We start from the raw sequence: 57,671 nt of genomic DNA, 5'->3' as shown, positions 1-57,671 counted from the left end.
CTGTCGTGATGCAATCCGATCTGGTGAGCGACTGCCGCAGGAAAAGTGCCCGAATTCCGGTCTTTATGCTGCGCTTTCCCAAAGCTAGCGACCGCTGGGGCTTTCTTTTGGGCTCAGCTTTCTACGTCCGGCGATCTTGAAACGATCAGCCGTTCCAAAATCCTTCATCCCCACACCTGCGACGAACTCGGCAAAGACCGGTGCATGCTTGAACAGATGCCCAGAACACCCACCGGCGAACAGGACGTTCTCATGTTCAGGGTGCCAGTCGACAATAAAATGCGTGTCGGGTGTCAGGATAATCTGGTTGAATTTGGAATCCACCACCCGCTCACCTTCAAGGCCCGGAAGACGATGGCGGATGTAGCTGCGAGTGCGTCCCAGCGTTTCCTTCCGGATCAGCCTTTCGTCATTGTCCAGATCGATCTTGTCCGGAATCACCACCGCGGCTTTCACGCCTGAGCCTTCGGACGAGGGCAAACCAAAGGAGCCCTGACCATGATCGATCCAGCAGGGCATCCTGCTCATGTCGAAATCCTCGGACCCATCGGGTGTCGAAGTATAGAGGACGTTTACACCAACCACCGTCGATATCGGCTTGATCGATTTGGGGAACATGTCCGCCATCCAGGGGCCGGTTGAGACAACGATGAGGTCCGCCTCGAGCGGCTTTCCATCCATCATCAGGCGCTCTGAACCATCGGTGGTCACGCGACCACGCTGCACAGTTCCGCCCGCGCGGCGAAACAATTCCAGCCCGGTCAAGACACAGCGGTGTGCCATCAGCATTCCGGCTTCGGGCTCGAAAAGGGCGTATTCAATGTCAGGCACGCGAAACTGGGGGAATCGCGATTCGATATCCTGCCGTCCGAATTTGTAATAGGGTACGCCAACCCGGTCGAAAGTTTCGGCTGTGGCGTTTTCCCAATCACAATGGCCGCCTGTCGCCAGAATCAGTGCGCCGCATTCATACATCAGGTTCTGTCCGCTTTCCGCCTGAAGCTCTAGCCAGCGCAGGCGGCTTTCGCGGGCCCACCGCGTATAGAACTCGTCACGCCCCGAGATGGCACGGATCACACGGTTGTAATCTGTTGAAGATGCACGAGAATGTCCGGGTTCCCAACGATCAATCAGGGTCACCGTCTCGCCACGTCGTTGTAGTGTAAGGGCTGTCATGACGCCGACGATGCCGCCTCCGACAACAATGACCGAGCTCTTGGGCATGACGCAGATTTTCCTTGTCTATCGATTGGCTTTGTGAATACTGTATACAGAATACAGCAATTATAAAGCCAAAAAACAGGGAGCGCGCGCAAATGAGTTCGGGGTTTGATCTGCCCGAGGGCACACACACCGTCATACTTGGTGTTGGGGATCTCAACGGCATCATGCGTGGCAAGCGCATTCCGGCCAGTCACTGGGATCACGTCTGCAAAAGCGGCAATGCGCTGTCGATTGCGCTGATGGCGATCGACATGACATGCGATGTCTGGGACACGCCCTATGTCAATTTCGACAACGGCTACCCCGATATGCACGTCTTCCCGATGACGCAACCTGTTGCCGTCCCGTGGGAGCCGGGCGTCGCCGTTTGCTTTGGCCGGGCCGAGGGTATGGATCACAAGCCGGTGCCCATTGATCCAAGGCAGGCGCTGGTGCGTCAGGTTGAGCGTGCTCGCGAGATGGGGTTCGAGGTCAATGTAGGCACAGAACTGGAATTCTATCTTCTGGACCCGGAAACCGGGCAGCCGCGCGACAGTGGGATTCAGGTCTATGGCTTGGGACGGGCGGCTCGGATGGAGCACATCGTCGGCCCAATTCGTCAACAGATCAACGAGTGCGGCATTCCGATCGAACAATCGAACCCGGAATATGCCGCCGGTCAGATCGAAGTGAATATTCGCTATGGTGAGGCGCTTGAAGCGGCCGACCGCGTCGTTTTGTTCAAATCGCTGATCCGCCAATTGGGGATTGCGCACGGGTATCTGGCGACCTTCATGCCAAAGCCGTTCTTTGATCAGTCAGGTAATGGGTTCCACACGCATTATTCGCTTTGGAAAGACGGAAAGAACGTCTTTGCAGACGGCGGCAAGATTAATGACACCGGCAAATCATTCATCGCCGGGCTGCAGAAGCGCATGTGTGAAACGGCAATCTGCGGCAGTGGTACGGTCAATGGCTATCGCCGCCGCCAGCCCTATACGTTTTGCCCCATCAACGCGAGCTGGGGGTATGACAATCGCACCGTCGGCATTCGTGTCATCGAAGGTTCTGACAGTGCCGTACGCGTTGAAAAGCGTGACGCCGGCGCGGATGCGAACCCCTACCTTCTGCTGGCTGCGGAAATCGCTGCGGGGCTGGACGGGATTGAAGAGGGGCTTAAACCTTCTGAGCCGACTATGGGCAACGCCTATGAAGACGGAATTGGCGATCCCATCCCTACCGACTTGCCAACAGCCATTGATCTGGCGCGAGGGTCAGAGTGGCTGCGTGATGTCATGGGAGAAATGACTTGGGAGTTGGTTCTGCAGCAGGCTGAGCGCGAGCTTGAGTTCTTTAATCAACAGGTCACGCAGGTTGAGCTGGACCGCTACCTGAGGACTTTCTGATGCGATTGGGCAACGTCACCGGAACCGTCACGGCCACGGCCAAAGATGCAAAGCTGGTCGGTGCAAAACTGCTGGTGACAGATCTGGTCGACAGTAAAGGCAAGGTGATCGATCCGGCGCGGGTTTCTGTCGATACCTGCGGTGCCGGGGTCGGGGATACCGTTCTGGTCGTAAGCGGCTCGGCTGCGCGCATGGCGGCGGGTCTGTCTTCGGCACCGGTTGATCTGGCGATCATCGCGATTGTGGATCGTGTGTCCACGACCTGAATCAAATGACATCAAACAACTAAATTTCGTTGGAGGAACTGAAAATGGCGAAACCAGTGGCGGGGCAGATGGCCCTGGGCATGATCGAAACGCGCGGGCTTGTCGGCGCGATCGAAGCAGCAGATGCAATGGTCAAGGCGGCCAGTGTTTCAATTGTTGGCCAGACAAAGGCTGGCGGTGGCCTGGTGACCACTCTTGTTCGGGGTGAAGTCGGCGCGGTCAAGGCGGCAACGGATGCGGGTGCAACAGCAGCAAACAAAGTCGGCGAAGTCGTGTCCGTCCACGTGATCGCGCGCCCTCACGATGAGCTTGAGGCGATCATTGACGGCCTCGGCGCTGGCTCTGCGGCCTGATCCGCCCGCTTTAAGGAGGCGATATGTCTGCCGGTTTCGAGGAATTCACGCGTGCGGCTACACGTGGCGCGACCCGGGGTGCACCCGAACGACCCAAGCTCGACCGAATAGCGGTGCTGGGTGGCGGGGCCGATGCGCGCCTGTTGGCAGCCCTGTGTCTTGCCGAAGGGGCTGAGGTCACATTGTTTTCGGCCTATGGGGCTGAACTTTCGCTTTTGGCCCAGTCCTCAGGCATCTCGCTTCGGGGCGAGGGTCCGGTTGGGACCTATCAGGTTGATCGCGACGGGCCTTCTGTACGCACGACCGCGGAACTGGATGCAGCGGTCCGCGACTCGCAGGTGATATTTCTGACCGGGCCAATTCACAAGCAGCGCACATATGCCATGGTTCTGGCCGATCATCTAAGCGATGGACAGATACTGGTTCTTGCGCCGGGTCGGTCACTGGGCGCCGTTGAAACAGCCTGGCTATTGCGGATCGGAGGCTGCACCGCAGACGTCACTCTGGTCGAAGTACAAGGACTACCCTATTGGTTCCGTTCCGAGGGGGCAGCCTTGACGCTTACGCAGGCGGATCCGATGGCTGCAGCGACTTTGCCGCGCGGGCGCGAAGAGGTTCTCGAGGGCTTGTCTGCGTATCTTGGTAACGTTCAGGTCGTTGACTCGGTTCTGGCGTCCGGCTTCAACGACCTATCAGCCGCGGTAGAGATTCCTGCGCTGATCCTCGGCGGGGCTGCAATGGGCTCTGGTGGTCCTGCTGTGCCAATGGGAGGCGTACCGTTAGAGGCCAATCAGACCTTTGCGTCTTTGATCGGACCTGACCAGAAAGAAGTGATCCATGGCTTGGCGGAGGAGAGGCGACGCATTGCGGCTGCCTTTGGAGTTCGCAATTTGCCGGATACGGAACAATGGATTTCCACCTTTGCCGGTGCAGAACGCGGCCCGGGCGCACGTCCAATCCCGGATCAGCAAACGTCTCGCGGATTGATGCGCGACGGGGTGTTGGGGTCGCTTGTGCCGCTGGTTTCAGCCGGTGAGCTTGCGGGTATCCCATGCCCGCTGACGAACAGCCTGATCACCATGTCTGACCGAATTTTGGGCGCCGACATTGCCGCCGCCGGACGGCGCCTCGAAACTATTGGCGTTTCAGCGGGCGATGTAGATCAGGCGCGCCGTATCTTTGATACCATCGCCACCGGAGCTTCATGATGGATGCAGATCTGAAATCGATCGCTGCCGCCAGGCGCGCTGCAGATAGCGCTTTTGAAGCCTATCGCGCCTTTCTGGGCACTGACCCGGGGCAGGTAGACGCGATTGTGGACGCCATGGCACGCGCAATTGAACCGGAAGCCGAACGGTTGGGGCAAATGGCGGTTGAGGAAACCGGCTATGGCAATGTCCCGGACAAGCGGGTCAAGAACCTGTTCAACGCGCTGTCTGTCGCGGATTACCTGAGAGATGTGACAACGCTGGGCATGCTCTGGAGGGATGACGCCACAAAAATAGCTGCCTTCGGAGAACCGATGGGTGTCGTGGCGGCCCTGATACCGGTGACGAACCCGACGTCGACAATCATCTACAAAGTGCTTTCGGCGGTAAAGGCGGGCAACGCCATCGTGTGCGCGCCACACCCGCGCGGGGTGGAGTGCGGCATCGAAACCGTGCGCATCATGGCGCGGGTGGCCGAGCAGATGGGCGCTCCCAAAGGCCTCATCCAGTGTCTTGAATCAGTAACCATCCAGGGAACTGCTGAATTGATGAAACATCGCCGTACCTCGGTTGTGATGGCAACTGGTGGTCCGGCGATGGTCAAAGCGGCTTATTCCAGCGGCAAACCCACGCTTGCGGTCGGTGCAGGTAACGTACCGTGTTACGTTCACAAGTCCAAAGCACGCGATCTGACCGAAGTGGCCGAGATGATCGTGACGTCGAAAAGCTTCGACTACGGTACGGCTTGCGTCAGTGAACAGGCGGTTGTTGCAGACCCCGAGATCGCGAGAGATCTGCGCCACGAGCTCAAGTTGAAAGGTGCCTATTTCTGTACGCCTGCCGAGGCCAATCGTCTGGCCAAAGTGATCTTCAAGGGCAGGCAGGCTATGGACCCGGATAAAGTGGGGCAAAGCCCGCAGGCGCTGGCCGATGCTGCAGGGTTTGCAATCCCGCCGCGCACCCGGTGTCTCGTTTCGGAAGAAACCGAAGTTGGCTGGCAGCGCCCGCTGTCCGCCGAAAAACTGAACCCGGTTCTAGCGTTCTACGAAGCGAAGTCCTCGGACCATGGAATTGAACTGGCACAATCTATCGCCAAATTCGAAGGCTGGGGTCATTCTTCGGTCATTCATTCGGACGACCCCGAGGTTGTCGCCCGCTTCGCCACGGTTCCCACTGGTCGGGTACTGGTGAATACACCGGGCATTATGGGCGGCATGGGGTATTCCACGGATCTTGAGCCGTCCTTCATGTTGGGCACTGGCACGTGGTCGGGATCGATCACTTCGGACAACGTGACGGCCCTGCATCTCATCAACATCAAACGGGTCGCTTATGAAAGCAGGCCCTGGCGCGACATTTACGAGGAGTATGGCGCATGAGCGAGATTACGATCCGAGCGCTGATGCAGATCGATAACCTTCAACCGAAATTCGCCGCCTATAATGGTGCTACGGTGCAGGGATCGGTTCCATTGTCGGGGGATACGGTTCTGATCGGGGAATTTGCCCCCGGTAATGGGGTGTTTTCGCTGATCGACCGGGCGCTCAAGGCGTCCTCGGTTGAGGCGACGACGCAGATGGTCGAGCGTGAGTTCGGTTTCTTCATCCTCCGGTCCCCGTCGAATGCCGAAGTGTCCGCCGCGCGCGATGCGATGTTGGCCGAGCTGGGTGCCACGATGTCTGACCGGTTGAAGCCGTCGATCAGTTCCACGCAGATCATTACCAGCGTCGAACCCTATCAGGCGCAGTTGCTGAACAAATGGCGCAAAGGGGCGCTGATCGTTCCGGGGCAGACGCTGGGCATCGTGGAGTGTGCTCCGGCTGCTTACATCTCGATTGCCGCGAATGAGGCCGAGAAGGCGGCGGAGATCGACATCGTCGAAGTGCGCGCCGTGGGGCGTTTTGGTCGCCTGTTCATCTCGGGATCGGAAAACTCGGTCAAAACCGCGGTCGAGGCCGCGACTCGTGCGATCGAAGCTGTGGACGGGCAAGTCGGCTGATGGCGGCTCCGCGTGTCATAGGCTCGGATGCAGTCGAGGACGCCCGCCGTCGAGGCAGGATCGTGCTTGAGATATTGCCCGAGGACATCGTGACCGCTTTGGCTCGCGAAACGGCTGAACGTGTTGGCATTACGTTGGTCGACGGACCTCTGGAAAAACCGCAATCGCCGCGCACCGATGCTGCCGTCTCGATGCAGCGGGTGCTGTATCGCCGTTCGCCTAAATGGGTTGCACCGGTGCGTGCGAAGCGCAAAGCCCATAGGCTGGGTAAGCTTGCCTTGATCGGGGCCGGAGGAGTTGGAGGCAATGTGGCGCATCTGGCGGCGATGCAGGATATCGCCGATGAGATTGCGCTGATCGACATTGCCCCGGGAATGGCTGCTGCAACAGCATTGGATCTGAACCACACCTCAGGCATCACCGGTGCGCGTGCGCGGTGCGTGGGCGGCGAGTCGCTGGAACTTGTGGCAGGGGCCGAGGTGGTTGTGGTAACCGCAGGCCGCGCCCGACGTCCGGGTATGAGCCGCGCGGATCTGATCGACGTGAATGCGCGCGTTATCCGTCAGGCAGGCGAGGCCATCCGGTCTGCTGCGCCAAATGCTATCGTCATCGTTGTGACCAACCCGCTTGATGAAATGACTGTCGAAATGCTGCGCGCCACTGGGTTTCCACGTGAACGGGTGCTGGGAATGGCGGGAACGCTGGACAGCAGCCGGTTTCGCAATGCCCTTGCCATGGCAGCCGGTGTTGTCCCTGCCGATGTCGAAGCTTTTACTCTTGGTAGCCATGGAGACGAGATGGCACCGATCCCCAGCCGCGCGAGAATAAAGGGCAGGGCATTGGATGTGTTTCTGTCGCCCGACCAAATTGAGGCTTGTGTTCAGGACGCGGTGACCGGCGGCGGACAGGTCGTTGCCCTCAAGAAATCGGGTTCTGCGACCATCGCACCGGCGCATGCGTCGATCGAGTTGATCGACCATATCCGGGGTGCACGCACTAGCCCGGTTCCGGTTTCGGTCATGTTGCAGGGGGAATACGGCATCGATGGCGTGGTGCTTGGCGTTCCTGCACATCTCGGATCCAGCGGGTTGGTCGAGGTTGAAGAACTGCGGCTGACCGATCAGGAACAAGCAGCCTTACAGAAGGCGGCGGATGCCATTCGGTCGAGGTTGGGCCTGTGACCCTGCGCACCTGGAAGTCAGGCGGACGGTTCGAGGAAGTGGCGTCTTATTCCCGCGCAAAACGCATTGGCCCGTTCGTCTGGGTTGCCGGAACCACGGCCATCGAACCCAGCGGGCGGATTCACGCGCCCGGAGATGTTGAAGCCCAGACAAGCTATATCCTGTCGCGCATAGAAGAGGCGCTCAAAGCCGTTGGGGCTGAGTTGCGACATGTCGGTCGGGTCCGTGCCTATCTGACCGATCTGTCGCGGGCAGGCGAATTCGCGCGCGTTCACGGAGTAGTTTTTAAGGATGTCGATCCGGTTCTGACAGCTGTTCAAGCGGGGCTGACGCAGCCTGGTTTGATGGTGGAAATCGATGTGGATGCGGTAATTCACGACGAAAACGGCGAAATCAGCGGAATCTAAACATGAGTCACCAAGAAAGGATTTGATCGAACTATCATCTTGTGTACTGTATACAGAATACAAGAAGGCATAATGAGACACAGGGAGCTAATGTGATGATCAAGACAGCGCTACTCAGCGGAACATGCTTCGCGCTCATGGCCTCGGCGGCCGCAGCGGAAATCAAGGTTGGATTTATCGGATCTCTTTCTTCGGATACCGGGCTATCGACCCTGCGCGGCGCCGAGATTGCGATCGAAGAACTCAATGCAAATGGCGGGGTGATGGGGGAACAGATCACCTTGGTCTCTGCCGATACCGGTCAGGACCCGACCGAAGGTGTGCGGGCCTACGAGTATCTGGCCGAAACCGAAGAAGTGGATTTCATCATCTCGGGTTCTATCGATGATGTCTCGTTGGGCTGGCTTCCACGGATGCAGGAGTACCGGATACCAACTCTGGACACATGGACATCTTATATCGGTATCATTGACATGGTGGTCGAGGACCCCGAAGGCATGGCGCCTTACTTCATGAACATCGCGTCGGATGAGGCGCTTGCAACACTCTATATCAATTTCGGCGCGGACGTTCTGAAGGAAAAGATGGGGTGGGAATCCGTTGTTATTCTGGCAGAGGATACAGCGTTTGGCGAAGCAATCACCGGATTGGTGACCGAGGCGCTTGCCCCGGTTGCGGGGATCGAAGTCAAGGACATCATCACTTATGACGTTGCAACTGTCGACTTTGCACCGATCTTCAGCCGGGCGCAGGATACCGGGGCGGATTTCATCTATCAGGTCTCGTCCGTAAATTCGCAGGTGGTATCGTCGCAATATGTGAAACTACAAGTGCCGATGGCGATGACGGGTGTGAACGTATCCGCATTGGGCATGGAGTATTGGGAAGATACTGGCGGAGCCGGTGGCGGCATCTCAACCCTGTCACCGATCCCGTCCGTAGGGTTCAAACTTGACCCGGCCAGCAAGGCCTTTGTCGACACCTATCAGGCCAAATATGACAGCCGCCCATTGCTGCCCCATTTCAACGGATTCAACGCCTATCATGGCTTGAAGCAGGCTATGGCCGCTGCGGAAGAGGCGGGTGGTTTCGACAATGTCGAAGGCTGGGCCGATGCGATGAAAAAACAGGACCTCGTTCTGGAAATGGATGGTCAGCTGTGGCTGCGCTATGCATTCTGGGGCGATGATGAGGTCGAACCGGTAACAGGCCGCACCTATCCGCACAATATCCGCTTTGATCTGTCGGAACCGTTCGATGATGCGGCCCCGTCAATGGTCGTGGTTCAGTGGTACGAAGATGGAACTGCCGCCGTTGTGTATCCCGAAAAGTACGCAACGGGTGAATTCACCCTGCCCAGCTGGGTGAAGCAGTAATCCGGTCGCGTCGTTAGCTTGAAACGGGTGCGCGCTGTCGCGCACCCGCAGCCAAGGATCCATACATGTTGCAGATACTGATTCAGGGGCTTTTGCTCAGCGGTCTCTACGCGCTCATTGCAATGGGGTTTACGCTGATCTTCAGCATCGGCCGCGTTCTGAATCTCGCCTATGGCGCCTATCTGATGGTCGGCGGCTACATTTACTTTTGGATATCTCAATCGCTTGGGATGCCCAAGCTGATGGGGGTTGCCGTGGCTGCTGCGCTGGGTGTGCTGGTGGGTGTCTTGAAATACCGCCTGATCGTCAAAACGCTCAAAGGTGATCATGTGGCTGTCGAGATTTCGACGCTGATCCTGGCGGTGGTAATTCAAGCGGGGATCGTTTTGGTCTTTGGCGACAGCAGTAAAATCCTTTTGCCGATTGTCCCTGGCGTGATCAACGTGGCAGGGGCCTCGGTCACCTATAATATCCTGATCGCGACCCTCATCAGTTGGGCCATTCTGCTGGGACTATATGCCTTTGTCCGGCTGACGCACACCGGACGAGCGATGCAGGCGGTTTCGATGGATGCCAAAGGTGCTGCGATTTCTGGGATAGACCCTGATCGCATTAACCTGATCACCTGGGGTATCTCTGGAGCATTGGGGGCGATCGGCGGCGTCTTCTTCGCCAGCTATACTCAGTTGTCGCCATCCATGTGGGTGGCACCACTGATCATCTCGGTGGCTGTGGTCATCGTGGGCGGGATCGGCTCGATCCTGGGAACACTGGTGGTCGCCCATATTGTCGGGTTTCTCGAGGTCATTGTCGTGGCCACGCTTGCACCGGAACTGCGCGGTGTCTTCACGATGCTTTTGATAATCGGCGTGCTTGTCACAAGACCGCAGGGCCTGTTTGGCCGCGAGGAGTTGTGACGATGGGACTACGCTGGTTTCACTTTGCGCTCTGGGGCGGCTTGATCGCAGGTATGTTCCTGCTGCCGCAATTCGTCTCGAACGGGACGTTACGCACGATGATCTTTGCCAACTATCTGGCGATCTTTGCCATTAGTTGGGACGTGCTGTCGGGCCGAACAGGATATGTGAGCTTTGGCCACCCGTTCCTGATCGGTATCGGTGCCTACACTACGGCAATCCTTACAAAGCGGTTCGACGTTGCGGTCGAAATCTCGATCCCGATCGCTGTTGTTGTCACCATGATTGCGGGCTTGTTGGTGTTGCTGCCGGCTTTGCGCATTCGTGGCAGCTATTTCGCGCTGGTCACGTTGGCCTTCATGGAGTTGCTCTATCAACTGGTTCAGGTCATTCGACCGGATCTGACAGGCGGGACCAGAGGCATGTCGGGTATTCAAACACTGACACGCGGCGCTGCGAACGGATACTACCTGTCCACGGCGCTAATGTTGGCGATTGCCGTCAGCATGTGGCTGTTGATGAAAACGCGGCTGGGAACCGCCTTGTCTGCGATCGGAATGAACGAGGAAAGCGTGCGGGGTTCGGGTCTCAGCACCACCCGCCTCAAGGCATTTGCCTTCCTGACAAGCGCTATGATCGCGGGCTTGGGTGGTGCGTTCTATGTTCATTATCTGGGGTCGCTCGCGCCGCGTGCACTGTTTGATATCAACTTCCTGTTCACCATCATCGTTGCAGCGCTTTTGGGTGGAACTTCAACCATCATCGGGCCCATGATCGGCGCATTCTTCATGACTTTCCTGCTAGAGTATCTCCGGCCGGTTCTTCCCGGTGCGGAACGTTACTTTGTCTACGGTGCAATTGCGTTGCTCCTTTACATGTATCAGCCGAAAGGCCTTGTTGAGCTTGTCCGGCGTGGTTTCAAAAGTCTGGGCAAGGGGCGGGCGGCATGAGCGTAGCGTTGCAGGTTTCAGGTCTGGTGAAGCGTTTTGGCGGGTTGGTCGCGACGAATGATCTTTCGTTCTCACTCAAAGAGGGCGAGTCACTGGGATTGATCGGCCCAAATGGCGCAGGCAAGACAACCGTGTTCAGCCAGATCATGGGTGAGCTACGGCAGAACGGCGGTACGATTGAACTGTTCGGAAAGGAAATCTCGACGCTGTCGACGCCTCAACGCATTCGCGCCGGGGTCAGTCGGACCTATCAGATCCCGCGCCCCTTTGGCGACATGAGCGTTGCCGAAAACATCCGGGTCGGTCTGATGCCCGACAATATCTGGCAAATGATCGTCTCACCCCCCGATAGAGAACGTGAGCGGGAGCTTGCGCTTAGCGTCGGGTTTACCAAAGCGGACCTGGATCGCACGCCAACAGAATTGGCCATGGGTGATCTGCGCAAGCTGGAAATGGCGCGCACAATGGCAACGGCACCCAGGGTGATGTTGCTGGATGAGGTGTTTGCAGGTCTCACCACAGGGGAGATCGCTCAGATCTCAGAGCTCATTCAGTCGATGCGCAAGGATGGGATGACCTTCCTAATTGTCAGTCATGATTTGCCCGCGCTTGAGCCTTTAATCGACCGTGCGATCGCCATCGAACGAGGCACCATGATTGCCGAGGGATCGTTCAGCGATGTGATGAACGACAAGGCTGTTCAGGCTTCGTATCTGGGAGGCGCGTAATGTCGTATCTGGAAATCGAAAACCTGTCGGCGTTCTATGGCAAGGCGCAAGCGCTGACCGACATCTCTATCACCGTCCAACCCGGTGAGATTGTCGCGGTGGTCGGCCCCAATGGAGCCGGCAAATCAACCTTGCTGGACAGCATCATGGGGCTTGTCAAAACTGAGGGCGACATCCGGCTAAGGGGGCACAGCCTCGCCGGTCGAACACCTTCCGAAATTGTGCGCCATGGAGTGGGCTATGCGCCCGAGCGTTTTAACCTGTTTCCCTACATGTCGGTACGAGACAACCTGATGGTCGGCGCCTTCACGGCCCGCGAGGATATCCAGAGCAATCTGGCAATGGTGCATAGTCTTTTCCCGCGTCTCGAAGAGAGGGAAGGGCAGGAGACTTCGACCCAGTCAGGCGGGGAACGTCAGATGGTCTCGTTCGGTCGCGCGCTCATGACCAGCCCCGAGTTGTTGTTGGTCGACGAGCCCACGATTGGACTGGCCCCAAAAATCTGTCACGAAATCGCTGAGGTCGTGCGCAAACTTAACAAGGAATACGGACTGACGGTGGTGATTACCGAGCAAAATGCCAATTTTGCTCTGTCACTGGCGAGTCGGATTTATGTGCTTGAGTCGGGACGTATGCAGACGTCTGGCACCGCAGACGAATTGCGGAATGACAAGCGATTGCTTGAAGCCTATTTCGGCGGGCATTGAGGTGTCTGTGAAGGTTCTTATTTGCGCCGCTCAGATCGAGATGCGCCATGTTTCCCAAACACCTGCCTGCTTTAGTTTGCTCTGCGTTGCTCCGATGGACTAGAATTGGATCCCCCAGTTTTGGACATCATAGCCTTCGCATAGTCGCGCCTTGCTGTTGCACGATCCTCAAAGCGAGCGTGAACGACGCAAAAAAAGAGGGTGCCGTCATCCAGTCCGTTGCGAGGTGCAAACCAATCATAAGGATCGGTTGGTTTTGCTGCGGCAAACTGATTGGGCCGTGGTGCTAAAGGCGTTGAATTGGCTTCATTATTTGTGATGTCTTCAAGCAGTGTTGGACGGGCAGTGCCAGTATCCGGCGTGAGGATACCCATGATCTGCTCGCGACCAGCCGGAACGAAACGCCCGTTTTCCTCGACGGGAAACCGGATCGGCTGTCCTGCATAGACATCTCGCTGAACTTCGCTGTTCTTAACAACAATCACACCGTTAACGAGCACGTACGGGATGCCTTCTGAAGGAAGGCCTTGCTGGCCAAGCGTATAGTTTGCCTTTTCGGTCACGGATTCCGGATCAAAAATTGTGATGTCCGCAACCATGCCTTCTTGCATCCGCCCACGCACTTGCATTGCCCGCAATCCGGTATCGCCCAACCGCTTTGCATGGATGTAGCTTAGCTGAGTGAGCGTGAGCATTAATGGCACATTCGCTTCGCGCGCCAATCTCAAAACCAGTGCGTGGCTGCCGGCGGATCTGGGATGCCCAGCATAGTCTTCATAAGGCGCATCCCAACTCATCAGATTGCCCTCGATGTCCAGTCCGGCCATCCCGTCGCCCGAGATGCCATAGCCCGCGATGGTGATCCAGTCGTTTAGCCATTGCTCCCTCGGCGGGCTGAAAACAATGGCTGTCCGTCCCGGCTCATTTTCTGCAAAGTTCAGGAACTCGTCTTTTGTCACGAAGCGATCAAGTTGGGGGTCAAAGATGGTGTCTTCGTATTTGTACCCCATCGAACCTTCCCAGTTTTCGGGGGCGATGATTGAGGCTCCGTAGTTTCCTGAACCAGCGGTCCATGGATAATAGCTGGACCAGACATTGTAGCCTTGGTCGCGCGCCATCTGGAGTTTTTCCTGATTTTCCCACCACCCATAATCATTGTCGTGATGAATGTGCAGCGGAGCGCCAAGAACCATCGCGTTTACGAGGATTTCATTGACCCCGGTCTGCGTTTCTGTCGGGGTCGAAGCGCTGGGATGAAATCGGTGATGGACAGAGGTCAATCTACCGTATCGCGCCGCAGCTCGCTGCGCTTCGAACATCTCATAGGTTGTAATACCTTCTCTGGCATAGCCAATCGTCGATCCCACGCCAAGCGCACCAAGACGCAGACCCTCATCAAGCTGCGCAGTGATTTCGTTCATCTGCTCACGGTTGCTTGGAACCGAAGACCATCCCTCGACGCCATCTTCCACAGATTGTGCCCTTAGTGCGAAGAAGTTTCGGAAATCTATATCCCCTCCTTCAAGCACGAGGCCGTCATGAACCCGCATCCGTGCGAATTCCTGTCCAACGACTGTGCCATAGTTCGCCTGTGTCGCGCCTTCGCGAGCATCATACCACTCATCGATGTTTGCGGCCCCAACCTCAAAATCCATTTGGGTCGTGACGCCATCACGAAGATTTACCTTGATGCCCCAAGGGTCCAACCCATGCTGCTCGAGATCGATAAATCCGGGAGCTACAACATGCCCCGTCGCATCGATGGCCTCGCTACCGTCTATGTCTTCGTCAGTGATCGCTGTGATCCAGCCGTTGCTTATTCCGACGTTGGCGATCTGGTCGAACCCTGTTTCCGGGTCCATTACGCGACCGTTGAGAATTACAACGTCATAAGTTTGCGCAACACACAACGTAGAAACAACAGACAGTGCGCCTGCTAGAAACACGGTACGCATGGTTAGACCCTCCCTTTGATCAGTAGGATAACTGAAAGCAACTTTGGATCAACAAAATGGCATATTTAGATATCTGGCCCCGTACTATTCGCCCAGATTTCCGAGTCCTGGAGAGTTACAAGATCGTCAATCTGTTTCAACTGCACAGCAAAGTTGTGTGAAATCAGAAAACCTTCGGCGACCAGTAACCCGGGGTTTTTGCTCTCAGTTCACAGGCTCAGGTGTGCCGTTCCGATCAAAAAGCGTTCGATCTCAAACTACTCAGAACCGATTGTGTGATGGTAGCCGTATCAGACAGCCCACCCAGATCCGGCGGCAGCAATCCCGCGTTCAAAACGTCATCCACGGCCCGTTCAATGGCGCGCGCGGCCTGGAGTTGTCCAAAGCCGTGCTCGAACATCATCGCCACTGACAGGATCGCGCCAATCGGATTGGCGATCCCTTTTCCAGAGATATCCGGCGCGCTGCCGTGGGTCGGCTCGTAGAGACCACCTTTCACCGGATGCCCGGCTCTCGCAGCGGCGGGCAGGGTTGCCGAAGGCAGCATTCCCAGCGACCCGGAGACCACCGCAATCAGATCCGAGATCAGATCGCCGAACAGGTTGTCCGCCAGCAGCACGTCATACTCCCGCGGGGCGCGGGCAACGGCAAATAGCGCATAATCCATCAGCAAATGGCGCAGTTCAACATCGGGATACTCATCCCGCCCGATCCGATCCACCGTTTCACGCCAGAGCTTGCCACTCTCCATTACGTTGGACTTGTCCAGAGAGGTCACATGCCCCCGCCGTCCGCGTGCGGCCTCAAAGGCGCAGCGGGCGATGCGTTCAATTTCTGCCGTGCGGTATTCGCTGATCTCAAAGGCTCGGATTTGGCCGTCACTCAGCACCTCGCGCCCGCGGGGTTCGCCATAGTAGATGCCCCCCGAGTTTTCCCGCACGACAAGCAGATCGGCGCCGTCCACAACTTCTGGCCGGTAAGGCGTCTGCGGCAGGAGGGCTGTCCACGCCCGTGCCGGGCGCAGGGCGTTATAAACGTCCAATTCGATCCGCAGGCGGGTCAGGCCATCGGTTTCGGTAATGGGTCCGTCGATCCTGATGCCGTCCCATTCCGGCCCGCCCACTGCGCCGACCAGAATGGCATCTGCGGCCCGCGCCTTGTCAACGACCGCATCCGTGCAGAACGTGCCATGCACGTCCCACGACGCACCGCCAAGAAGGTCTTCCTCGATCTCGACCGACACGCCAAACTGATTGGCAACCTGACGCAATACCTCGAGACTGCTGGCCACGACCTCGGGTCCAATATGGTCACCGCCAAGAGCGAGCACTTTGAAAGGTCCGTTCATCCCGCCATCCCCTGCTGCAGCACCATATGCATAGCGTCAGGGTCCAGGTCCCGCTGAAGCAGACGCAGGGTGGAATGAAAGTCGTCCAGATCGACCGAAGACGTCAGGACTGCGCGCGGGGGCATTTCGGGCGTGAACCCGGTTCGCCCGTGCAGCAGTCGCTGATTGTCAAACAGCAGTCCTTCACCCGCCTTCAAATCCAAAGTCAGGCGCAGATCATCGCAATACAGCAGATCAAAGAGCCTCTTCAGGGCGCGATAGGCTGGCACAACCTGATCAGCGGGTACGTCCAGCGGAGAGATTTGCCGCTCGTTCATTCTGACACCGCAAACCTGGCCCTGATCATCCCGCTGAATGATCGGCAGGCGGGATTTGTACCAGCGCATGTTGCCATGGCTGTTGTCTCCGGGGTCGAACCGCTGGCAGGTTACATGCATGTTGCAGAGCAGTTCAAAATCTTCTGGCCATTGTTCTTTCAAGCGCCGGACGGCTTCGAACCCGTCCACCAGCGTCGAGGCCCCACCGTTTGAACTGGGCCGCAGCACCTGAAATACGGTGATCCCGATCGCTGCATAGCGATAGGGTTCATCCACATGCGGATCCAACGGACCTGTGGTGTCGCCCACATTGGTCACGGTCTTCTTCTTTTTCAGCGTATAGGTGCCGTAATGTGTTTGTCGCTGCGCCCCGACCAGTTGGATCATTCGTTGGCTTTCGGCCTGATCGGTGGGCGCGTCCACAATCTTGCAAAACCCATAGTCCCGCACAGTTTCAAGGATTCTCAAACGGGCGGCCGGATCAGCCTCGGCCTCGGTCAGCGATCCGACCGGAAGATTGCCGCCAAGAGTTCTGTCCCACATGATTGGCTGCACCCGCCTGCGGGCAAGCTCGGCGTCAGAGTAGCAGTGATTGCGCAGCCAGCGCGCGCCATATTCGGATCGATGTCCGTCTGGCCAGATCACGTGAACGGAACTGCCCTCCACCCCGACACTCTGGATCGAGATTCCTTCGTCGATGTGATGCAGACGAATCCCGCGAACACCGGTCTCTGGTGTGCCGCATTCAGGGCACCAGCATTGATGCCGCAGCCATATGGGATGAAACCGGCTTTCGTGGCCGTCTTCCCAGTTTACGATCAAGTGGTCGTTTTCAATGGCAGTAGAGCGAATGCGGTGGCGGGCAGTTGGCATAGATCTGTTCCCTGTGGGTTTCCTGTCCGCAATAAGGTCTCCTTCGATTTTGTTTGACAAATTCAAATTTAACACAGGAAGGTTGAGCTCAGCTCACTTATGGAACCCGCATGCTGCCCGACCCCAAAGACCCTTCCTATCTTGGTGCACTGGTCTATTTTCATCATGCTGCTGAAGGCCTGAGTTTTTCCCGTGCGGCCCAGGCCCTGAATGTGACACCTTCGGCGGTCAGCCACCGCATAACGGCTTTGGAAAACGCTTTGGGCAAACGGCTGTTCGAACGGCGTGTGCGGGAAGTCCGCCTCACGCAGGACGGCGCTGAACTGGCGCGCGCCACTGCGGCGATCTGGAGTGAACTCAATGGGATCACCGAACAACTGACCACGCAGGAAGTGCTGCGGGTTTCAGTCGGGCCCTATCTGTCATCGCAATGGCTGCTGCCGCGGATCGGCGCATTCGAGGCCGAGCATCCCGGACTGCGAGTGGACCTGATCCACGTAATCGGACAACCGGATGCACGCTTGGCAGATGTTTCGATCATCTGGGCAGAACTGGATGGTCCTGCAAATGAAGCAGCTCTGCTTTTCGACACCAAGGCTGTTCCTGTTGCCGCGCCCGGACTAAAAATCGATCCCAATTTTTGGGAAGGCAAGCTACCGCCAATTCATTACCGAGATCGCACCACCTGGCGTCACTGGCTTTCTACTACGGGCGCTCCGGCAGACTATGCAGAACGCGGGGAAGTTCTGGAAGAGCCACATATCGTTCTGGAAGCTGCTGCTTTTGGACGGGGGATTGCGATCGGCTTTTTACCCTTCATCGGGAAATTCTTTGAACAAGGGCGGCTTGTTCACGTGGGAACGCATTCTGTCCGCTCCAACCGGGGCTATCAGATGAAGGTAAACTCTGACAGCCGCCCAATGGCCAACCTGTTCGCCGATTGGGTTAAACACCGGGCGAAGGAGGATGTGAGTTAAACGGCAGCGGAATTACAATCTGCATCATCTGGAAATAGATTCTGTGATCTTATGGCGAATGGTCCAAAGCTCCTCGCAAGATTCTGATGGCGGACAACTACAGTGTTGGATCACATCAATCACCAGATGTTAGATCAGCCCTTCGACACGTCCATCGATATGAGATCACTGAAAACGAAGTATCACATCGACATGTTGTGTGTTGTCTGTGCAATACACGGAAATCTTCCCATGATAACTAAAATTGTCACATTTGTGCCCAGCTTTGATTTTAGCCAGCCAGTGCAACAATAGTTAACAAATCATAAATTTCCGAGGGGGTTTTCGGAGAATGAAGAACTGCGTAGCAGAGCGCGCCCATGAACGTGTGGCGCGAGGGGGTCGTTTGGTGAAATGGAAGGGTCGCGTGGCGAGTGTCGCCCCATCGCTTTTCCTTGCCTCAGTCTCGGTTATCGCCCTGACAGCTGGTGCTGCCCAGGCTCAGGTGATTAACAGCCCACAGGGTAATCAGGCCATCGTCCCAGTTGATGTCGACACAACGATTACGGCAACCGGAGCAATCAACCTGACCACCGGCAGCCCCGTAGCGGTCGAGATCATCACCAATTACTCGAGCACTGCCACCAACAATGGCACTATTTCGGCCCCAACGCCCGGCCTTCCATTCGGGATTGGCGTCGTTCTGAACGGAAACCTCGAAGCATCCGGGGCAATCATAAACAACGGAGACATCAACGTCACGGCGAACGGCAGCACCGGGGCAGACGCCCTTGGTTTTCTTTTTCTGGGCGACTACGGCGGCTCGTTTTTGAATACGGGGACTGTCTCTGTAAATGCGAATTCTACATCAAGTAACCAAGCGAGCGCGTTGGGCGCGGTTTTTGTTGGAGGTGCTGAGGCAACCGCAACCATTTCAAATTCCGGCACAATCGCGGCCGCCGCAAGCGCGGCAGGATCAAGCTCTGCATTGGCGGTCGGCTTTGAGTTTGTGAATGACGTCGAGACGGCAATAGAAAACAGCGGAACTATCTCGGCGACTGCATCAAATGCTTCTACCCTTGATGCAATCGGCATCTTGGTGGACGCCAATCTGAACGCCAATCTGAACAACTCGGGTACCATTTCGGCAACCGCGACTGATAACGGCAGCTTTGCCGAAGCGATCGGTGTCCGCGTTGTCCGCGACATGACCGGCAACGTCAACAACAGCGGGACAGTATCTGTCAACGCCTCTGCCCGCACAACAGCGACGGCCTGGGCCTTTCATCTGGAAGACGATCTGACCGGGAATTTTGACAACTCGGGAACAATCACCGCCAACGCTTCTGCCTCGTCCGGCAGCGTGGATTCGGCCGCTGTTTATATCGAAGGTGACACCAACGGGCACATTTCGAACAGCGGAACCATCCGTGTAGATGGGCAGGCTTCGACCCAGGTCAGCGCCTCGGGTTTTTACCTGTCCGGCGAACTCAACGGAAACTTTACGAACACCGGCACAATCAACATTCGTGGAACCAGCACCGGATCGCAAAGTGTCGAGGCATTCGGCCTTTATGTTGATGATGGCATAACGGGCAACATAACTAACAGCGGGGTTTTGTCGGTGTCAGGTGTTGCTGCAAGTGAAGCCAGCGCCCTTGGCATCTACGTTGACAGCGACATTTCCGGCAACTTCAACAACAGTGGTACATTGACGGCTGTGGCTGAGGCCGGATCGGATTCGGCTGAAGCTTATGGTCTCTATGTGGACTCTGATCTTAATGGCAACGTAACAAACAGCGGTGTCATTTATGTATCTGGCGTCGCTGGAAGCGAAGCAAGCGCATATGGCTTCTATATTGACAGCGACCTCTCCGGAGACTTCAACAATAGCGGTGCGATAACCGTGATGGCGCAGGCCGGATCGGATTCGGCTGAGGCTTATGGCCTTAATGTGGACTCGGATCTTGATGGCAACATAACGAACAGTGGCACAGTCTCAGTGCAGGCTTCGTCTACCAGCTATGAAGCTGAGGCTATCGCCTTCTACCTTGATGGTGACGTAACCGGAGACATCAGCAACTCCGGCACAGTTTCTGTAAGTTCGACTGGGGTGTCCACTGCAGATGCGCGTGGTTACCATGTGGATGATGAGTTTACCGGGAACTTTACCAATACCGGTACGATTTCGGTGAATTCGGTGACTACGCAGGCAGCAGGACCGCGCCCACCGCGTCCCCCAAGCCCGCCGTTTGCTGTCACTCCGGACGTAGTGGGTGCCTATTTTGAAGAAGTCGCAACTGGCAATATTGCAAACGCGGGATCGATTTCTGTCAGTGCACAGAATGTCAATGATGCAAGTGCATCGGGTATCTTCCTGCGCGATGACCTGGTTGGGAACTTTACCAACTCTGGCGCGTTGACGGTAGGCACCGGTTCTGACAGCGGCAGCGCCGAAGCTTTTGGCCTGTTTATCGTTAATGATCTGCACGGCGACGCCACCAATAGCGGTACCATCGCTGTTAACGCGAGGGGTAATTCTGACGCCTCCGCTGCGGGACTGAACATCGTTGACGATTTTGAAGGGAATTTTCAGAACTCTGGTTCGATCAACGCGGCTGCAAGCTCTGTCACCGAAGACGCATATGCGTCCGGCCTGACTGTCGGGGACAGGATGGAAGGGAATGTTTCCAACAGTGGATCGATCACTGCCGCTGCAACAGGTGGCGAAAGTGCCTTTGCTGCAGGTTTCGAGGTGCTCGATGGCATTGTTGGGAACTTGGCCAACTCTGGCACGATAAATGTGACAAGTACGAGCACAAGTGACGAAGCCGCGGCATTCGGGTTCTATGTGCGCAACGAAGATTCCAGTGATCCGGATGCCTCAGTGAAAGGAGACTTCACCAACAGCGGCAGCATCACGGTTCGCGCCGAAGGAAACACCGGCTCGGCCTATGCCAGCGGCCTCTATGTTCGCCACGGGTTTGAAGGAAACCTGACCAATTCCGGTGTAATCGACACTGTGAGTATTTCCCAGAAAGATGATGCCACCGCACGCGGTATCTACGTTCGCGGAGATACAGCCGGGAGTGTTACAAACAGCGGCAGCATTTCAGTTCTGGCCCGTGGGGCCGAAGATATGAGGGCGCAAGGCATACTGCTGTACGACAACGTAAGCGCGTCTGTTGTGAACACTGGTACGATCAATGCGACCGCGAACATCGTGAATGGTACCAATAACGCCGAAGCCCTCGCGGCAGGCGTCTGGGTCGAGGACATGCAGGGCACGTTTTCGAATACGGGCACCATCACCGCAACGACAACTGGCGGCGCATCTGCCACGGCTTACGGGCTGTATTTCGAAAATTTTGACGGCGTTATTTCAAACGTCGAACGGATCTCGGCTACATCCGACGGCGGCAAGGCCTATGCAATCTTCCTTGGCACGGGCTCAGGCACTCTGAACGTGGACACAATGGATCGGGTGACTGGTCTGATCCGGGTACAGGACCATAACGTAAACCTGGATGCGCAGGGTGGCAGCAACGTCTTCTACTTTGAAGATGCAGCGCCGGGCACAGGCGTTTTCACGACACGGGTTTCTGACGGCAGATCCGCCTGGTTTGTTCAGGATGAGGGCGGATCGGCACCTGTCTATGCGACCGTGGATGGCGGTGATCTTGGAATTTCCGGCGATGTCACCGCGTTTTTTGGAGATGTTGTGGGCAGCGCCGATCAAGCCTTGAGATACGACCAGCTGCCGCAGGTCTCGCGCGGTTTCTCGTTCCGGCAGGATAATGCCCTATTAGGCGGGTTCCGGCCCTACGCGATGATCGACGCCCAATATCGTGAGTTTGAAAACGTACCGGGCAATGAAACTGACATCTCACTGTTCAACGGCAGTGCAGGGCTGTCCGGCCAACTGGACAATGGCCTGTCACTTGCTTTTGGCTTGGGTGTTTTCACTGCCGATGGCGAGACCAACACCACGGATTTTGACACCACAGGTTTCTATCTGGACACCGCGATCGGACGTCAGATTGGCGCCTATACGCTTGAGGCCGGATTGGGTTACGGATGGTTGTCAACGGATCGGTCGCGTCAGATCATAGGCAGCACAGACGCAAATGCCGACTATGACAGTAAGTTGTTGACCGCTCACATCGGTGTTGAACGGGAATTTGATGTCAGCGACAATTTCGGGCTGCTGGGTCTTGGCGAAGTCCGGTACACACGCCAGAAGGACGACGAATATACAGAAACCGGTTCCGCCACCAATGCGACTGTAGGATCGACCACAACTGAAGTGATCGAAGCCCGGCTCGGCGCAGAATTCTACAAAGATCTGGGTCGCGGAGGTATCATCTCGGGCCAGTTGAGTGGCGTCCTGCGCAGGGGGCTGGGTGACAACAGCACCGCGGTCAGCCTGTTTTCGTCAACGGAGACGCTGACATTCGCGTCCACGGACTTTACCGGCGCCAGCGTTGTGCTGGGGTATGAAAAAGACCTTCTGCAGGGCATGCGGTTCGAAGCCACCGCCGAGCAGGAAATCGGAGACGACGCTCAGGGGCCCTACCTGCGCGCCGGTTTGAACTGGTCATTCTGAACTAAGAACCGCTGCGCCGCATTTTCAAGCGGCGCAGCGGACGGCATTGCCAATTAGATCGCGGTATTATTTGGATATAGAACGGCCATAGCTAGCGACGCGCCGGGCATATGTGTCCTGCGATCATGGCAAGTATCCGAAAGTTCAAAGCCGTGGTGTTTAAAGTCGCTGCGCACGGATCATTCGGCGACAGCAGACAAATTCAATTCAGGTCTGCCGTAATCGTTTTTGTGCCCTGCGGATGGCGCTCCATTTGGATATTTTGTGGGGTGCCTTAAGAAATGATTTCCGCCAATCCAACTCGTCCGGAGGAGCACCCGCTGCCAACTTTCGTATCCTGTTTGGGCTGAATAGTTCGAATTGCTGTAACCGCCTCAACGCATCCTTGACTTGCTCAGGCGATTTATCCGATTCAGTCTTTTCCGGAGTTTTCTGCGTTTTGTCCTGTGAAACTCGATCCTGCTCAAGACAGTTCTCCAACTCGGGAACTTGTTTGACAGCAACCGACAAGAGGTCAGCCTGGGATACGGCGCGTTTTACCAGTTTGAACTTGTTTGCTTGCCGGTCCAGCCAGATGCTGGGTGTAGAGATGTTTCCGAGTTTCAAGCGGGATTCGAAACCGGAAATTCGATCTGCTTTCGAACAGATCCTATCAACCTCCGAAAGATAGGCCTCAAGGTTGTTCGAAAGCTGCCCTTCCCGTTTAGAATAGCGCCCTGTCATAATTCCTAGCAGTTGGTGAAGGGGTGCATGTTGCGCCATCAAGCGCCAAAGGTTCCAGTCGCCCGCAAGCTTCAAACCGGAAAAAGCTTCATTCTTATCGATCGCATCCCAAAGCCATTTGCGAAAGAATGTTCCCTCTTGTTGAATTGTTGTCATCAACATCGTGTCCGCGGCGCCGCATGCAATTAGGTCTTGCGGAAGAGGAGGGGAAGAAAATCTGGTTGGGCGGCCCGCTTCATCCGTGTGATTGTGTATTCCTGTGAACCAGGAAACTTCACTAGAGCTGAGCTCTTGATCCAACGACGCCGCCAGTGCGCATGCGCCAGGTAACAACAAGTCATCAAAGTTAATCCACGTCAAAAAGGCGTCGTCTGGCGCTTCTGACAGGTGTTCGAACCCCTTGGTCACTGCCTCGTACATTGATCCATCAGGCTCGGATGTAAATGAGAAGTCTATAGCTTCACAGAAAATCGGAAGGGAATTTGTTGCGAGTCTTTGTTTCCACGCTTCCAGTTTTTGGATTGTGCCATCGGTCGATCCACCATCCTGAACGTGGTACCGAATGCGGAAAGGCCCGGACTGCATCACTACGTGCATGATGCAGCGGTCGATTAACTCAACACCGTTAAACACAGGGGTTACAATGTAGATTGTTTTCAACGATTTTGCCTTATTCTATGGCCTGGATTTACCAGATGGAATTCTTGAATCTACGATTCGTAGCGGCGAGATTACTAGCTTGATTCCCGAGTGACGACAGTTGAATTTTGCTTCTGGTTTTGTAGCCAGATCGACTTTGCCACAGTTCTTAACGTCAAATAAGGCGCGTGACAGTTGGAAAGGCACTTGTCGGTATTCGCCAGTTTACCCAGTCAGGCGCTAGATTTGAAAGTTCAAGCAACGAAGACGTCTATCTGTAGTTTGGTAGGCCGGAAAGCGCCCATGCTTGTTCTGCCTGTTTGGCGATCCCAGAGGAGGGTGGTCGGCAACCGGAGCCATCCCGGCTTTCGGTATACCGACACAATCCCACCCGGGATGGCACTATTGCCAAAGTGAACGTCTGACTTTCACGAACAACAGGTTTGCAGTTGTATCATTCTGGTCAGAACGTCCACCTCAGCCCGGCCTGAAAATATGGCCCTTGTGCGTCGCTGCCGAACTCCTGTTCGGCATTGACTTCGAACAACATGTTGGGAACGAACTCGTGCTCATACCCGACCAGTACACTGGCCCCGGTGAAATCCGTGGACGGGAACGAAAGGTTCTGGGTTGTTGAAAACACCGTCACGGATGCATCGGTATCGCCCAGACTGCGCCGGAGGACACCCGACAACTGACCCAGCAGGGCACCACCACTACTTAGCGACCAATCAGCCTCGACACCCAGCCGGGCTTCGATGACTTCGGTCGTGCTGTCCTGAATCGTCGCGTTAGCGGACGAGCCGGTTTCGGTATAATCATCATCGTCCTGACGGGTATAACGCACCTCGCCAAAGCCAAGCAACCCAAACGCATCGCTGGTATCAAAGGATCGTTCGACCCCCAGATAAGCCGTTAAAAGATTGCTGTCGTAGTCGGCATTTGCATCGGTACTGCCGGTGATTTCGCGCGACCGCTCGGTCGACAACCAGCCATAGCCCAGCCCGGCCTCGACCGTAAACGATCCGATCTGACGACCGACCGAGGCGTCCAGATACACACCATCCGTGTCGAAATCGGTGGTGTCGGTGTCACCGTTCGAGCGGAAAACACCCAACCCCAGCGCCAGTGCCAGACCATTGTCCAGCTGTCCGGAAACTCCCACGCTGCCGTCAAACACCGTGACGTCAGTGTCGACTCCGGGCACGTTCTCGAACTGGCGGGCCGCGGCATCGACAGTCACATACGGACGGAAGGGGCCGAAGCTGACGCCCGAGACGCGCCCGGTAGTGGCATTTCGCGTGACCTGAGCCTGTCCGCCGTAGCTCAGCACGCTCGTAGATCCATTGATCACGCTGCCATAAAACGCCGTCACATCGGCTGAGTTCAGAAGTTCAGCGGAATCAACACTGGCATAGATCGGGGCGGCACCGCCTTCGTCCTGCACGAACCAGCCGGACCGCCCATCCGATACCGTTGTGGTGAACACTCCAGAACCCGCAGCGGCGTCTTCGAACCTGAATACGTTGCTGCCGCCAACAGCGTCCAGATTGACGTTGTGATCCTGAACACGGATCAGACCACCGACCTCGTCTGTGGTATTCACATTCAAGGTCCCAGTGCCGGTTCCCAGATAGATCGCATAGGCATCGCCGGTCTCGGAAGCTGCAGAAATATCACCAACCGCTGTGATTTCTCCATCAAAGTTCTCGAAATACAGGCCGTAGGCGTTGACCTTGTCTCCACCTGCAGCGGTCGCTCGAATGACACCGCTGTTGGCAAAATTGCCCTGCATATCCTCGATATAGAACCCTGCAGCCATGCCATCGGCATTGTCAGTTGCGTTGACCAGGGTGGCATCCGCCATCACAGTACCCGAGTTGATCACATTGCCGGACATCGTATCGTAAAGCAGAACGGCCTGAGCTCGCGCGCTTTCTGCCCCTTGGGCAATGGCTGTGATGCCGCCTTTGTTCTGAACGGTGCCGATGGTCCCGCCGCGCACGTAGATACCACGCGCCCTGGAATCCTCCGTCTGCGAGACGGCTTGCGCGGTGATCGTGCCCGAGTTGTTCAACCCACCATCAAGGCCGTTTCGGATATAGACGCCACCCACATAGGCACTGTGACCTTCGGCCTGAACCGAGATCGTACCGCTATTGTCGATATCGCCGCTGACCCCGTTTCCGGCATAAAGCCCAAAAGCTTCGGCCTCGGTTTCCTGTGATGTGGCCTGCGCGGTCACCCTACCTGAATTCGAGAAGCTGCCATCGTGCCGCTCATCGATATTGAACGCAGTTGCTTCGGCTTCTTCACGGGCCGCAGCTGACACCGAAACAGAGCCTGCATTAACGATGTCGCCATTGAAATCACCATCACTGCCATCAGCGCCGACATACAGACCATAGGCCTCGGCAAAATTGTCGGCTGAATTGGCCCCAACGGAAATCGTACCCTGGTTCAGGAAGTCACCGGTCAACCCGTTGTCTGCGTAAATCGCTGCCGCTATCGCCTCCTGGTCCGCGTTGGCATTAACCATTATCGAACCGGCGTTGCTTACGCTGCTGGTGGCTTGTCCGTTCTCGAAGTAAACCCCATAGGCGTTGGCGAATTCATCGTCAGAATTGGCCAGAACGTTTAAGGATCCGGAATTGTCGATATCAGCGACAACCTCGCCATTTCTGGTCAGAAGGCCATAGGCCACGGCTTGCTTTTCGCCTGCATCCGCCACTGCCTGAATGGATCCGGAATTGCTCAGCGCTCCGGTCCATTCCCGGTTGACGTAGACGCCGGCCACGGTGGCTTCGGTCGCGCCAATACCCTGAACCGAGATCGCGCCCGAATTGACGATGTTCCCTTCCAGACCCGAAACGACCGAAATACCATAGCCAAGCGCATCTTCATCTTCGCTTTGAGTCACGATCGCAATCGTGCCGGAGTTTATGACGTTTGCATCAACCTCACCGGACAGCCTCAGCCCGATCGCCTCGGCGGATTCTTCGGCTGTTGCTTGCAACGTGATGAGGCCGCTGTTGCTGACGTCTTGGCTGACGCCGTCACGAATGGCGACACCATAGGCATCCAGATCATCCTCGTCAGTATGTCCGACAATCTGGATCGTTCCGGTGTTTGAAAACGCGCCGTCCAGCCCATTGTCAATCCGGATGCCGTAGACGTCGGCCGAGGTGGCACTGTCAACCTCGCTGCGGATGAGGCCGCTGTTCTGCACATCGCCCGTCACGCCGTCCTGGGCGTACAGACCATAGGCATAGGCTTGCTTGTTCTCTCCGGTGGCCTTCACCGACAGGGTGCCGGCATTGCTGAACCCGCCCTGCACATGGCCCGTGACATCCAGACCCATCACCATGACGTCCTCGTGGTTGGAGTCCGATGCTGTGGCTGCAACAGATATGTTGCCGGAGTTTGAGAATGCGCCCGTCAGGTTACCGTTGACGCGAAAGCCCGCAGCCGTTGCCGTATCCGCACCTTTGGCTGACACAGAAACCGTGCCGCCGTTTGTGATGTTCCCGGTGATGTCACCGTAAGACACCAGACCAAAGGCGAAAGCGTCCGACGATGACACGACGGATTCAGCACGGATAATGCCCGTGTTGGTGATATTCCCGTCAAGGCCCCCGCCGATACGCAATCCGGCGGCGTCTGCCGATTCCGATCCTGCATGCGCGACGGCCGTGACACTGCCTGAATTGCGGATGTTGCCCGTCACGCCACTGGTAATATCCACACCGCTGGCGCGCGCGCTGGAGCCGCTGGCATCGGCTTTGACCGTGATGGCGCCGAGATTATTGAGATGTCCGATCAGACCACCCGCAATGTCGACACCATTGACCGAAACTTCGTCAGAACCAGAGGCGTTGACGACAATCGAACCGCTGTTCGTAACAGTCCCCGTCAGACCGCTGCTGACATCAAAACCGTCCGCGCGTACTGACGTGGATCCTGTTGCTGACACTGTGACCGTGCCTGAATTCGTCAGATTTCCGTCCATGCCACCTGCGACGTGCAATGCAGACGCAGAGGCGCGGGTGGACCCACCATTCGCGGTAACCGAAACTGTTCCGGAATTTGTGAAGTTCCCGTCAAACCCGCTGGAAACGTCGAAAGCATCGGCTTCTGCCCGCACGGTGCTGACAGCTTCGACAGTGAATGTTCCGTTGTTGGTAATGTCACCGGTCATGCCGCTGCTGACATAAAAGGCATCAGCATCCGCTTCGCTGAAATCACTTTCGGCTTTTACCGTAACGGTGCCGGAATTCACGAAGCTGCCTGTCAGGCCACTGCTGACATAAAACGCGTCCGCATCGACCGTTGTAGACCCCAAGGCATTGACCGCGACCGTGCTGGTATTGGTAATGTCGCCTGTCATTCCACCGCTGACATAGAAAGCCTTTGCATCCGTGTTGTCGATGCCGCCCTGCACATCGAGCGAGATGCTGCCAGAGTTCAGGAAATTCCCGGTCAGACCACTTCCGACGCGTACACCTGCGGCGTTTGCCGTATTTGATCCCGCACGTGCGTTGGCGATGATACTGCCTGAATTGGTGATGTTGCCGGTCATACCGCTTGTGATATCGATGCCATTCGCGCGCCCGCTGGAACCACTGGCATTGGCTTCGGCCGTAATGGTGCCGCTGTTGAAAACGTGCCCAGTCAACCCTCCGGCAATATCGATCCCGTTGACCCGAACTTCGTTCGAGCCCGTTGCGTTGACGGAAATTGTACCGGTGTTTCTGACATTCCCCGTCAGACCGCCGCTTACATCGAAGCCATCTGCGTTAGCCGTCGTAATCCCCGAGGCGGACACGGTGACAGTGCCTGAGTTCGAGATGTTTCCATCCATGCCACCAGCCACGTGCAACGCCGATGCAGAGGCTTGGCTCAATCCGCTAGCGTCAACCGACACCGTACCTGTGTTCGAGTAGTTGCCATCGAGCCCGCTTGAGACACTGAACGCATCTGCGCTTGCTCTTGACGTGCTAACGGCTTCGACGGTGACTGTTGAATTGTTGGTAATATCGCCGGTCATGCCACTGCTGACGTAAAACGCGTCCGCATCCGCTTCGCTGAAACCACTTTCGGCCTTTACGGTGATGCTGCCGGAATTCACGAAGCTGCCTGTCAGGCCACTGCTGACATAAAACGCGTCCGCATTAACCGACGAAGACCCCAATGCATTGACCGTGACAGTGCTGGAATTGGTAATGTCACCCGTCATTCCACCGCTGACAAAAAAGGCATCGGCACGCACGTCATCGCTGCCGCCCTGCGCATCGATCGAAATGCTGCCGGAATTCTGAAAATTCCCGGTAAGGCCGCCACTGATATAGTAGCCATCGGCATCCGCAGCCGAAGAGCCCGAGGCCACAACAGTCATTGACCCTGTATTGGCCACATTCCCTTGCAGGCCATTGTCAACGCGAACCCCCTCGGCGTCTGAGTTCGTTTGGCTGTTAAGCGCCTCTACAGTGATGTTTCCTGCGTTCGTGACATTGCCCGCCACGCCGTCGGCGACCTTGACACCAACGGCCTGCGCTGTGTCCGCCCCGGAACTGGTCCGTGCGTTGATCGCATCAGAATTGACTAAGTTGCCGTTCAGTGTCCCATCGACATTGACACCGACCACCGAAACAGCAGCCCCGCCCGTTGTCGTTGCGCTGAGGGTTCCGGTGTTCCGGATGTTGGTGTCTACGTCATCTCCAAACAGCAGCGCCGTCGCCGATGCATTCGACGACCCAGCTGCTGCCACAGCCGAGACTGTCCCGGCATTCAACACGGATCCTGTGGACTCAACGCCATTCTCAAAACGGACGCCAGTTGCGACTGCATTGTCAGCAATTGCGGATGCGCTGGCCGACACGGTTCCCGTATTCGAAAACGCCCCGTTAGCATCCGCATCAATCAGGAGGCCCCGGGCAGTGACATTGCCCGTACCGCCGATTACGGAGGCACTGATTGCGCCGTTGTTGGCGATTTGACCAGTGGGCTGCAATTGGTCATTCAGCTGCAATCCGACTGCCTGCGAACTGCCCGTTGCAGAGACAGTGCCGTCGTTGGTCAATGCGCTGGAATAAGCCGTGTCCAATGTGACAGCGGTTGCCGAGGTCGAGGAAACGTTTACCGCGCCTGTTGGCGTGATGCTGATGTCTTCGTCATTTGTAAAGTTCTGGGGCGTGGTTCGTAGCGTGTCTATGACCTCTGCTTGTGCCACGCCAACTGGCGCTGTTGAGATCACGGCCGAGGCAAGGAATACCGAAGGCGCTATGCTTGCAATCTGACCTTTCCATTTGACAACTCGTCCACCCTTGGCCACGTGCATCTGCACGGACCGCCGCAATCCACCTGTATTCACCGAAGTCCCCCAAAAGGTCTTTTTTGATTTTTCTATAATTGGCCTAAAAATAAATCCCGGCGGAATTGTGGCGAACTCAAAGAGTCTTCACCAGATACTCACAATGGATCGCCGCAAATACCTACGATCGCGTATCATTTTGATATCTTGAGGGAAATACAAACAGATCCGAGGATTTCATCGGGTACGTTTAGGGCAGGTGCCAAGCCGTCTGCCACGTCAAAATCTGGGTCAGAGCTAAATACGGGTGTCCGCGATTGTTTCGATCAGCGGGCCCAGGTGACGCTCGTATTTCCTCCACTTTGCCTTCGAGGAGGAATAGAGCGGTCGGCGAACCTGCTGAACGCTGGCGGTACGAACCCGGCGTTTGCTCTTGTGGAATTCCAGACAAGCATTGTCCCAGTGCAATCCGCAGAAATCGATCAAACCCCGCGCGACGACCTCGAAATCGTCGATCAGCGCCTCATACTGAATGCTGTGGAATGAACCTTCTGGCAGCAGCGTGCGCCAGTGCTTCATGATGCGAACGTAATTGTTGTAGAAGCGGCCCAGTTCAACCTGATCGTAGCTATGTAACTGACTGCGTTCAAACAGACGTGTGTAACATGACAGGCATGTATCCAGCGGGTCGCGGGAGATGTGGATGATCTTTGCGTTTGGCATGATCGCATGAATCAACCCAACGAGTTGAAAGTTGGCAGGCATTTTATCGACGACATGCGGGATGTCCGGGGCGAATTGCGTCAACACCTCGACATAGTCTTCTGCGCGTTGCCTGAGCTTGTCGTCCGACAGCGACCGAAGTGCCAGAGGTACATTCGTTAGGCCGTCGCCCATTCTGCCAAACAGGTTCTGCAGATCGTTCAGCTCTCCGGCTCCAAAAACTTCCGGATGCGAATTCAGGATAGATTCGGTCAACGTGGTCCCCGACCGTGGCATCCCAACGACAAAAATCGGCCGGTCGCTTTGAACCGCACAGCCGCGTAGACGATCGATCATGTTCTGATCAAAGCATTCTATCAACGCGCCCGTCAGTTGATCGTTTTCGGCGGGATCGTACTCAATCAAAGACCGTTTTACCCGGGCGCCCAGCTGAAATTGCTCGAACGCCTCGTCAAATCGTCCCAGCTTTTCATAGCTCTCACCCATCGCGTAGTGATAGGCGGTGGCCTTGTGTGGCAACATCTCTGCCGCTTGCGGCATCGCTGCTTCCATCGCCTGAAACACGGGGCTGTCAGCGGTCATTTTTTCCAGTCTTGCCAGCGAAAGCAACGCGCCCAGTTTGTCATCGGCCGCGTCGGAAGCCGCTTCAAAATGTTGCCGGGCCTTTTCAAAATCGCCCTGTTCCATTTCCAGATGACCCAATGCCAGCCTGCTGGCTGTCATGTCAGGTTTCAATTCCAAGGCTTTCAGATAGCAGGTTATCGCGGATTCAGTGTCACCTAGATGAGCCTGTGCCATCGCCATCTGATGAAAGGCGGTGGCGCTTTCCGCATCAAGACGAAGCGCTTGCTTGGCCTCGACCAGGGCAAGGCCGGGGTGGTTCTTTTCATAAAGAACCTGTGACAATCCCACATAGCTTTCTGCGTTCTGCCCGTTCAATGCGATCGCATTTCGAAAAGACTTCTCGGCTTTGTCCAAATCCGGCTCGAGCAGGAAGATACGGCCCAGATTCCGATGCAACTCGGCATCCTGCGGGGCACGTTCCAGATGCTTTTCCGCCACGGCGCGGGCCTCGGCGATTTTTTCGGCCTCAATCAGAACGGAAACAAGGTTGTTGGCTGTTTCGTTGGAGCGCGGATTAATTCTGAGCGCTTTTCGGTACAGCATCACCGCCTTTTCGCGATCATCGTTATCGCGTGCGATACTTCCAAGGTTGTTGATCGCCCGGTCGAATTCGGGATCGAGCGCCAGCGCTCTTTCCTGCGACGCTTCTGCGTCAGCGAGGTTCCCCTGGTCATAACAGGCCAGACCCAAATTTGAGTGTGCAGCCGCGCTGCCGGGTGCAAGACGAACGGCCCGATGACCGATTTCAACAGCCTGTTCCAGATTGCCGGCGCTACGAAGAATTTCGGTGAAATTGGTCAGGAAATTCGCGTTGTCCGGCTGCAATCTGACAGCCTCGCTCATGGCGCGTATTGCTGGTTCGAACTGTCCGGCTTGGAAGGCTATAAGACCGATCATTTGATGGGCTGCAGCATGTTCCGGTACGGCCTGCACTATACGCGACAACAGTGAAGCGGCGTGTTGCAGTTGCCCGCCTTGATAATGCGTCATTGCCTGATCAAACGCATCCTGCACCGAAATCTGTTGCTGGCTGGTCATCGGCATTCCTTTATTAGCCAGAGAAGACAGGCGGGACGCCTCGTTAGGCCATCTACAACTGCAAATTTGTCTGGTCAAGATTGTGACCCGAGCATTTGGCGGCGCCGCCTCGATTGATCCGCCGATGGGTTGGCTTTGGGTTACAATGTCTGGATCAAAGCCTGCAGGATGCGCATCGCCCCTGTTGATGCCCCGGGCGTTAGGTCATCAAAAACTCAGGAACTTTGAGGCGGCACTTGTTTCCACATTAGATGGCGCATCGGTCATCAAACGCAAGAAATTGGGAACTAGGCTTTAGCACGCATTCAGTTTTTTGATTTTTATCAGAAGTTCGTGCATGATCCTATCCAGCGTTTCTTCCAAGATTTTCTGTCTCAATTGCATATCAGCATGGGGGTCATAATGGATAGAATGATTGCGTTAATGAAACTGACGGGCGCTTCGATCTTGTCAGTCGTGATAATGTCCAATGGCGCAGACGCCTTTGAAGGCGAAATTCCACCAAACGACGCTGTGCCATCACAGAATTACTCGCCGTTCGTTGACCGATCTTATCCGGATCAAGTTCTCTTTGGCGATCTTCATTTCCACACTGAAATCTCATTTGACGCCGGGCTTGTCGGAACATCCCTGAACATTCATGACGCATTTCGAGTGGCGCGCGGGGGAAGAATAACCTCGAATACCGGCCAGCCAGTGCAGTTGATCAGGCCTCTCGACTTCCTTGCTATCACCGAACACGCGGAAATGTTGGGGCTTGCGACCGCTGTTCGCGCAGCTGATCCCCGCCTTTTGGCAGATGAGTGGGGCCGCCTGACTTATGAGCGGTTCAACTCTGGGCAGGAGGGTCGCATGGCGGCTTTTGCTGACATCATCGAAATTGCGGCGGTTCAGGGCCGCGACCCGACGGCAGGTCTCGATCTGGACGGCGATCTTTGGCAGCAGATTGTCGAGACAGTCGATCAGTACTACGAGCCCGGTGTGTTTACATCTCTTGCGGGGTATGAATGGACATCGACGCCGCTGGGTAACAACCTCCATCGCGTCGTTCTGTTTGGCGACGGGGCGGAGAAAACGAGCCGGACCCGACCTTTCACATATTTTGAAAGCGAAGATCCCGAGCCGCTTTGGGATTATCTGGCCGCCTACGAAGAGGAAACGGGCGGCAGCGCAATTTCCGTGCCTCACAATGGAAACATATCAAACGGGATTATGTTTGCGCCCACCAAATTCGACGGATCGCCCATGGACGCCGAGTACGCCGCCAAACGTATTCGTTGGGAACCAATGCACGAAGTGACCCAGATCAAGGGTGATGAAGAAACGCATCCGCTTCTTTCACCTGACGATGAGTTTGCAGATTTTGAAACCTGGGACGTTGCAAATATTTCAGGAACCGTCGCTAAAACGCCTGAGATGCTGCGCTATGAATACGGGCGCTCAGCTTTGAAAGTCGGATTGGAAATCCAGCAGCAAGTTGGCGTCAATCCCTACAAGTTCGGCTTCTACGGTACGACGGACACGCATACCGCCCTTCCGACCACGCGGGAAGACAATTACTTTGGCAAGTACCAGCACACCGAACCCTCAGCGAACCGCCATAACTTTGATGTAATTCCCGCGGAAGACCCGGCGCTGCGGATTATCACGGCTCAGGAATCAGCCGCGGGCCTCACCGCTGTTTGGGCGCGCGAAAATACACGAGAGGAAGTCCACGGGGCCATAAAGCGCAAGGAAGCTTATGCCACAACCGGACCAAGAATGCGGGTACGGGTTTTTGGCGGCTGGGACTTTGACGCCGAAGACCTAGGCGCCTCGGATTTTGTTGCCAACGGGTATCGGAATGGTGTGCCCATGGGGGGTGATCTTGCAAAGGCACCCGACGGGGTTTCTCCGGGCTTCCTGATCCGTGCCCTGCGCGATCCGGACGGCGCAAACCTCGATCGTGTCCAAGTCATCAAAGGTTGGATTGATGAGAATGGAGAGACCCACGAGCGCGTCTATGACGTCGCCGTCTCCGGTGACCGGGTTATCGGCGAGGACGGACGCGCACGGGAACCGGTCCGGTCCACCGTGAATATCGAGAATGCGACATACAGTAACTCAATCGGTGCTGTGGCACTTGACGCCTACTGGCAGGATCCGGATTTCGACCCCGCTCACAATGCCTTCTACTACGTCAGGGTGATCGAAATTCCGAAACCGCGTTGGACGACTATCGATGCAGCGTTTTATGATATCCCATTGCCTGAAAACGTTCCGGCAGAAGTTCAGGACCGCGCGTACACGTCGCCAATCTGGTACAGTCCCGAGTAGTTATTCACAGTCTCGGTTGTGGCTTCAATTCTCGGCTCGGGCCCGAACCGGCAGTACGAATGATACTGTCGGGTTTACGCGCTGCTAGGCGAGACGAGCATCCATGTTTACGCCTGCATCCCTTAAAAGCTCGAACTTGACTGCTGTGGCACTGACCTGACGATAGAACGCGATCAACTGTTTGGTTGGCCCTTGCAGGCGGGCAAGGCCGACCGTTGCGGCGACCACAGTCCCTACGTCGGTGCTGCCGTCCAGAACGTGTAAGCCACCAACTATCAGGACAGCTACTGTTCCGGCGCCGTTGATGGCACTCAGGACAAATTTGGACGAAAGCTTCCAAACGAAGATCTGCGAACGGGTCTCGTAGATATCATCGAACCGGGCGGAAATACTTGAGGTTGGTTGCTCACCGGATGTCAGTTGTTTGGCGGCACCTCTGAGCATATGAACCCGATCAGCGACAAGCCCATTAACTCGGCTTTGCACGGTCAGGACGATCACAACTTGGGGCAGTATCATGAGCAACGCGATGAGCCCCAGCGCGGGGTCATTCGTTGCGATGTACCCGACAATGACAACAAGTGTACCAGCCTGCAACAAAGGCTCGGACAGAGCACTGCCTGAGAATTTCCCGACCTGTTCTGCTTCGGCGGATATCATCGTTGCCATCTCTCCCTGTGAAAGCGGCGGTGCTTTTTCGATTTTATCGTTTGTTGGATGACAGATGGAGTTTCTCAGGTTGCGGATCATATCCTCGCCTAACCGGCTGGAAAGGTAACCAAGTACCCACTTGAGTGCGAGGCTCAAGAGAATAACCGCGCCCATTGCCAATCCAAGTGTCACCAATTGGGACTTCGTTATCCAACCGTAGGTCAGCCCGTTCACTAACTCTTTCTGATAATTCAAGGGTAACGCGGCAAGCCCTGCAATGGCGAGGGAAAGCAGAATGTTGATTGTTTGCTTGCGACCGGTTGCCAACCAAATAGATTTGTAAAACTGGATCATTCGAACCGTCCTTCCCCCAACAAGCGCTCTGATTATTAATGACAAGTGCTATTTTTTGTGCGCTTTGAGTAACTTGAACCAATATGTTCGAATGGGTTGTTTAAATCTATGGCAGGCCAATAATCTCAACCGCGCCGTGCAACCGTCGTGCCGTCCGGCAATATTCCAGGGTGAGCGACGTGTGTGTCTGAAAGATATCCTTCGACCAATACGAGCGCTAGGCTGCCATTTCTGGTGCCTTTGCCGTGGGTGCCGCTGTTGACCTCCGCATCATCGCTGGTGTTCTGGCTGTTTGATTTGCCTTACGGGCCGAGGCGGTTCTGAAGGTGCAGACACCCTTGCCGACCACGCTTTCTAGTTGCAATGGCAGCTTGCTGCGAAAGTTGATTGGGGGCTATCTGCCCCTGACTTCGGAGATCGTGGTCTCACTAAGACGGCTGATCAGGCTTTGCTCGATTTCCGTCATGATACTTGAAACGCGGCGGTGCAGGGCATGTTCCACTGAACATTCCGGAGCGTGATCTTCATTGCCGGACGCGATCAGGCTTTCGTCCAGCGCAAGATACACATCTGCAAGGGTAATGCTGTCTGGTTCGCGTGCCAGACGCCATCCACCTGAGTGGCCTTTTTCCGAGGTCAACAGGCCTGCGTCACGGAGACGTCCCAAGACACGGCGTACTACCACCGGGTTCGTCCCGGAATGCTCGGCGATGTCTGCCGAGGTTCTCACACGATCCGGATCTCCGGCCATGTGGCTTAGCGTGTGCAGGGCGAGGGACAGGCGACTATTGCGCTTCATTTGTGTTTCTTCTCCAAGCGGGCGTCACACGTAACAATGACTGTTGCATTCGTCTAGTAACTATGAGAGTTACATGACTCTCGAGGCACCCTTCGGAGCAACCCATGTCAGATACTCGTCTTCCTGTCACCGTCCTTTCCGGCTTTCTTGGCGCGGGCAAGACCATGCTATTGAACCGCGTCCTGAACAATCGCGAAGGGCGGCGGGTCGCGGTCATTGTCAATGACATGTCCGAAGTGAACATCGACGCTGATCTAGTGCGGGCCGATACCGAACTTAGCCGGCCGGATGAAACGCTGGTTGAGATGTCGAATGGCTGCATCTGTTGCACTCTTCGTGATGATTTGTTGGACGAAGTTCGCCGTTTGGCTGCAGAAGGCCGATTTGATTATTTGCTGATTGAATCCACCGGTATCTCCGAACCCTTGCCGGTTGCAGCTACGTTCGACTTCAGGGATGAATTCGGCAACAGCTTGTCTGACGTGGCACGGCTGGACACGATGGTGACAGTTGTTGATGCGGTAAATCTCCTTAACGATTATTCCTCTCATGATTTCCTGCGGGATCGGGGCGAAACGATGGGCGAGGAAGACGAACGCACACTCGTCCATCTGCTCACGGATCAAATCGAATTCGCTGATGTGGTGGTTTTGAACAAAGTCAACGATGCGGGGGCGGATAAGGTCGACGCAGCGCGCAAGATCATCCGCAGCCTGAATGCGGATGCCGAGATTATTGAGACAAATCACTCCTTAGTCGCCGCCGAGAAAATTCTCGACACCGGCCTCTTTGATTTTGAACAAGCTCATGAGCATCCGATGTGGGCCAAGGAGCTGTACGGTTTTGCCGATCATGTGCCAGAGACCGAGGAATATGGCGTCACCTCATATGTATACCGGGCACGGCTTCCGTTTGTTCCCGAGCGCATTTTGAAAGTCCTCAATGGTGATTCGCCGGGGGTGATCCGGGCCAAAGGGCACTTTTGGATCTCGACACGACCCGACTGGGTAGCTGAGTTTTCGCTGGCCGGGGCGCTGTCCAGTGTAAAACCGCTGGGCACCTGGTGGGCGTCGGTACCGGAGGAGCGGCGCCCTACACACGACAGTGCGAAAGCCTACATGCAGGCCCACTGGCAAGAACCCTGGGGTGATCGTCGTCAGGAAATCGTCTTCATCGGAGCGGGCATTGACTGGCCGGCTTTGAAGGCGCGATTGGATGCCTGTCTTGTTCCTGCAGCTGCAGCCATGGGGCCCGACACATTGCCCGACTATCCGGACCCGTTTCCAATCTGGCGGCGGGTGGAGGATGCCGCATGAACTTTGCCAAAACGCTGGAAAAAGACGCGGCCATTGGCGTCGCGGTCGCGGAAAACCTATCGTCATTCGCCACGTTTCTTCAACCCGGATGCGCTGCTGCGATCTGGCGGAGGCAAGCACCTGCTGACGTCCAAAGCTGGCTGAACGAGCTTGATCCAGAGGTTCTGCCACGCGGTCGGATCATTTTAACTCCGCATGAGGTCAGGTCTGCACTGGCGAATCTCTGTGACGCGTCTGGATTGCCTGACACTCCGGAAAGAGAGTGGCTTCAGGATGATATCGTTTCCCTCGCTGACATGTTCTCGCATCTGATGAATGCAAGGTTCCTGCGACTGCGATTGGATGTTGTGACCACTAACGCCTGTCGTAGATTTCATATCGATGCGATTACCGCGCGGTTGGTTTGCACTTATCGCGGTACCGGAACACAGTACGGCATTTCGCAGGATGGAACGGATCCAGCACATGTGTTCACGGTTGAAACCGGTGCTCCAATTCTCTTGCGGGGGACGCTGTGGCCCGAACAGCCATCGTCAGGGCTGTTGCATCGCTCGCCGCCGATTGAGGGTACAGGTCAGACCCGGCTTGTCTTGGTGCTGGACCCCGTGTTCGACCCGGACGACGAAGCATGAGCCGGAATCTCGGGCAATGCAGTCTACGACGCAAGCGGCGTTCCGATGATCCAATGGCTGCATTTGACGGCTTGCCGGCGCCGTTGAGGCGTTGGTTGTCCGAAGCAGCCTTGCCATGGTCCCCCACATCCGCGCGACGCATTTGGTCAAAGTCGCGGGCCCGCGGTCTCACGGCGGAGGAAACACTTCGGTCCCTAAGCGAAGCCGAAGCCAGAACGCTTGCCCGTGACCGGCAATCCACCGTTTTCAAACTCATGTCCCGAACGTGAAGGAGAACTCATGTCTCATTCATCACGGCCTGTTGTTGTTAAACATGCGGCTTTTGGCACCGCTCGATCGATGGCTTTCATGGAACCGGTTTGACGACGCCGAACGCAAAAGATGCAATTGATAGGTTTTGACTCAGGTCCCGATTGACAAGGCATCCGGTCTAAGACAATCAGGGTACAGATGGTTCCCCATGGTACGCCCAGGGGATGAAAAGGGAATACGGTGCGGTCCGCCTGTCGGTGCCAAGTCCGTAACTGCCCCCGCAACTGTAAGCGGTGAGCGACGCCAAACAACCACTGGCCAATAGGGCCGGGAAGGATGGCCAAGCGACGATCCGCAAGTCAGGAGACCTGCCATCGCATGTTTAACCAACCCGGGGCGGGGCGTCCTGGAAGGAGGCTTTGATGGCACGTCTGACACGTGTTTACATGATCGGCACCTTCTGTCCGCGCTTGGCTTTAAGCGGAGCGGACAATGCCGGAAACACCTGACCATTTCCTTCTGATCTGCTCGACCTGTCGCGGCGCACTGTCTGTTGGGGCCATGCGCAATACGCTGACCGGTAAGCTGCCCACGGGATTCGCTATCCGCACAGTTGCCTGTATGGCCGGTTGCGCGCAGCCAACAACTGTCGGATTTCAGGCCGTCGGTAAAGCTCAGTATCTGTTCGGTGACATTGAAAGCGAGGAAGACATCGAAGCGCTGGCCAAATTTGCGCAGCAATACCACGACAGCCCAGATGGCTGGACCAATGCCTCCGACCGGCCTGGTCCACTTTTTACAAAAACCCTTTCACGTTTGCCTGGGATCCAATTGGAGGAGCCATCATGACGACCTCGACCTTTCTGGTTGCGCGGGACCTCGAATACTATGCGCTCAACGGTGATGTCCTGCTGCAGGACGCCTCGTTTGAGTTGGACGAGGGCGCGATACTGGCAATTGCCGGTCCGAATGGGGCTGGAAAAACAACGCTTTTGAACCTGCTGTGCGGGACGGCTGAGATCGTGCTGGGCGACGTTCTGGTCAAGGGGCGCTGCCTGAAACAGATGCCCGCCAAAGACCGGGCCCGGATGATCGCCGTTGTCAGTCAGCAAGAGCTTCCCGATGGCAGGCTTTTGTTACGGGATTACGTCGCGATGGGTCAGATTCCGATCTGGGCCGACCGTTCGGCTGCAGAACACGCTGAAGAACTGGACAGGGTACTGAACCTGACCGGCCTGAATGCATTGGCAGACAAACGAATGGCAATGCTGTCCGGGGGCGAGCGGCAACGCGCCCATATAGCCCGGGCTTTGGCGCAGAACCCATCACTTCTTTTTCTGGACGAACCCACCAACCATCTGGACCCGGATGCCAAGGGGAGGATGCTGTCGCTGGTCGCCGAACTGGGCATCACGGTGGTGATGATCGTCCACGATCTGGTGATGATCCCCGAATTTGCCACCCATGTGGCGCTGATGAAATCCACGCGGCTTACGGGATTTGGCCCCGTGGCCGATGTACTGACCCCGGAACGGGTCCGCGACACGTTTGGCGTCGATTACCTGTGCTTTCACCACGAAGGCCGCATCATCCCAGCGCTGGATATCCGAAGAACAACAGTCTCAACCTAAACCAAGGAGCATTCCCGAATGAAACACATCTGGTCCGTGGCGCTGGTCACAGCCATGGCAGGCGCCGCGTCCGCGCAGGAGGTCAGCGTCGACAACTGTGGCGAGCCGCTGGTGTTCGAAACTCAGCCCGAACGGCTGGTCGTACATGACATGAACATGACCGACATGGCCTTTGCGCTGGGTCTGCAGGAGAAGATCGTCGGTCTGACCGGCATCACCGGCTGGTACAAGACCAGCCCGGAATTCGACAAGTTGCGCGGAGACATCCCGGAACTGGCGCCGAAATACCCGACGGTCGAAAATCTTGTTGCGGTCGAACCTGACCTGTTCTTCGCTGGCTGGTATTACGGCATGAAGCCGGGCGGCGACGTCACGCCGGACACGCTGGAGCCCTTTGGTATCAAGACCATGATCCTGACAGAAAGTTGCGTGCATCTGGACAAGGACCGCCCGGAGGCCAGCATGGGCCTGCTGTTCGACGACGTTCTGCGGCTGGGCAAAGTCATGCATGTCGAGGACGAGGCTGAGGCGTTGGTCACAGGCTGGAAGGAAGAGCTGAACGCGCTTGAAGCTCAGACCGCAGACCTGCCCAAACCGCGCGTCTTCTTGCTGGACGGTCCGGCGGATGCGCCCTTTACCGCGGGCAAATTCGCCATCCCTGACGCGATGATCGCCGCCTCTGGTGGTGAGAATGTCACGCATGACATGGACACCAGCTGGGGCCGTACCTCGTGGGAGGCGGTGGCCGCTGCAAATCCGGAATTTCTGGTGCTGCTGGATTATCAAACTGGAAACGGGGCTGCGGACACGTTCAAGTTTCTTCAAGAACATCCGGTGATGTCCCAGACCGACGCCGTGAAGAACGAGCGCTGGATTGGCCTGCGGTACGAAGAGCTGACCCCCGGACCCGCGAACATCAAAGCGATCTCGAAAATGGCACAGGCCATGCATCCGGGTCTCAACTGATATGGGCCGATCCGGTCTTACACTTGTGCTGGGGGCGGTCGTTCTGGCCGCCCTCTTGCTGATTTCAACCATTTACGGCACCACGTCCATTCCGGTCTCCGACACAATCACTGCCGTTATGCTTGGAACGGGGCTAAGTGATGGGGAAATGTCGCCGCTTCACCGGATCGTATTTGACCTGCGCTTGCCGCGCGCATTGTTTGCCGCCGTGATAGGTGCGGGGCTGGGCATTGTTGGTGTCGTCCTGCAAACTACAACGCGCAACGATCTGGCTGATCCGTTCCTTTTCGGCCTGTCCTCCGGTGCAGCTGCAGGGGCCGTGTTCGTCATAACAGTCACCGGAGATATTCTGGGGTTCTGGACTCTGCCACTGGCGGCCTTTTGCGGGGGGCTTGTGGCGTCGGGCATTGTGCTGGCACTGGTTCACGGGCTGCGCACAAACGCACCGGAAAAGCTGATCCTTGCCGGTCTTGCGGTTTCCTTCCTGTTCTCCGCCATTACGAACTATCTGATTTTTTCAGGCGACAACCGTGCCGCGCATTCGGTCATTTTCTGGATGCTGGGCGGGCTAGGTCTAGCCCGGTGGGAGACATTCCCGCTGGTCTGCGCCGGGTTGCTTCTGATCCTGTCCTATTCACTTTATCGCAGCCGTTGGCTGGATGCGCTGCTGACCGGAGACCTGACCGCCGCGACGCTGGGTGTACCGTTGCCGAGGTTGCGGTTCAGCATGTTTTTCACCGCCGCCCTTGCAACAGCTGTATTCGTTTCGGTGGCAGGCGTGATCGGATTTGTTGGCCTGATGGTCCCCCACATCGCCCGCGGAATCGCGGGACCATTGCACCGGCAGCTCTTGCCAACTGCGGCGATCGTCGGGGCGGCTTTGCTGACCGGATCAGACATACTCAGCCGTCTTTTGCTTGCACCGCAGGAACTGCCCGTCGGGATCGTCACAACATCCATCGGATCCGTTTTTGTGTTCCTGCTGTTGTTCAGAACGTCCAGGTGATCACCAACTTGCTCGTGTATTGTGAACCCGTTGGGTCATACGAATTTGGATACCTGTAATAAAAAAAGCCTGATGGGATTTCGTTGTCCGCACGAGAATCTGTTGGACGTTTGAGCCCCTAAGCGGATCTAAAAACTGGAGAAAAACCGCATTGGTGGATAACCCTTGTGGTCGCCAAAATTTCACCACGATTTGTGTTCAGATGGGGTCTCGTATCGAGCTTTCGAAAGGACCCCAACTTTGAAAAACTATATTGCTTCCGCAACCGCTCTTCTTTTGTCTGCCGCGGTCGCAAATGCCGAGATCTGCTATCTCGAAATCGATGGCGTGATCGAGATGCAGGGGCCATGTGTGTTCGACCCAATGGGTGGTGGGGATTTCTTTGCGGCGGATATCGATGACCGAACCGCCTTTGTATACTTTTATCTCGAAGGCGATGAAATCGGCACAGCGGCCTGGAGCGACCACGAAAGCAGTGCAAATAGCACGCTGGGCAGATTGTACCGTGATGGAGCCTGTTGGCAGAATGACTTTGCCACGCTGTGTGCCTGGGAGTCCTGACCATCGGCGGATACGCCCGCCCCAGCGCCTATCGCCCCAAAAATCCCCTGAAAGAGACACCCCGTGGAAACCCTGTTGATTCTGCTATTTAATCTGTTCCTCATGGCTGCAGGTTTCATACTCATGGTTGTTACCGTGGGCTGGAACCTGAGCTTTATCAGTAACCTGACTAAGAACAGTGACGCCCGTTTGGGCATGATCGGTACATTTGCAGCCTTCACCATACTGTTCAGCAACCCCGCTATTTCCGGTTGGGTATCTGCGGCCTACTATGGGGATGGCGCTTGGTCGTCCCCCTATGTACTCCATATTCCGACGGCTGCCGATTTCGGCGGGTTCCTCGGCAGTTTATTCAGGGGCTGGTCGTATGGATTGCCAATGAGCGGCTGGGGACTGGGACTGTTCGTTGCATCCATCTCACTCCTTATCCTTAACATCGGCGTCGCCTTCGCCACGAAGGACAAATACAGTGCTTTCGAGAGTGGCAGGGTCTTCAGACTGGGCCTCATCATTTTTGCCCTTACCTTTTTGGGATTTCTTTTGGCCACGTTCCTTTTTGCCTACCTTCTGGGCACCTTGATGTGGCTTGGAGACTGGTGGTGGGCTGTTCTCCTCCTCTTGGGTGCTGGTGCGGGAGGTGGCGTGAGCTATGTCTATGATAGCAGCGGTCGCCGCGTCGGAACGTTTCACCACGACTAAAATCTGCGTCGCGCCGATGTTCGCGAAAATCTGCGTCTGTTATGCCAAGGACGCGCAGATTGACAACTCAGTGACTCGCGTGCGGCATTATTCCATTCCGTATGCTTCGGGTTGCTGATCTGACGGTGTCAGATTGTTATCAGTACTACCAGTGTTCACAGGGTTGGTGAACTTGTCACCTGCACGGCAGCCTGCCAGGATACTATCATCACGATAGTTCACTTTTATCCGTCCAGAGTCTTTCTGCAGGAGAAGAACATTGACGTTACACAGGTTTTTAAAGGCGACTACTCGTGCAAGCATCGCGTTGATCGCCTCAGTTTCAATGGCGTGGGCTTGCACCGGGATCATGCTAACCGGGGCTGATGGCAGCATCATTCGTGCACGAACCGCAGAATGGGGGCCGTTCGATCTGGAGACGAAGATCAACATTATTCCCAGCGGATTTACCTACAATGCGGGTGCGATGCCGGACGGGCAGCAAGGCGCGACCTGGACAGGCCGCTTTGGCATGGTGGGCGTCAGCATGCTGGATCACGGCGCACCTGCTGACGGGATAAATGAGGCGGGTTTGACGGCAGGGTTGTTTTACCTGCCTGGTTACACGGAATATCAGGAATATCTTCCTGACCAGGCTAATAACACAATCCCCGGTGACCTGCTGGCCAGCTATGTCCTGTCGCAATTCGAAACGGTTCAAGAAGCGCAAACAGGTCTTGAAGGCATTCGTGTCGTAGGCGTTGTGGATGAGACGCTTGGCTTTCCGTTTCCCCTTCACATGCTGGTGGCAGATCGTTTTGGCGGGCGGATCGTCGTCGAGTACATTGATGGAGAACTGACCGTCTTTGAGGCCCCGCTTGGTGTTATCACCAATTCACCGACCTATGACTGGCACATGACCAACCTCAACAATTACGTCAACTTGTCTGCAATCGGCCTTCCGGAGGTTGAGGTCAGCGGTGTTACCTTTGCTCCGTTAGGGGCGGGAAGTGGTATGATCGGCTTGCCCGGTGACTTCACTCCTCCGTCACGCTTTATTCGCGCGGTGGCGTTTTCGCAAACTGCGCGTGAAACTGCAGGCGGCTACGATACCGTGCGCGAAGCGTTTCGAATTCTCGACAATTTCAACATTCCCCCCGATGCCGCAGAAGGTGCGCAGGATGATGTCCAGTCGGATGATATTCTCTACAGTGCTACGCAAATCACGACCGCCAGCGACTCCGAAAACCTCATCTACTACTATCACACGATGTATGACAGGACGATTCACATGGTCGATATGAAGCAAATCGACTTCGCGGCCATGGGTGACGAAATGATCGTCTTCGAGACAAGTGGCAATCGCGAGCCGACAATCGTGGATATGACGCCGAGAAATTAAGGCCGAACTGGTTTGCAGAAAGCGCGATGCTTAGTCAGCCGCAATCTTCTCAGGATTGTGGCATGAGACGCGGTGTCGGTCGTGGAATAAAACAACGAACGGGGTTTCTTATCATCGACCCTGTCAGTTGTTGATGATGGCACAACAACGCCGTTCCAACGCGGGATCTTCAAGCAAAGCGGAGAATGCTGCCCCACGACCTTCGGTCTGCAAACTTCGGTAGCAAAGATATGGGTGCGAACCATTTCTGATTGCGTTATTGATTGGCTCCATACAATCTGCAAATAAATGCACCAAGGAGCGAAACAATGAGCAGCAACGCGGCGAATGTCGCATGGGTCCCGTTGATCGAAAAGGATGGTGGCCCCATGTATCTTGCGATTGCCGAGGCAATTATGCGCGACATTCGTTCGGGTGCGCTCAGCCCGGGTCAGCGTCTTCCCCCGCAAAGAACCCTTGCCGAAGCATTGGGTATTGATTTCACAACCGTCAGTCGCGCCTACGCAGCTGCAAGCCGGGATGGGTTTGTCGAAGGTCGGGTAGGGCAGGGCACCTATGTGAAAGGGCCGCCTCCAGCCAGGGCCGTCGAAGTGACAGGCGCAAAAGATCAGGCGGTTGATATGAGCATGAACATGCCGCCGCGATTTGAAGAGACCGGCCTGATCCGTCGGATGTGGCAGGGCTTTGACGCGCTCAGGTCCGACCATGGGATCGAATTTCTGATGCGTTACCAGATGCCCGGCGGCAGTCACGCCGACCGGGTTGCGGCGCAGTCATGGTTGCAGGAAAACCTGAGTATCCGCGCGCTTGACGACGTTGTCATCTGCAATGGGGTTCAGGGGGCAACATGGGCGATACTTTCACTGTCGCTCAAGCCCGGCGATACGATCTGCTGCGAGGAGCTGACCTATCCGGGTTTTCTTGCGATTGCACGACATCTAGGTCTGAACGTTGTGCCGGTCCCGATGGACAAAGGCGGGCTGGACCCAATGGCCTTGGAAGAGATTTGCAGGAAAGTCAGTCCCCGGGCGCTTTATACAACGCCCACGCTTCACAATCCGACAGCAACCACGTTGTCTGCTGAGCGGCGGCAACATGTTGCAGAGATTGCCCGTAAGCACGACCTACAGATCATCGAAGATGACGCCTATGGGGTGCTTGCCACCACAGCCCCCCAGCCGATAGCCAATTTCGCGCCAGAAAGAACCTGGTATGTGTCAACGCTGTCGAAATGTCTGGCGCCCTCGCTCAGGGTATGTTTCATCGTGCCGCCTGCGGGTGTCTCTAATGACGGTATCAGGCGGGCCATTCGGGCGAATGGTAGTGTGGTTTCCCCGATTTCTGCAGGTTTGGTGACCGACTGGATTACTTCCGGGTTGGCCAGCAAGATCACGGGGGAAATCCGTGCAGAAACCAAGAGGCGGCAGGATGCATTGCTTCAGTGGTTGCCGGACGTTGAGGTGCAGGCAGACGCGTTTCACGTGTGGCTGCCGTTGCCAGATGGGCATTTGGCCACTGAATTTGTTCTGAATTTGCGTGGGTCGGGTCTTGGGCTTGTGCCCGGTGTGGCATTCGCGCCCGGCAGCGCGCCGAATGCAGTTCGAATTGCTCTGGGATCAACGGATACGATGGAAACCTTGCAGGCTGCCTTACGCAGCTTGGCTGACACGTTGGCAAACCCTGACCAAAATAGCTGGATGGTCGTTTGACGAGGGGCCTCGATCGTTGAAATGAACTCGTGGCAGGACAGGCGCCCGGTTATAGGAGGATGCCTGTCCGCTCAATCAGCATCTTGCGGGTTATCTGAAACTCCGGATTCGTGGATGGTTTTGTTCAGCCAATCCCGTACCTCAGAAGCCGTGCATATGTTTTGCCCACTGAAAGCCGATCATGGCCCCCTTGATTCTCGGCAGCAGGAACAGCGAAAGCGCCACCGCCCCGAGCGAGGTGACGGATGCCAAAACCATCGGGGTAGGCTCCCAGATTGACCAGATGATGTGGAGCGCGAACCCCGCGAGGTGTCCAACAATCAGAATTGTCAGATATGCCGGACCGTCATCGGCGCGCGCGCAGGTTAAATCCAGGCCGCAAACCTCGCATGTGTCGTTAACTTTCAGGTATTTGTGCAGTACATGCCCCTTGCCGCAATTCGGGCATTTCAGCGCAAAGCCCCTGCGCATAGCTGATCGCGAGTCTCTCTCTGCTAATTGCATATCCATATCACCACAGCTGCAGAATTGATTCTGATGGGATGCATACATTGTGCAATCAATAACGTCAATTGCTGCGCCACATTGCAGGTCGAGATTGCTAAGCGCCGCCGCTTTAGGGATTGTGCTGATCTGCATGGGTTTGGTTCCTGTCCGACAATTGCGGCTTGCGGCTGCGTGCAAGATTGCCGCTACATCTAAACTTCTGATTTCTCTTTATTCAGATGATCCATTTCGAGGTTCAAGAAATAAGACAGACCGATCCGGATAACGACGGTCAGCCCAAGTATCGTGATCTCGTCAATCGTTCTGTGAAGGATCGTCAGAATGATGTCCGACATGATCAGGATTTCCAGAGCCAGCAGCAGGATCTGACCAAGGCTCAGTCGAATTCGGCGAAAGACATCGAAGAATTTCTCGGGCGAAGATCGGTCATACACCCTCACCAGTTCCGGTGTCGAAAGGATCAGGACACCGGAAAATCCAAGAACCAGTATTGCGATGGCGACCATCTCGACCGCTACCGCAACACCCTCGAGTATCCCGACCAGCATCAGAATTTCGGAACCTGCTGTGTGATGCAGTGAATATTTCCTCCGCCCAGCAGGATTTCACGGGCTTGTACGCCGATAATTTCCTTGTCGGGGTAAATGGATTGCAGGATGTCAGCCGCATTCTGATCTTGCTTTTCGTCCAGCAGCGGGAACACGACCCGTGAATTGCCGATATAGAAGTTGCAGTAAGACCCTGCCAGCCGATCACCTTCGGCCCGGTCCATACCGCTTTCCGACAGGTCGATACCTTCTGCCTCTTCGGCCGTCAGGTACAGTGGTCCGGGCTGCTGCAGTTTGACAATTTCCAGCCGCCGACCTTTTGCGTCTGTCTGTTGCGACAGGAATTCAAAGGCCTCGTGCGATATTTCATATTGCGGATCGGTCTTGTCGTCGGTCCAGGTCAGCGCCACGACACCCGGTTTGCAGTAATGCACCAGATTGTCGACATGGCCGCTGGTTTCGTCACGGTAGACGCCCCGCTTGATCCAGATGACCTTTTCGACGTTCAGATAATCCTTCAGCGCCTGTTCGATCTTGTCTTTCGTCATGTCCGGATTGCGACCGGGATCGAGCAAACATTCCTCGGTCGTGATCACCGTGCCTTGGCCGTCCACATGGATCGATCCCCCCTCAAGCACGAAATGCGACCGGTAGCGATCCGTGCCTTCGATCTCGGCAATCTTGATGCCAACCAGCGAGTCCTGATCCCATGGGCTGTAAAGGCCGTTATAGGCCCCGCCCCACGAGTTGAAATCCCAGTCCACGGCGCGGCAATCACCCTGATCATTGACCACAAAACTTGGTCCCACATCGCGAAACCAGCTGTCGTTATAAGTCATCTCGACGACGCGGATGCCGCGTGACAGGCGGGCGCGGGCGTTGTTGAACTGATGTTTCGACACCGCGACGGTCACAGGTTCGGATTTATGGATTGCCTCAGCCACCGCGACAAAGGCCTGTTGCGCTGGCTTTGCCCCCAGCCGCCAGTTGTCTGTCCGTTCGGGCCAGCCCATCCAGCATCCTTTATGTGGCTCAAATTCACCGGGCATCCGGTATCCGTCCTGCCGGGGAGTGGTTGTGAAACGAAATGTCATCGACGCTCTCCTGTGCTCAGCGTGATTTTTTGGCTTTGAAAATGAGGACCTCGCCAATGATCAGCGCGACGAGGATGCCGCCGCCGACATTGCGGAAGTAATCGGGGTCAAAACTGGTCCCCGGTACGTAGAAAAAGAAGATGACGCCGAGGATCAACAGGATAGAAGGCACAATGCCACAGTACCAAAGGGTAATCCTTCCACCAGGCACCAGATAGGGACGCTCGCTTTCCGTATCAGTCAGACGCAGCTTCAGAAAGGCGGGAAACAGCAGGATATAGCTGATCAGCAGCGTGACAGCACCCAGCGAGAATACGTCCCAGAACAGGTCTTCGACCGAACCCTGGTCCTCCAGACAGTCGGCCATGATGTGGTGCGTGTCGTTCAGGCAAGGTTCACCGCCCGAACCTGCGCTGGCCATGAACCCATATGCCAGCATGACAATCGTGGCGATGACACCATTCCAGATGGCGACATTGCGCGGTGCGCCGGTTTTGGGGTGCAACGTTGCCAGGCTGGAAGGCAACAGTTTTTCCTGCGCGGCATAAACCACTGCGCGGTTCACGCCCATTGCCCATGTGGTGACATTACTGACCAGCGTATAGAGGAACATCAGGCCCAATATCACGATCACAAAGCGGGCGACGCTGCTGTCTCCCAACATGGCACGGAAGGATTCAATCACTCCGGTCGCATCACTGATCTGGTCCACCGGCATCGTGGCCAGAATGCCGAACGTGGCCAGCAGGTAGAATACCGCAATCAGCGTACCACCCAGAATGACGGCTTTGGGGATATCGCGGCGGGGGTTTTGCATGGCGCTGGAGGCCCCGGCAATGATTTCGAAACCCATGAAGTTGAAAATAATCACCGGCAAATATCCCATGCCGGCCTCAAGTGAAGGGGTGATGGTCTGCAGATTGATCTCGTTTGCAAAACCCCGCTGCAGTCCCACATAGATCCCGCAAACGCCAAGCAGGATCATGATGGTGGACTTGAATATCGAACCAACATTAGGAATCCAAAGCAGGTTTTCGATATCCCGCATGGTGATCAGGATCTTGATCCAGCTCATGACGATAGCAATGATCGCGATGCCCCAGGGGCTCAGTTCAAAGCCCAGGATTTGAGACATGACCAAAGCGAACAGGTAGAAAACCGCGGGTACCCACAGGGCATAGTTGACCCAGTACAGCCAGGCGACCCGTGCGCCGACACTGTCACCAAAGGCCCTGCGCACCCAGTCGACCAGCCCACCTTCGTCAGGATAGGCGGTGCCCAATTCGGCCGTGACCAGCCCGTAAGGGATGAAGAACACGGCGAACATGATCAGCCACCATACCAGTGCGGACGGTCCGATAATCGCCGAAGCGGCAATGGTGTCCACCACAAGGACCGAACTGACGGCGATCAGAACAATGCCGAACATGTTGACTTTTTGGGGAGTGGCCACGGCAGTAAGCTCCATTCAATATGCGTTTGTTTGGTGCAAGCTGTTGTTAGTAAGAAACAAAAAACGATTTAACTTTGGCTCCAACCACGTAACCCGGGGTGACTATTCCGTGCAATCAATAATTTGAATGACTGCACGATAACAGGACGCCTGATCTGAATGGTATCGAGCATAATGACGTATACGTACAAAGTAACCCGGCGGTTTTGTTCACACGCAGTCAGATCAGACAAAAAATTTGATAAGTGTCCAAGATGCGTCAAAATTAACTTGAGCAGGGGAGTTAACCAAAAATCATGTACCCAGCGGCAAATGTGTAAGTTCACTTGAGATGGAGCGAGTTCGGGGTGTGTAATGAGAATCCTTAAGGCATTAAAGTTCTTGGCAATTGTTTCGATTGTTTATTGCATTCATCCGAGCGCGAGAATTGCTCATGCGACCCAGGATGACTGCCGGGTACTTACGATTATGCCCGTTGGTGATTCACGAGTGATGGGAGAACGCCCAAATTTTGAAAGTTATCGGTACGAGCTTTGGGCACTACTCGTTGCTCATAATGCGCAGTTCGATTTTGTCGGCCCGTTCACGGACAGGTCGACCTATGCTGAGGTGAATGGGCGCACATTTGATCGCGATCATGCGGGGTCCATAGGATACTCATCATCTGATCTTCTGAAAAATTTAAACGGCTTCTTAAAAGGGGTCACCCCACCCGATGTCGTCCTGTTGGGAATAGGTGGAAATGATCTGATCGAAACCGAAGATTCCACGAAAGAAATTGTTGGTAACATTGGCCGGATCGTCAACATTTTCCGCCGGGCAAACCCTCAGGTTACGGTTCTGCTGGAACAGATTGCACCCGGTCACAGCAGTGTCATGACCCCAGAGTTGAAGGGCAGACTTGTGTCCCTGAACCGAGGGGTAGCTGATCTTGCGGATGAGATGTCCAAGCCAGAGTCGCCGATCATTGTTGTTGATATGTACAAGGGTTGGTCAGACCGGTTCATGGCGGACGATGTTCATTACAACATGAGCGGGGCCAGAGCGGTTGCTGAACGGTACTTTTCTGCGCTGCTGGGGCTGGGTGTTCTGTCCGAAAAATCATTGTGTGAGTGACATGACCGCACCTGAATGAGTCGGGCTCAGTGCCCCGATGCTCTGAAAGGATCGATGGTCAGGCGGTGAATTTAGAAACAATCAGATTTTTATTCCCGCACTTGAATTAATCGCGAGACAATCCGCGGATCTTGAGCCAAGATGAAGCTTCTAACAGTGGACTTACCTTCACATGTAACTTGTCACTGGGTAGCCTCGAATTAAGGGTTTCTTGCTGGTTCGTCTCTGATGGTTTTCAACTCATATTTGTTTGCGGTCTTTTTTGTGATTGTATTTGTCTGCTATCAGCTGAACTTTGGCTGGCAGTGGAAAAAGGCATTCCTGCTAGTCATGAGCTGGATTTTCTATGCTGCATGGAACCTGCCTTATCTTCTGATAATCATATTTTCCACGTGCGTTGATCACTATGCGGCAAAGCGGATTTACCGCGCCCCTTCTCAGAATGGAAAGAGGCTATGGTTAGTTGTCAGTCTGACAGCCAACCTTGGTGTGCTCAGCTATTTCAAGTACGGAGAGTTCCTGCTGACAAGTACAACCGACTTTTTGGGGCAGATTGGGATCCACTATGAGCCAATGCCCTGGAGCGTTTTGCTGCCGATCGGAATTTCCTTTTACACGTTCCAGACGCTGACCTACTCGCTTGATGTCTTTAAGGGCCGAATGCGGCCCGATGCAAATTTTCTGGACTTTGCTCTTTTCGTTTCCTTCTTTCCGCAACTCGTTGCCGGCCCGATCGTAAGAGCGCGTCGTTTCATGCCCCAGCTGAAGGTACAGCCAAGTGTTTCGGCTGATCAGTTGGGATGGGCACTGGTTTTGTTTGTCGTCGGGTTGTTTGAGAAAGTTGTGCTGGCAGACGGGCTGTTCGCGCCGGTTGTCAATTCGGTTTACGAACAAGACGGCACTGTTCCTGCATCAGCGGTGATCTTGGCAAATTTTGCGTTCATGGGGCAGATTTTCGCGGATTTTGCCGGGTATTCGCTTATGGCGATTGGCGTCGCGTTGTCGCTTGGGTTTGTTCTGCCGGTGAATTTCCGGGCGCCATTTTCAGCCATCGGGTATGCTGATCTGTGGCAGCGATGGCATATTTCCATGTCGACCTGGTTTCGGGATTATCTGTACGCAAACATTCGTTCCAAGCGTAGCCGGTCGATCTATAACACCATGTTTGCACAGTTTCTTACGATGACGATTATCGGTCTGTGGCACGGTGCGAACTGGACGTTTGTCGTGTGGGGCGCGTTCAATGGGTTGGTGCTGATGACTGAGCTTGGGCTTCGCCACAAGGTCGGGCATTGGAGCATCTGGCAGTCCACATACTCAAAGATTTCATTCTGGGCGCTTACGATGCTGCTGTTTTCTCAGTCTGCAATGCTGTTCCGGGCGGAAAACCTGAGCCAAAGTACGTCAATGTTTGTATCATTGTTCAATTCCGGCGGCGCCACAATGCAGGTGCCGAAGCTGGAAACTCTGGTTGTTGTGCTCAGTTTGTCCGGGTTGTTTGCAGTGCACTGGCAGTTGCGACATAGGCCGTTTCGCGAGGTCGTCGACGCATTGCCGCTGCCCGTTGTCACGGTTCTTGGGACCCTGGCAATACTTTCAATCGCGGTGGTTGGTGGGACCTCCGATGAATTCATCTATTTCCAATTCTAGGGATTGAGGAACCACCATGGAGCATCAGAAGTTAACAGCTGTCGCGGCGAAAAAAGGTCCTGCAACCAATAGCAGGGATGGCTCGCGTTATCTGCTGTCAATCTTCACGTCCGTGGTTCTGGCCGTCCTTATCCTTGGTGGGCTGGAGCTTCACATCCGAAGGGAAGGCGGCATACCCAGCGTTGATCACACGCAGGAGCGTTGGGCGCGGGTCCGCGCCGAGATCGAAGCTGATACCAGCACAAGTTCAGTTGCATTGCTTGGCGCATCCCGGATGCAGTCGAATGTCTCACTTTCAACCCTGTCTGACGAGCTTGGCGGTGTTCGTGTGCACCAATTGGCACTTTCCGGCGCAGCAGCATATGTGGCCTTTGAGGATATCGCCCACAATTCCCAGTTCAGGGGGCTGGTTGTCCTGTCGATCATTCCGTCCCTGATGATGCCCGGTCCTGCTCGGGAAGAGCAGGCACCGAATGTTGCGTATTACAATCAGCATTGGAACAAGGCCAGATACATTGATACCTGGCTTGGCGATCAGGTTTCGTCGCGTTTGGCGTTTGGGGATAACTACTATAGCAGTATCCGACTGTTGAGAAACCTTTGGCGTTATGGGTATTTTGCCGGTCCTCCGGATTATGTAACAAACGACCTTCACAGGGAAACCACGATCCGGTTTGAAAACGTCAACATACCGGCGTTAAGGCAATCCCGGGTCGAGTCGATGAGTGTTATGATGCAGACGTTGGATCGCGTTGATCCATCGTCATGGCGACAGTTCCTTTCCGGGGAATTCGGGGATCTGGTCTCGAAAATCGAAGACCGGGGCGGGCGTGTCGTTTTGGTGTATATGCCGGTCAGCGACGATATGCTTCAACTCGAAACATCGGTCTTCCCGCGCGAGACATACTGGGATCCGATTGAAGAGCTGACGGGTGCTGACACAATCCACTACCTCGATGATCCGGACATGGTGAATTTTGACTTACCTGACGCGTCCCATTTGGGTGAAAAAGATAAAGTGCCGTTCTCTCAAATACTGGCCGCATCGTTACTGCAAGGTGACGAGCAGAGGTTTTGTTGCGCAGAGCGTTGATGGTCCTGAAAGGCAAACCCCCAGCCTGTTTCTCCCCACTTTGAATCCGACATTTGCCTACGGTGTGCAGATCTGTTCTGCTGGCCCCCTATCTTTGGGCCGCGGCCCCAAGCTTTGCAAAACGCGATGGTGACATTCCAACTTCCTCAACGAACATGCGCGTGAAGTGGGGTGCATGTTCGTAACCAAGCTCAAAAGCAATATCGGTGACTGTCAGCTTACTTTGCTGCAGCAGTTCCTTTCCCCGTTCGACGCGAACGGATTTCAAAATTGATCGATAGCTTTCACCTTCTTCACTCAGACGCTGCTGTAGTGCGCGAACACCGATATCGAGCGCACGGGCGGTTCCTTCTATCCCCGTCAAACCTTCTGACAAATTTCGGTGCACCATCGTCCTGATCTGTGCGGCCAACGTGGTGGGGCGCGTATTGCAGCGCTCGCGAACAATATCCTCGTACGTCACTGCGGCTGCCGCGCGGTTTGTTCGCGGTACATCCAGATGCATTTCATCGAAGTTCAGGCAAATCGCTGTCTCTGACATGCCGATCCTGCACCCAAAGTAAGTTTCGAGTTTATCCCGGTCATGCCGGTTTAGGTCCGGAATGTTGAGATCGATTTTATCCGGTCTCCAATCCTGTCCAAGGTAGGCACGGCAATAGCTGACCATGGCCGCGGCACCGCCAATTGCCAACTCACCATATCCATCCGTGGAAGCTGCGGAAAAAGCATAAGAGAATACTGCGACGCCGTTCCCGGAAGTGGTCAAATTGATCGTGTCGTTTGTGCCGTGCAAGTGGATTGAGGTACTCCCGCGAAGCAATCCCTCTCGGAGTGTCGGGGCAGAGAGAACCCAATCACCCCAAAGGCCATAATCACCGATCTGTATGGCATCGACCCAAGGACCAAGCACCCAGCTTTTTCCGGCCTCCCGGGCAATCGCATCAAAAAAGCGAACAAGGGCGGGTTGAGGGATATAGCCCTCTCTTGAGTAAAGCAGATCGCCGGTTAGCCCGGAAGCGTGGAATATGCGTTGGAGTGCCCGATCGCCCATTTCACTTTGAACCAGTTCCGGCATCGGACCCAGCGAAAGAGCTGAGATCATGGATATCGGGTGGCGGGGGTGCAAAACCTGTCCTTTTTGCTGGTTGGTGACGCTGTTGCGCAAAATGGTAAGCGCCATGAGTGGACGTGTGCAACGGTTGAGCAATGAAAACCTGTCATGGACGGTGTCTGGCGCGAACGAATAAAGGTGAGAAAAATGTACGATGTTCAAGTTTCCCCCTGCATCTCACTTGTGTTTCTGTTTTTGGCCCAAGGCGCGCTTGCCGAGACAGTTCCGGTTACAGCAGAGAATTTTGCGCAAGCTGAAACCGCATGGAATTTCTCGAACTGGGCCGGGAAGGGGGCTGATAAAGGGATACTTCACCTGCGTGAGGTCACTCCGGTTGGGCCTGAGGCCCCGACCGTCCGCATGAATTGGGACACACTTTATTCAGTTCAGATTGTGAATGTGTCAGATGATGACAGGTTCACGATTTCGTTGCCGGAATCCGATCTGTACGTAGCGGCGCAGGTCATGGATGAGGATGGATTTTCTCCTTACTATCTGGTCGATTCAGGAGATCATGAAGTGTCGGTTTCGACCGATTATGCGCTGATCATTTTCCGCACTGAGTTGAAAGATCGAACCGACGCCACCTCTCTGGCACATCTTCATGACGTTCAGGACAAGATCGCCATCTCAGGGATAGAACTAGACAGCACTTATGTGCCGCAAGAATTTGATCAGGCACAGTTGGAGGCGCTTCGAAAACAATACAAGGAAGAGTTCCTGAGCGCAGGGATTGACTACACCTATGCCAAAAGTGCCGGTGAGGCCGATCAGCATATTCTCAATCTGTCTCATGCGGCGGGCTGGGGTGGATATCCGCCTGAGCTGGGTGTTTCGAACGCCTATTCCAGTTCCGGAGCGCTTTCCGGTGCCGAGTGTCTGGCGGTCACCTTCGATGATCCCCACAACGCGTTTTTCACATCGTTTACTCTCTATGATGTCGACGGATATCTCATGGACGGTGCGACGCACATCAATTCAAACATGTGGGAAGCAAACAAAGACGGCACGATCACGCTGCATTTCAATTGCGGCGGTGACAGGGTGAACGCCCTTTCGTCGGGTGGCGCGCCGTTTAACTACAGCATCCGCAATTACGGTGTCAGCCAGATGGTTCTTGACGGTGGGTTTCGTCCAATCAGCCCACAACCTGTGAAGTGACGTTTGATAACTTTGTTCTGAATTTTGAGGTTTCCCATGAAAATTCCCACCCTCGCATTTGTTGTATTGAGTTCGGCGGGCGGCGCAGCGCAGCGACGGTTGAGCGGTGCAAATGACGGTTCTGCTCAGACATCCCCGTGCTCGTCAGGGCGTAACGGGGCATAACTTCCGTCTTTACGGTGCACTTCACGACCACTGAGAGGCGGATTGAAGACACAGACAAGCCGCAGGTCTGTATCCGTCGCTCGCACCACGTGCCGATCATTTTGGTCCAAAGCATAAAGGGTAAATGGCTCAAGGGAATGCCATGTTTCGTCTTCAGATGCCCTGATCTGTCCCTTGCCCTCAATACAATAACACGCCTCTAAATGGTGGGTGTACTCAAGCTCCAGCTCGGCACCCTTTTTGATGATCGTATCCGTCAGCGAAAACCCCATACCATCAGAGGCAAGCAGCAACCTTCTGCTGTTCCAACCCGGGCCAGAGACGTCCCGATCTGTTCCAAGGATATCTTTGAGTGCCGTAACAATCATTTTGACTGCCTCGCTTCTATCGTACCGCGCGGTTCATTCCGCCGTCGGACAGTATACTCTGACCATTGATGTATCGAGCGCCTTCGCTGGCAAGAAATACGCAGGCTTGTCCGATTTCTTCGAACGTTGCGGGGCGCTGCGCCGGGATTTCCCGACGGGCCTGTTCGGACAGATTGACGTTCTCGCAGAACCCGGGCAGCAGGTTGTTCATGCGAATGTTGTGCCGTGCATAACGGTCCCCGTAGAGCTTTGAGAAACTGTGCAGGGCGCCGCGCAACATGCTCATGGGGTAGGGTGCCCGCGGCTCGATCGTATTCAT

49 protein-coding genes and 1 riboswitch (2 of these 50 only partly in view) are annotated in these 57,671 nt (G+C 55.5%); of the genes, 32 read left to right on the top strand and 17 right to left on the bottom strand.

Annotation, left to right across the window (positions count from 1 at the left end; all coding sequences use genetic code 11):
- Positions 1-88, top strand: the end of a protein-coding gene (locus tag ACR0D6_RS17560) for a hypothetical protein (RefSeq protein ID WP_480450211.1). Its footprint begins 263 nt before the window's first position; only the last 88 of its 351 coding nucleotides appear in the window; its start codon lies off the left edge, out of view; its stop codon occupies positions 86-88.
- Here ACR0D6_RS17560 and ACR0D6_RS17555 read toward each other — a convergent pair.
- Positions 85-1,224, bottom strand: a complete 1,140-nt coding sequence (locus tag ACR0D6_RS17555; protein ID WP_480766459.1) for an FAD-dependent oxidoreductase — start codon at positions 1,222-1,224, stop codon at positions 85-87. The genes ACR0D6_RS17560 and ACR0D6_RS17555 overlap by 4 nt on opposite strands.
- 92 nt (positions 1,225-1,316) lie before the next feature.
- Between ACR0D6_RS17555 and ACR0D6_RS17550 the strand changes: the two genes are divergently transcribed.
- The 13 genes from ACR0D6_RS17550 (at position 1,317) to ACR0D6_RS17490 (ending at position 12,701) form a co-directional block, all read left to right on the top strand.
- On the top strand, positions 1,317-2,609 hold the full coding sequence (locus ACR0D6_RS17550) for a glutamine synthetase family protein (protein WP_170653136.1): 1,293 nt from the start codon (positions 1,317-1,319) through the stop codon (positions 2,607-2,609).
- Positions 2,609-2,875 carry a EutN/CcmL family microcompartment protein gene (locus tag ACR0D6_RS17545; protein WP_480766458.1) on the top strand — a complete coding sequence of 89 codons (267 nt, stop codon included), beginning with the start codon at positions 2,609-2,611 and terminating at the stop codon, positions 2,873-2,875. The genes ACR0D6_RS17550 and ACR0D6_RS17545 overlap by 1 nt, the downstream gene beginning before the upstream one ends.
- A gap of 44 nt (positions 2,876-2,919) precedes the next feature.
- Complete coding sequence (locus ACR0D6_RS17540; protein WP_170653132.1) at positions 2,920-3,228, top strand: BMC domain-containing protein; 309 nt, start codon at positions 2,920-2,922, stop codon at positions 3,226-3,228.
- A 23-nt stretch (positions 3,229-3,251) separates the two neighbouring features.
- Positions 3,252-4,436 carry a hypothetical protein gene (locus ACR0D6_RS17535; RefSeq protein WP_480766457.1) on the top strand — a complete coding sequence of 395 codons (1,185 nt, stop codon included), beginning with the start codon at positions 3,252-3,254 and terminating at the stop codon, positions 4,434-4,436.
- Entirely contained in the window at positions 4,436-5,815 is a 1,380-nt protein-coding gene (locus tag ACR0D6_RS17530) for an aldehyde dehydrogenase family protein (protein ID WP_480766456.1), read from the top strand. The genes ACR0D6_RS17535 and ACR0D6_RS17530 overlap by 1 nt, the downstream gene beginning before the upstream one ends.
- Complete coding sequence (locus ACR0D6_RS17525) at positions 5,812-6,435, top strand: BMC domain-containing protein (protein ID WP_480766455.1); 624 nt, start codon at positions 5,812-5,814, stop codon at positions 6,433-6,435. The genes ACR0D6_RS17530 and ACR0D6_RS17525 overlap by 4 nt, the downstream gene beginning before the upstream one ends.
- Positions 6,435-7,616: a malate dehydrogenase gene (locus tag ACR0D6_RS17520; protein ID WP_480766454.1), complete on the top strand. Its 1,182-nt coding sequence runs from the start codon at positions 6,435-6,437 to the stop codon at positions 7,614-7,616. The genes ACR0D6_RS17525 and ACR0D6_RS17520 overlap by 1 nt, the downstream gene beginning before the upstream one ends.
- Positions 7,613-8,023 carry a Rid family hydrolase gene (locus ACR0D6_RS17515; protein ID WP_480766453.1) on the top strand — a complete coding sequence of 137 codons (411 nt, stop codon included), beginning with the start codon at positions 7,613-7,615 and terminating at the stop codon, positions 8,021-8,023. The genes ACR0D6_RS17520 and ACR0D6_RS17515 overlap by 4 nt, the downstream gene beginning before the upstream one ends.
- Positions 8,024-8,118: 95 nt before the next feature.
- Positions 8,119-9,399, top strand: coding sequence for an ABC transporter substrate-binding protein (locus tag ACR0D6_RS17510; RefSeq protein ID WP_480766452.1), 1,281 nt, complete (start codon positions 8,119-8,121; stop codon positions 9,397-9,399).
- A gap of 65 nt (positions 9,400-9,464) precedes the next feature.
- Entirely contained in the window at positions 9,465-10,316 is an 852-nt protein-coding gene (locus ACR0D6_RS17505; protein WP_480766451.1) for a branched-chain amino acid ABC transporter permease, read from the top strand.
- A 2-nt stretch (positions 10,317-10,318) separates the two neighbouring features.
- Positions 10,319-11,266 (top strand): branched-chain amino acid ABC transporter permease, encoded by a 948-nt coding sequence (locus ACR0D6_RS17500; protein ID WP_480450220.1) that lies wholly within the window; start codon positions 10,319-10,321, stop codon positions 11,264-11,266.
- The gene (locus tag ACR0D6_RS17495) at positions 11,263-11,994 is read left to right on the top strand and encodes an ABC transporter ATP-binding protein (protein ID WP_480766450.1); all 732 of its coding nucleotides are present in this window, start codon (positions 11,263-11,265) and stop codon (positions 11,992-11,994) included. The genes ACR0D6_RS17500 and ACR0D6_RS17495 overlap by 4 nt, the downstream gene beginning before the upstream one ends.
- Positions 11,994-12,701 carry an ABC transporter ATP-binding protein gene (locus ACR0D6_RS17490; protein WP_170653114.1) on the top strand — a complete coding sequence of 236 codons (708 nt, stop codon included), beginning with the start codon at positions 11,994-11,996 and terminating at the stop codon, positions 12,699-12,701. Before ACR0D6_RS17495 ends, ACR0D6_RS17490 begins: the two co-directional genes overlap by 1 nt.
- A gap of 71 nt (positions 12,702-12,772) precedes the next feature.
- Here ACR0D6_RS17490 and ACR0D6_RS17485 read toward each other — a convergent pair whose 3' ends face one another.
- The 3 genes from ACR0D6_RS17485 to ACR0D6_RS17475 form a co-directional block, all read right to left on the bottom strand.
- On the bottom strand, positions 12,773-14,656 hold the full coding sequence (locus ACR0D6_RS17485) for an amidohydrolase family protein (protein ID WP_480766449.1): 1,884 nt from the start codon (positions 14,654-14,656) through the stop codon (positions 12,773-12,775).
- A gap of 235 nt (positions 14,657-14,891) precedes the next feature.
- On the bottom strand, positions 14,892-16,004 hold the full coding sequence (leuB, locus tag ACR0D6_RS17480) for a 3-isopropylmalate dehydrogenase (protein WP_480766448.1): 1,113 nt from the start codon (positions 16,002-16,004) through the stop codon (positions 14,892-14,894).
- The gene (locus ACR0D6_RS17475; protein ID WP_480766447.1) at positions 16,001-17,194 is read right to left on the bottom strand and encodes a TauD/TfdA family dioxygenase; all 1,194 of its coding nucleotides are present in this window, start codon (positions 17,192-17,194) and stop codon (positions 16,001-16,003) included. Before ACR0D6_RS17475 ends, leuB begins: the two co-directional genes overlap by 4 nt.
- A 110-nt stretch (positions 17,195-17,304) precedes the next feature.
- Between ACR0D6_RS17475 and ACR0D6_RS17470 the strand changes: the two genes are divergently transcribed.
- Together ACR0D6_RS17470 and ACR0D6_RS17465 are read left to right on the top strand one after the other, a co-directional pair.
- A complete protein-coding gene (locus tag ACR0D6_RS17470; RefSeq protein ID WP_480766446.1) occupies positions 17,305-18,171 on the top strand; it encodes a LysR family transcriptional regulator in 867 nt (288 codons plus the stop codon).
- A gap of 331 nt (positions 18,172-18,502) precedes the next feature.
- Entirely contained in the window at positions 18,503-22,756 is a 4,254-nt protein-coding gene (locus ACR0D6_RS17465; protein WP_480766445.1) for a hypothetical protein, read from the top strand.
- Between the two features lie 207 nt (positions 22,757-22,963).
- On the opposite strand, the gene ACR0D6_RS17460 is transcribed toward ACR0D6_RS17465, so the two are convergent.
- The 3 genes from ACR0D6_RS17460 to ACR0D6_RS17450 all read right to left on the bottom strand — a co-directional run bounded on the left by ACR0D6_RS17460 (position 22,964) and on the right by ACR0D6_RS17450 (position 32,813).
- Positions 22,964-24,139 (bottom strand): glycosyltransferase family protein, encoded by a 1,176-nt coding sequence (locus ACR0D6_RS17460; protein WP_480766444.1) that lies wholly within the window; start codon positions 24,137-24,139, stop codon positions 22,964-22,966.
- Positions 24,140-24,581: 442 nt separating this feature from the next.
- Positions 24,582-30,488 carry a hypothetical protein gene (locus ACR0D6_RS17455; protein WP_480766443.1) on the bottom strand — a complete coding sequence of 1,969 codons (5,907 nt, stop codon included), beginning with the start codon at positions 30,486-30,488 and terminating at the stop codon, positions 24,582-24,584.
- A 237-nt stretch (positions 30,489-30,725) separates the two neighbouring features.
- Positions 30,726-32,813 (bottom strand): sulfotransferase, encoded by a 2,088-nt coding sequence (locus tag ACR0D6_RS17450; protein WP_480766442.1) that lies wholly within the window; start codon positions 32,811-32,813, stop codon positions 30,726-30,728.
- A 402-nt stretch (positions 32,814-33,215) separates the two neighbouring features.
- On the opposite strand from ACR0D6_RS17450, the gene ACR0D6_RS17445 reads away from it, so the two are divergent.
- The gene (locus ACR0D6_RS17445) at positions 33,216-35,129 is read left to right on the top strand and encodes a DUF3604 domain-containing protein (RefSeq protein WP_480766441.1); all 1,914 of its coding nucleotides are present in this window, start codon (positions 33,216-33,218) and stop codon (positions 35,127-35,129) included.
- Positions 35,130-35,213: 84 nt separating this feature from the next.
- Here the strand turns inward: ACR0D6_RS17445 and ACR0D6_RS17440 are convergent, their stop codons facing one another.
- Together ACR0D6_RS17440 and ACR0D6_RS17435 are read right to left on the bottom strand one after the other, a co-directional pair.
- Complete coding sequence (locus ACR0D6_RS17440) at positions 35,214-36,134, bottom strand: ABC transporter ATP-binding protein (protein WP_480766440.1); 921 nt, start codon at positions 36,132-36,134, stop codon at positions 35,214-35,216.
- Positions 36,135-36,528: 394 nt separating this feature from the next.
- Entirely contained in the window at positions 36,529-36,933 is a 405-nt protein-coding gene (locus ACR0D6_RS17435) for an Rrf2 family transcriptional regulator (RefSeq protein ID WP_170653092.1), read from the bottom strand.
- A gap of 104 nt (positions 36,934-37,037) precedes the next feature.
- On the opposite strand from ACR0D6_RS17435, the gene ACR0D6_RS17430 reads away from it, so the two are divergent.
- The 9 genes from ACR0D6_RS17430 (at position 37,038) to ACR0D6_RS17390 (ending at position 43,996) form a co-directional block, all read left to right on the top strand.
- Positions 37,038-38,249 (top strand): GTP-binding protein, encoded by a 1,212-nt coding sequence (locus ACR0D6_RS17430; protein ID WP_480766439.1) that lies wholly within the window; start codon positions 37,038-37,040, stop codon positions 38,247-38,249.
- Positions 38,246-38,881, top strand: coding sequence for a DUF1826 domain-containing protein (locus ACR0D6_RS17425; protein WP_480766438.1), 636 nt, complete (start codon positions 38,246-38,248; stop codon positions 38,879-38,881). The genes ACR0D6_RS17430 and ACR0D6_RS17425 overlap by 4 nt, the downstream gene beginning before the upstream one ends.
- Positions 38,878-39,150, top strand: a complete 273-nt coding sequence (locus ACR0D6_RS17420; RefSeq protein ID WP_480450237.1) for a DUF6525 family protein — start codon at positions 38,878-38,880, stop codon at positions 39,148-39,150. The genes ACR0D6_RS17425 and ACR0D6_RS17420 overlap by 4 nt, the downstream gene beginning before the upstream one ends.
- Before the next feature lie 165 nt (positions 39,151-39,315).
- Positions 39,316-39,523, top strand: a riboswitch (cobalamin riboswitch).
- A gap of 171 nt (positions 39,524-39,694) precedes the next feature.
- A complete protein-coding gene (locus ACR0D6_RS17415) occupies positions 39,695-39,982 on the top strand; it encodes a DUF1636 family protein (RefSeq protein WP_480766437.1) in 288 nt (95 codons plus the stop codon).
- The gene (locus ACR0D6_RS17410) at positions 39,979-40,764 is read left to right on the top strand and encodes an ABC transporter ATP-binding protein (protein ID WP_480766436.1); all 786 of its coding nucleotides are present in this window, start codon (positions 39,979-39,981) and stop codon (positions 40,762-40,764) included. Before ACR0D6_RS17415 ends, ACR0D6_RS17410 begins: the two co-directional genes overlap by 4 nt.
- An 18-nt stretch (positions 40,765-40,782) precedes the next feature.
- The gene (locus ACR0D6_RS17405) at positions 40,783-41,730 is read left to right on the top strand and encodes an ABC transporter substrate-binding protein (RefSeq protein ID WP_480766435.1); all 948 of its coding nucleotides are present in this window, start codon (positions 40,783-40,785) and stop codon (positions 41,728-41,730) included.
- A gap of 1 nt (position 41,731) precedes the next feature.
- Positions 41,732-42,736 (top strand): FecCD family ABC transporter permease, encoded by a 1,005-nt coding sequence (locus ACR0D6_RS17400; RefSeq protein WP_480766434.1) that lies wholly within the window; start codon positions 41,732-41,734, stop codon positions 42,734-42,736.
- Positions 42,737-43,012: 276 nt separating this feature from the next.
- Positions 43,013-43,297: a hypothetical protein gene (locus ACR0D6_RS17395; protein ID WP_480766433.1), complete on the top strand. Its 285-nt coding sequence runs from the start codon at positions 43,013-43,015 to the stop codon at positions 43,295-43,297.
- 63 nt (positions 43,298-43,360) lie between these two features.
- Entirely contained in the window at positions 43,361-43,996 is a 636-nt protein-coding gene (locus ACR0D6_RS17390; RefSeq protein ID WP_480766432.1) for a hypothetical protein, read from the top strand.
- 87 nt (positions 43,997-44,083) lie between these two features.
- On the opposite strand, the gene ACR0D6_RS17385 is transcribed toward ACR0D6_RS17390, so the two are convergent.
- Entirely contained in the window at positions 44,084-44,347 is a 264-nt protein-coding gene (locus ACR0D6_RS17385; protein WP_480766431.1) for a hypothetical protein, read from the bottom strand.
- On the opposite strand from ACR0D6_RS17385, the gene ACR0D6_RS17380 reads away from it, so the two are divergent.
- Positions 44,346-45,377 carry a linear amide C-N hydrolase gene (locus ACR0D6_RS17380; RefSeq protein WP_480766430.1) on the top strand — a complete coding sequence of 344 codons (1,032 nt, stop codon included), beginning with the start codon at positions 44,346-44,348 and terminating at the stop codon, positions 45,375-45,377. The genes ACR0D6_RS17385 and ACR0D6_RS17380 overlap by 2 nt on opposite strands.
- A 308-nt stretch (positions 45,378-45,685) precedes the next feature.
- The gene (locus ACR0D6_RS17375; RefSeq protein ID WP_480766429.1) at positions 45,686-47,086 is read left to right on the top strand and encodes an aminotransferase-like domain-containing protein; all 1,401 of its coding nucleotides are present in this window, start codon (positions 45,686-45,688) and stop codon (positions 47,084-47,086) included.
- 141 nt (positions 47,087-47,227) lie between these two features.
- On the opposite strand, the gene ACR0D6_RS17370 is transcribed toward ACR0D6_RS17375, so the two are convergent.
- The 4 genes from ACR0D6_RS17370 to ACR0D6_RS17355 are packed head-to-tail and all read right to left on the bottom strand — an operon-like array spanning position 47,228 to position 50,703.
- Positions 47,228-47,725, bottom strand: a complete 498-nt coding sequence (locus tag ACR0D6_RS17370) for a DUF983 domain-containing protein (protein WP_480766428.1) — start codon at positions 47,723-47,725, stop codon at positions 47,228-47,230.
- A 59-nt stretch (positions 47,726-47,784) separates the two neighbouring features.
- The gene (locus tag ACR0D6_RS17365; RefSeq protein ID WP_170653066.1) at positions 47,785-48,141 is read right to left on the bottom strand and encodes a DUF1622 domain-containing protein; all 357 of its coding nucleotides are present in this window, start codon (positions 48,139-48,141) and stop codon (positions 47,785-47,787) included.
- Positions 48,141-49,235 carry an agmatine deiminase gene (gene aguA, locus ACR0D6_RS17360; protein WP_170653063.1) on the bottom strand — a complete coding sequence of 365 codons (1,095 nt, stop codon included), beginning with the start codon at positions 49,233-49,235 and terminating at the stop codon, positions 48,141-48,143. Before aguA ends, ACR0D6_RS17365 begins: the two co-directional genes overlap by 1 nt.
- A gap of 16 nt (positions 49,236-49,251) precedes the next feature.
- The gene (locus tag ACR0D6_RS17355; protein ID WP_480766427.1) at positions 49,252-50,703 is read right to left on the bottom strand and encodes an APC family permease; all 1,452 of its coding nucleotides are present in this window, start codon (positions 50,701-50,703) and stop codon (positions 49,252-49,254) included.
- A gap of 339 nt (positions 50,704-51,042) precedes the next feature.
- Between ACR0D6_RS17355 and ACR0D6_RS17350 the strand changes: the two genes are divergently transcribed.
- The 3 genes from ACR0D6_RS17350 (at position 51,043) to ACR0D6_RS17340 (ending at position 54,547) form a co-directional block, all read left to right on the top strand.
- Positions 51,043-51,804 carry an SGNH/GDSL hydrolase family protein gene (locus ACR0D6_RS17350; RefSeq protein WP_480766426.1) on the top strand — a complete coding sequence of 254 codons (762 nt, stop codon included), beginning with the start codon at positions 51,043-51,045 and terminating at the stop codon, positions 51,802-51,804.
- A gap of 228 nt (positions 51,805-52,032) precedes the next feature.
- Positions 52,033-53,454: an MBOAT family O-acyltransferase gene (locus tag ACR0D6_RS17345; RefSeq protein ID WP_480766425.1), complete on the top strand. Its 1,422-nt coding sequence runs from the start codon at positions 52,033-52,035 to the stop codon at positions 53,452-53,454.
- Positions 53,455-53,470: 16 nt separating this feature from the next.
- The gene (locus tag ACR0D6_RS17340; RefSeq protein ID WP_480766424.1) at positions 53,471-54,547 is read left to right on the top strand and encodes a hypothetical protein; all 1,077 of its coding nucleotides are present in this window, start codon (positions 53,471-53,473) and stop codon (positions 54,545-54,547) included.
- 88 nt (positions 54,548-54,635) lie between these two features.
- On the opposite strand, the gene ACR0D6_RS17335 is transcribed toward ACR0D6_RS17340, so the two are convergent.
- Positions 54,636-55,727, bottom strand: a complete 1,092-nt coding sequence (locus ACR0D6_RS17335) for an AraC family transcriptional regulator (protein WP_480766423.1) — start codon at positions 55,725-55,727, stop codon at positions 54,636-54,638.
- Between the two features lie 78 nt (positions 55,728-55,805).
- On the opposite strand from ACR0D6_RS17335, the gene ACR0D6_RS17330 reads away from it, so the two are divergent.
- Positions 55,806-56,819, top strand: a complete 1,014-nt coding sequence (locus tag ACR0D6_RS17330) for a hypothetical protein (RefSeq protein WP_480766422.1) — start codon at positions 55,806-55,808, stop codon at positions 56,817-56,819.
- Between the two features lie 125 nt (positions 56,820-56,944).
- On the opposite strand, the gene ACR0D6_RS17325 is transcribed toward ACR0D6_RS17330, so the two are convergent.
- Together ACR0D6_RS17325 and ACR0D6_RS17320 are read right to left on the bottom strand one after the other, a co-directional pair.
- Positions 56,945-57,352 carry an ectoine synthase gene (locus ACR0D6_RS17325; RefSeq protein WP_480766421.1) on the bottom strand — a complete coding sequence of 136 codons (408 nt, stop codon included), beginning with the start codon at positions 57,350-57,352 and terminating at the stop codon, positions 56,945-56,947.
- 16 nt (positions 57,353-57,368) lie between these two features.
- Positions 57,369-57,671, bottom strand: partial view of an SDR family oxidoreductase gene (locus ACR0D6_RS17320; protein ID WP_480766420.1) — the end only. It continues 447 nt past the right edge of the window; only the last 303 of its 750 coding nucleotides appear in the window; the start codon falls outside the window, past its right edge; its stop codon occupies positions 57,369-57,371.

Source organism: Ruegeria sp. BJ6 (assembly GCF_056537885.1).
Note: the sequence above shows the minus strand (reverse complement) of the source record. Positions and strands in the feature narration are given on the sequence as shown.

Bases quoted from the DNA above. Each gene is read 5' to 3' on its own strand.
- ACR0D6_RS17435 (WP_170653092.1), bottom strand. From the start codon at position 36,933: ATGAAGCGCAATAGTCGCCTGTCCCTCGCCCTGCACACGCTAAGCCAC.
- ACR0D6_RS17445 (WP_480766441.1), top strand. From the start codon at position 33,216: ATGGATAGAATGATTGCGTTAATGAAACTGACGGGCGCTTCGATCTTG.
- ACR0D6_RS17510 (WP_480766452.1), top strand. From the start codon at position 8,119: ATGATCAAGACAGCGCTACTCAGCGGAACATGCTTCGCGCTCATGGCC.
- ACR0D6_RS17475 (WP_480766447.1), bottom strand. From the start codon at position 17,194: ATGCCAACTGCCCGCCACCGCATTCGCTCTACTGCCATTGAAAACGAC.
- ACR0D6_RS17370 (WP_480766428.1), bottom strand. From the start codon at position 47,725: ATGCAGATCAGCACAATCCCTAAAGCGGCGGCGCTTAGCAATCTCGAC.
- ACR0D6_RS17365 (WP_170653066.1), bottom strand. From the start codon at position 48,141: ATGCTGGTCGGGATACTCGAGGGTGTTGCGGTAGCGGTCGAGATGGTC.
- ACR0D6_RS17505 (WP_480766451.1), top strand. From the start codon at position 9,465: ATGTTGCAGATACTGATTCAGGGGCTTTTGCTCAGCGGTCTCTACGCG.
- ACR0D6_RS17430 (WP_480766439.1), top strand. From the start codon at position 37,038: ATGTCAGATACTCGTCTTCCTGTCACCGTCCTTTCCGGCTTTCTTGGC.
- ACR0D6_RS17410 (WP_480766436.1), top strand. From the start codon at position 39,979: ATGACGACCTCGACCTTTCTGGTTGCGCGGGACCTCGAATACTATGCG.
- ACR0D6_RS17330 (WP_480766422.1), top strand. From the start codon at position 55,806: ATGTACGATGTTCAAGTTTCCCCCTGCATCTCACTTGTGTTTCTGTTT.
- ACR0D6_RS17380 (WP_480766430.1), top strand. From the start codon at position 44,346: ATGCTAACCGGGGCTGATGGCAGCATCATTCGTGCACGAACCGCAGAA.
- ACR0D6_RS17465 (WP_480766445.1), top strand. From the start codon at position 18,503: ATGAAGAACTGCGTAGCAGAGCGCGCCCATGAACGTGTGGCGCGAGGG.
- ACR0D6_RS17375 (WP_480766429.1), top strand. From the start codon at position 45,686: ATGAGCAGCAACGCGGCGAATGTCGCATGGGTCCCGTTGATCGAAAAG.
- ACR0D6_RS17450 (WP_480766442.1), bottom strand. From the start codon at position 32,813: ATGACCAGCCAGCAACAGATTTCGGTGCAGGATGCGTTTGATCAGGCA.
- ACR0D6_RS17415 (WP_480766437.1), top strand. From the start codon at position 39,695: ATGCGCAATACGCTGACCGGTAAGCTGCCCACGGGATTCGCTATCCGC.
- aguA (WP_170653063.1), bottom strand. From the start codon at position 49,235: ATGACATTTCGTTTCACAACCACTCCCCGGCAGGACGGATACCGGATG.
- ACR0D6_RS17350 (WP_480766426.1), top strand. From the start codon at position 51,043: ATGAGAATCCTTAAGGCATTAAAGTTCTTGGCAATTGTTTCGATTGTT.
- ACR0D6_RS17555 (WP_480766459.1), bottom strand. From the start codon at position 1,224: ATGCCCAAGAGCTCGGTCATTGTTGTCGGAGGCGGCATCGTCGGCGTC.
- ACR0D6_RS17490 (WP_170653114.1), top strand. From the start codon at position 11,994: ATGTCGTATCTGGAAATCGAAAACCTGTCGGCGTTCTATGGCAAGGCG.
- ACR0D6_RS17495 (WP_480766450.1), top strand. From the start codon at position 11,263: ATGAGCGTAGCGTTGCAGGTTTCAGGTCTGGTGAAGCGTTTTGGCGGG.
- ACR0D6_RS17345 (WP_480766425.1), top strand. From the start codon at position 52,033: ATGGTTTTCAACTCATATTTGTTTGCGGTCTTTTTTGTGATTGTATTT.
- ACR0D6_RS17500 (WP_480450220.1), top strand. From the start codon at position 10,319: ATGGGACTACGCTGGTTTCACTTTGCGCTCTGGGGCGGCTTGATCGCA.
- ACR0D6_RS17525 (WP_480766455.1), top strand. From the start codon at position 5,812: ATGAGCGAGATTACGATCCGAGCGCTGATGCAGATCGATAACCTTCAA.
- ACR0D6_RS17470 (WP_480766446.1), top strand. From the start codon at position 17,305: ATGCTGCCCGACCCCAAAGACCCTTCCTATCTTGGTGCACTGGTCTAT.
- ACR0D6_RS17520 (WP_480766454.1), top strand. From the start codon at position 6,435: ATGGCGGCTCCGCGTGTCATAGGCTCGGATGCAGTCGAGGACGCCCGC.
- ACR0D6_RS17385 (WP_480766431.1), bottom strand. From the start codon at position 44,347: ATGATCCCGGTGCAAGCCCACGCCATTGAAACTGAGGCGATCAACGCG.
- leuB (WP_480766448.1), bottom strand. From the start codon at position 16,004: ATGAACGGACCTTTCAAAGTGCTCGCTCTTGGCGGTGACCATATTGGA.
- ACR0D6_RS17535 (WP_480766457.1), top strand. From the start codon at position 3,252: ATGTCTGCCGGTTTCGAGGAATTCACGCGTGCGGCTACACGTGGCGCG.
- ACR0D6_RS17440 (WP_480766440.1), bottom strand. From the start codon at position 36,134: ATGATCCAGTTTTACAAATCTATTTGGTTGGCAACCGGTCGCAAGCAA.
- ACR0D6_RS17335 (WP_480766423.1), bottom strand. From the start codon at position 55,727: ATGGCGCTTACCATTTTGCGCAACAGCGTCACCAACCAGCAAAAAGGA.
- ACR0D6_RS17545 (WP_480766458.1), top strand. From the start codon at position 2,609: ATGCGATTGGGCAACGTCACCGGAACCGTCACGGCCACGGCCAAAGAT.
- ACR0D6_RS17530 (WP_480766456.1), top strand. From the start codon at position 4,436: ATGGATGCAGATCTGAAATCGATCGCTGCCGCCAGGCGCGCTGCAGAT.
- ACR0D6_RS17420 (WP_480450237.1), top strand. From the start codon at position 38,878: ATGAGCCGGAATCTCGGGCAATGCAGTCTACGACGCAAGCGGCGTTCC.
- ACR0D6_RS17400 (WP_480766434.1), top strand. From the start codon at position 41,732: ATGGGCCGATCCGGTCTTACACTTGTGCTGGGGGCGGTCGTTCTGGCC.
- ACR0D6_RS17325 (WP_480766421.1), bottom strand. From the start codon at position 57,352: ATGATTGTTACGGCACTCAAAGATATCCTTGGAACAGATCGGGACGTC.
- ACR0D6_RS17485 (WP_480766449.1), bottom strand. From the start codon at position 14,656: ATGCGTACCGTGTTTCTAGCAGGCGCACTGTCTGTTGTTTCTACGTTG.
- ACR0D6_RS17550 (WP_170653136.1), top strand. From the start codon at position 1,317: ATGAGTTCGGGGTTTGATCTGCCCGAGGGCACACACACCGTCATACTT.
- ACR0D6_RS17355 (WP_480766427.1), bottom strand. From the start codon at position 50,703: ATGGAGCTTACTGCCGTGGCCACTCCCCAAAAAGTCAACATGTTCGGC.
- ACR0D6_RS17405 (WP_480766435.1), top strand. From the start codon at position 40,783: ATGAAACACATCTGGTCCGTGGCGCTGGTCACAGCCATGGCAGGCGCC.
- ACR0D6_RS17340 (WP_480766424.1), top strand. From the start codon at position 53,471: ATGGAGCATCAGAAGTTAACAGCTGTCGCGGCGAAAAAAGGTCCTGCA.
- ACR0D6_RS17540 (WP_170653132.1), top strand. From the start codon at position 2,920: ATGGCGAAACCAGTGGCGGGGCAGATGGCCCTGGGCATGATCGAAACG.
- ACR0D6_RS17425 (WP_480766438.1), top strand. From the start codon at position 38,246: ATGAACTTTGCCAAAACGCTGGAAAAAGACGCGGCCATTGGCGTCGCG.